At 63.4% G+C, this 57,671-nt stretch carries 50 protein-coding genes (1 of these 50 running past the window's edge); 22 read left to right on the top strand and 28 right to left on the bottom strand.

Translation table 11 applies throughout. The annotated features are described in order from the left end of the window. The 3 genes in view from AAGA68_06970 to AAGA68_06960 are tightly spaced (at most 16 nt apart) and all read left to right on the top strand, a layout consistent with a single transcriptional unit that may run on beyond the window. Positions 1–387: the 3' portion of an FCD domain-containing protein gene (locus tag AAGA68_06970; protein ID MEM9384785.1), read on the top strand. 378 nt of this gene lie to the left of the window's left edge; 387 of the gene's 765 nt are visible here — the last part of the coding sequence; the start codon falls outside the window, past its left edge; it ends in the stop codon at positions 385–387. 16 nt (positions 388–403) lie between these two features. After that, complete coding sequence (locus AAGA68_06965; GenBank protein MEM9384784.1) at positions 404–1,978, top strand: AMP-binding protein; 1,575 nt, start codon at positions 404–406, stop codon at positions 1,976–1,978. Positions 1,979–1,992: 14 nt separating this feature from the next. Further along, the gene (locus AAGA68_06960) at positions 1,993–3,435 is read left to right on the top strand and encodes a coniferyl aldehyde dehydrogenase (protein MEM9384783.1); all 1,443 of its coding nucleotides are present in this window, start codon (positions 1,993–1,995) and stop codon (positions 3,433–3,435) included. A 514-nt stretch (positions 3,436–3,949) separates the two neighbouring features. Here AAGA68_06960 and AAGA68_06955 read toward each other — a convergent pair. Further along, positions 3,950–4,759: a hypothetical protein gene (locus tag AAGA68_06955; GenBank protein MEM9384782.1), complete on the bottom strand. Its 810-nt coding sequence runs from the start codon at positions 4,757–4,759 to the stop codon at positions 3,950–3,952. Positions 4,760–5,286: 527 nt separating this feature from the next. Here AAGA68_06955 and AAGA68_06950 point away from each other — a divergent pair. Both AAGA68_06950 and AAGA68_06945 read left to right on the top strand, forming a co-directional pair. Continuing rightward, a complete protein-coding gene (locus AAGA68_06950) occupies positions 5,287–5,955 on the top strand; it encodes a 2-hydroxychromene-2-carboxylate isomerase (GenBank protein MEM9384781.1) in 669 nt (222 codons plus the stop codon). A 379-nt stretch (positions 5,956–6,334) separates the two neighbouring features. Further along, positions 6,335–7,885 (top strand): hypothetical protein, encoded by a 1,551-nt coding sequence (locus AAGA68_06945; protein ID MEM9384780.1) that lies wholly within the window; start codon positions 6,335–6,337, stop codon positions 7,883–7,885. 243 nt (positions 7,886–8,128) lie between these two features. Here the strand turns inward: AAGA68_06945 and AAGA68_06940 are convergent, their stop codons facing one another. After that, a complete protein-coding gene (locus AAGA68_06940) occupies positions 8,129–9,076 on the bottom strand; it encodes a hypothetical protein (protein ID MEM9384779.1) in 948 nt (315 codons plus the stop codon). A gap of 124 nt (positions 9,077–9,200) precedes the next feature. On the opposite strand from AAGA68_06940, the gene AAGA68_06935 reads away from it, so the two are divergent. Together AAGA68_06935 and AAGA68_06930 are read left to right on the top strand one after the other, a co-directional pair. Then, positions 9,201–11,504 (top strand): winged helix-turn-helix domain-containing protein, encoded by a 2,304-nt coding sequence (locus AAGA68_06935; GenBank protein MEM9384778.1) that lies wholly within the window; start codon positions 9,201–9,203, stop codon positions 11,502–11,504. Between the two features lie 642 nt (positions 11,505–12,146). Continuing rightward, on the top strand, positions 12,147–13,178 hold the full coding sequence (locus AAGA68_06930; protein MEM9384777.1) for a choice-of-anchor Q domain-containing protein: 1,032 nt from the start codon (positions 12,147–12,149) through the stop codon (positions 13,176–13,178). Between the two features lie 293 nt (positions 13,179–13,471). On the opposite strand, the gene groL is transcribed toward AAGA68_06930, so the two are convergent. From groL to AAGA68_06915, 3 genes are all read right to left on the bottom strand, one after another. Continuing rightward, positions 13,472–15,106 carry a chaperonin GroEL gene (gene groL / locus AAGA68_06925; GenBank protein MEM9384776.1) on the bottom strand — a complete coding sequence of 545 codons (1,635 nt, stop codon included), beginning with the start codon at positions 15,104–15,106 and terminating at the stop codon, positions 13,472–13,474. 56 nt (positions 15,107–15,162) lie between these two features. Next, positions 15,163–15,450 carry a co-chaperone GroES gene (groES, locus tag AAGA68_06920; protein MEM9384775.1) on the bottom strand — a complete coding sequence of 96 codons (288 nt, stop codon included), beginning with the start codon at positions 15,448–15,450 and terminating at the stop codon, positions 15,163–15,165. 281 nt (positions 15,451–15,731) lie between these two features. Beyond that, entirely contained in the window at positions 15,732–16,802 is a 1,071-nt protein-coding gene (locus tag AAGA68_06915) for a cobalamin-dependent protein (GenBank protein ID MEM9384774.1), read from the bottom strand. A 166-nt stretch (positions 16,803–16,968) separates the two neighbouring features. Here AAGA68_06915 and AAGA68_06910 point away from each other — a divergent pair, with 166 nt between their 5' ends. The 6 genes from AAGA68_06910 (at position 16,969) to AAGA68_06885 (ending at position 23,292) form a co-directional block, all read left to right on the top strand. Further along, the gene (locus AAGA68_06910; protein MEM9384773.1) at positions 16,969–18,219 is read left to right on the top strand and encodes a DUF819 family protein; all 1,251 of its coding nucleotides are present in this window, start codon (positions 16,969–16,971) and stop codon (positions 18,217–18,219) included. After that, entirely contained in the window at positions 18,216–18,890 is a 675-nt protein-coding gene (gene nfi, locus AAGA68_06905) for a deoxyribonuclease V (GenBank protein ID MEM9384772.1), read from the top strand. The genes AAGA68_06910 and nfi overlap by 4 nt, the downstream gene beginning before the upstream one ends. A gap of 209 nt (positions 18,891–19,099) precedes the next feature. Further along, on the top strand, positions 19,100–20,863 hold the full coding sequence (locus tag AAGA68_06900; protein MEM9384771.1) for a 5'-nucleotidase C-terminal domain-containing protein: 1,764 nt from the start codon (positions 19,100–19,102) through the stop codon (positions 20,861–20,863). A gap of 158 nt (positions 20,864–21,021) precedes the next feature. After that, positions 21,022–22,077: a DUF2914 domain-containing protein gene (locus AAGA68_06895; GenBank protein ID MEM9384770.1), complete on the top strand. Its 1,056-nt coding sequence runs from the start codon at positions 21,022–21,024 to the stop codon at positions 22,075–22,077. Next, the gene (locus AAGA68_06890; protein MEM9384769.1) at positions 22,074–22,613 is read left to right on the top strand and encodes an NUDIX hydrolase; all 540 of its coding nucleotides are present in this window, start codon (positions 22,074–22,076) and stop codon (positions 22,611–22,613) included. Before AAGA68_06895 ends, AAGA68_06890 begins: the two co-directional genes overlap by 4 nt. Before the next feature lie 79 nt (positions 22,614–22,692). After that, on the top strand, positions 22,693–23,292 hold the full coding sequence (locus AAGA68_06885) for a carboxymuconolactone decarboxylase family protein (protein ID MEM9384768.1): 600 nt from the start codon (positions 22,693–22,695) through the stop codon (positions 23,290–23,292). A gap of 13 nt (positions 23,293–23,305) precedes the next feature. On the opposite strand, the gene AAGA68_06880 is transcribed toward AAGA68_06885, so the two are convergent. The 8 genes from AAGA68_06880 to pspA form a co-directional block, all read right to left on the bottom strand. Next, entirely contained in the window at positions 23,306–25,291 is a 1,986-nt protein-coding gene (locus tag AAGA68_06880) for a prolyl oligopeptidase family serine peptidase (GenBank protein MEM9384767.1), read from the bottom strand. Positions 25,292–25,915: 624 nt separating this feature from the next. Continuing rightward, entirely contained in the window at positions 25,916–27,511 is a 1,596-nt protein-coding gene (gene gshA / locus AAGA68_06875) for a glutamate--cysteine ligase (protein ID MEM9384766.1), read from the bottom strand. Between the two features lie 200 nt (positions 27,512–27,711). Continuing rightward, positions 27,712–28,557 carry a hypothetical protein gene (locus tag AAGA68_06870; protein ID MEM9384765.1) on the bottom strand — a complete coding sequence of 282 codons (846 nt, stop codon included), beginning with the start codon at positions 28,555–28,557 and terminating at the stop codon, positions 27,712–27,714. 181 nt (positions 28,558–28,738) lie between these two features. Further along, on the bottom strand, positions 28,739–28,978 hold the full coding sequence (locus tag AAGA68_06865; GenBank protein MEM9384764.1) for a hypothetical protein: 240 nt from the start codon (positions 28,976–28,978) through the stop codon (positions 28,739–28,741). 159 nt (positions 28,979–29,137) lie between these two features. After that, positions 29,138–29,641, bottom strand: a complete 504-nt coding sequence (pspC, locus tag AAGA68_06860) for an envelope stress response membrane protein PspC (protein MEM9384763.1) — start codon at positions 29,639–29,641, stop codon at positions 29,138–29,140. 4 nt (positions 29,642–29,645) lie between these two features. Beyond that, a complete protein-coding gene (locus AAGA68_06855; protein MEM9384762.1) occupies positions 29,646–29,918 on the bottom strand; it encodes a PspC domain-containing protein in 273 nt (90 codons plus the stop codon). Continuing rightward, complete coding sequence (pspB, locus tag AAGA68_06850; GenBank protein ID MEM9384761.1) at positions 29,915–30,130, bottom strand: envelope stress response membrane protein PspB; 216 nt, start codon at positions 30,128–30,130, stop codon at positions 29,915–29,917. Before pspB ends, AAGA68_06855 begins: the two co-directional genes overlap by 4 nt. A 13-nt stretch (positions 30,131–30,143) precedes the next feature. Beyond that, entirely contained in the window at positions 30,144–30,824 is a 681-nt protein-coding gene (gene pspA / locus AAGA68_06845; GenBank protein ID MEM9384760.1) for a phage shock protein PspA, read from the bottom strand. Between the two features lie 192 nt (positions 30,825–31,016). Between pspA and pspF the strand changes: the two genes are divergently transcribed. Continuing rightward, entirely contained in the window at positions 31,017–32,036 is a 1,020-nt protein-coding gene (pspF, locus tag AAGA68_06840) for a phage shock protein operon transcriptional activator (protein ID MEM9384759.1), read from the top strand. Between the two features lie 117 nt (positions 32,037–32,153). Here pspF and AAGA68_06835 read toward each other — a convergent pair whose 3' ends face one another. The 3 genes from AAGA68_06835 to AAGA68_06825 all read right to left on the bottom strand — a co-directional run bounded on the left by AAGA68_06835 (position 32,154) and on the right by AAGA68_06825 (position 35,422). After that, positions 32,154–33,590, bottom strand: coding sequence for an NAD-dependent succinate-semialdehyde dehydrogenase (locus AAGA68_06835; protein ID MEM9384758.1), 1,437 nt, complete (start codon positions 33,588–33,590; stop codon positions 32,154–32,156). 84 nt (positions 33,591–33,674) lie between these two features. Further along, entirely contained in the window at positions 33,675–34,622 is a 948-nt protein-coding gene (locus tag AAGA68_06830) for a LysR substrate-binding domain-containing protein (protein MEM9384757.1), read from the bottom strand. 8 nt (positions 34,623–34,630) lie between these two features. Continuing rightward, complete coding sequence (locus tag AAGA68_06825) at positions 34,631–35,422, bottom strand: aspartate dehydrogenase (GenBank protein MEM9384756.1); 792 nt, start codon at positions 35,420–35,422, stop codon at positions 34,631–34,633. 113 nt (positions 35,423–35,535) lie between these two features. Here AAGA68_06825 and AAGA68_06820 point away from each other — a divergent pair, with 113 nt between their 5' ends. Further along, positions 35,536–36,495 (top strand): dihydrodipicolinate synthase family protein, encoded by a 960-nt coding sequence (locus tag AAGA68_06820; GenBank protein ID MEM9384755.1) that lies wholly within the window; start codon positions 35,536–35,538, stop codon positions 36,493–36,495. A gap of 93 nt (positions 36,496–36,588) precedes the next feature. On the opposite strand, the gene AAGA68_06815 is transcribed toward AAGA68_06820, so the two are convergent. Genes AAGA68_06815 through AAGA68_06800 form a run of 4 tightly spaced genes read right to left on the bottom strand, consistent with a single transcriptional unit; the run spans position 36,589 to position 40,617 of the window. After that, positions 36,589–37,434 carry a tryptophan 2,3-dioxygenase family protein gene (locus tag AAGA68_06815; protein ID MEM9384754.1) on the bottom strand — a complete coding sequence of 282 codons (846 nt, stop codon included), beginning with the start codon at positions 37,432–37,434 and terminating at the stop codon, positions 36,589–36,591. After that, a complete protein-coding gene (locus AAGA68_06810; protein ID MEM9384753.1) occupies positions 37,431–38,795 on the bottom strand; it encodes an NAD(P)/FAD-dependent oxidoreductase in 1,365 nt (454 codons plus the stop codon). Before AAGA68_06810 ends, AAGA68_06815 begins: the two co-directional genes overlap by 4 nt. Next, entirely contained in the window at positions 38,792–40,090 is a 1,299-nt protein-coding gene (gene kynU, locus AAGA68_06805; GenBank protein ID MEM9384752.1) for a kynureninase, read from the bottom strand. Before kynU ends, AAGA68_06810 begins: the two co-directional genes overlap by 4 nt. After that, positions 40,075–40,617, bottom strand: a complete 543-nt coding sequence (locus AAGA68_06800; GenBank protein MEM9384751.1) for a 3-hydroxyanthranilate 3,4-dioxygenase — start codon at positions 40,615–40,617, stop codon at positions 40,075–40,077. The genes kynU and AAGA68_06800 overlap by 16 nt, the downstream gene beginning before the upstream one ends. Before the next feature lie 95 nt (positions 40,618–40,712). On the opposite strand from AAGA68_06800, the gene AAGA68_06795 reads away from it, so the two are divergent. Further along, positions 40,713–41,630, top strand: a complete 918-nt coding sequence (locus tag AAGA68_06795; GenBank protein MEM9384750.1) for a LysR family transcriptional regulator — start codon at positions 40,713–40,715, stop codon at positions 41,628–41,630. A gap of 328 nt (positions 41,631–41,958) precedes the next feature. Next, entirely contained in the window at positions 41,959–43,119 is a 1,161-nt protein-coding gene (locus AAGA68_06790) for an iron-containing alcohol dehydrogenase (GenBank protein ID MEM9384749.1), read from the top strand. 21 nt (positions 43,120–43,140) lie between these two features. Here the strand turns inward: AAGA68_06790 and AAGA68_06785 are convergent, their stop codons facing one another. The 3 genes from AAGA68_06785 to AAGA68_06775 are packed head-to-tail and all read right to left on the bottom strand — an operon-like array spanning position 43,141 to position 45,872. Further along, positions 43,141–43,344 carry a DUF2783 domain-containing protein gene (locus AAGA68_06785; GenBank protein ID MEM9384748.1) on the bottom strand — a complete coding sequence of 68 codons (204 nt, stop codon included), beginning with the start codon at positions 43,342–43,344 and terminating at the stop codon, positions 43,141–43,143. Next, positions 43,326–44,873 (bottom strand): FAD-dependent monooxygenase, encoded by a 1,548-nt coding sequence (locus AAGA68_06780; protein MEM9384747.1) that lies wholly within the window; start codon positions 44,871–44,873, stop codon positions 43,326–43,328. Before AAGA68_06780 ends, AAGA68_06785 begins: the two co-directional genes overlap by 19 nt. A gap of 36 nt (positions 44,874–44,909) precedes the next feature. Then, a complete protein-coding gene (locus AAGA68_06775; protein MEM9384746.1) occupies positions 44,910–45,872 on the bottom strand; it encodes an MBL fold metallo-hydrolase in 963 nt (320 codons plus the stop codon). A gap of 138 nt (positions 45,873–46,010) precedes the next feature. Here AAGA68_06775 and AAGA68_06770 point away from each other — a divergent pair, with 138 nt between their 5' ends. The 5 genes from AAGA68_06770 to AAGA68_06750 all read left to right on the top strand — a co-directional run bounded on the left by AAGA68_06770 (position 46,011) and on the right by AAGA68_06750 (position 51,221). After that, positions 46,011–46,499, top strand: coding sequence for a helix-turn-helix domain-containing protein (locus AAGA68_06770; GenBank protein MEM9384745.1), 489 nt, complete (start codon positions 46,011–46,013; stop codon positions 46,497–46,499). Further along, positions 46,496–47,083, top strand: a complete 588-nt coding sequence (locus AAGA68_06765; GenBank protein ID MEM9384744.1) for a VOC family protein — start codon at positions 46,496–46,498, stop codon at positions 47,081–47,083. Before AAGA68_06770 ends, AAGA68_06765 begins: the two co-directional genes overlap by 4 nt. Then, on the top strand, positions 47,080–47,280 hold the full coding sequence (locus tag AAGA68_06760; GenBank protein MEM9384743.1) for a hypothetical protein: 201 nt from the start codon (positions 47,080–47,082) through the stop codon (positions 47,278–47,280). The genes AAGA68_06765 and AAGA68_06760 overlap by 4 nt, the downstream gene beginning before the upstream one ends. Then, positions 47,277–48,776, top strand: coding sequence for a cation acetate symporter (gene actP, locus AAGA68_06755; protein ID MEM9384742.1), 1,500 nt, complete (start codon positions 47,277–47,279; stop codon positions 48,774–48,776). Before AAGA68_06760 ends, actP begins: the two co-directional genes overlap by 4 nt. 393 nt (positions 48,777–49,169) lie before the next feature. Next, a complete protein-coding gene (locus tag AAGA68_06750; GenBank protein MEM9384741.1) occupies positions 49,170–51,221 on the top strand; it encodes a winged helix-turn-helix domain-containing protein in 2,052 nt (683 codons plus the stop codon). Between the two features lie 7 nt (positions 51,222–51,228). Here the strand turns inward: AAGA68_06750 and AAGA68_06745 are convergent, their stop codons facing one another. The 5 genes from AAGA68_06745 to AAGA68_06725 all read right to left on the bottom strand — a co-directional run bounded on the left by AAGA68_06745 (position 51,229) and on the right by AAGA68_06725 (position 57,323). Then, a complete protein-coding gene (locus AAGA68_06745) occupies positions 51,229–51,546 on the bottom strand; it encodes a hypothetical protein (protein MEM9384740.1) in 318 nt (105 codons plus the stop codon). A 248-nt stretch (positions 51,547–51,794) separates the two neighbouring features. Next, a complete protein-coding gene (locus AAGA68_06740) occupies positions 51,795–53,381 on the bottom strand; it encodes a von Willebrand factor type A domain-containing protein (GenBank protein ID MEM9384739.1) in 1,587 nt (528 codons plus the stop codon). Positions 53,382–53,572: 191 nt separating this feature from the next. Next, positions 53,573–54,148 carry an RNA polymerase sigma factor gene (locus AAGA68_06735; protein MEM9384738.1) on the bottom strand — a complete coding sequence of 192 codons (576 nt, stop codon included), beginning with the start codon at positions 54,146–54,148 and terminating at the stop codon, positions 53,573–53,575. A gap of 112 nt (positions 54,149–54,260) precedes the next feature. Then, positions 54,261–54,872, bottom strand: a complete 612-nt coding sequence (locus AAGA68_06730; protein ID MEM9384737.1) for an energy transducer TonB — start codon at positions 54,870–54,872, stop codon at positions 54,261–54,263. A gap of 288 nt (positions 54,873–55,160) precedes the next feature. Further along, positions 55,161–57,323 carry a hypothetical protein gene (locus AAGA68_06725; protein ID MEM9384736.1) on the bottom strand — a complete coding sequence of 721 codons (2,163 nt, stop codon included), beginning with the start codon at positions 57,321–57,323 and terminating at the stop codon, positions 55,161–55,163. Positions 57,324–57,671 lie beyond the last annotated feature (348 nt).

Below are 57,671 nucleotides of genomic sequence, written 5' to 3'. Positions count from 1 at the left end.
GCCCAGCTCGCCGAGATCACCGAGGCGCTGCAAGGGGCCGAGCGGGCGGCGGACGTGGTCGCCCTGGGAGTCGACTATCAGTTCGCGATCGGTCGCGCCGCACGCAACAGCGTCATCAACGTGATGCTGAGATCTCTTAGCCTGCTCGCCAATCCCACGATGATCCGCGTCATCGAACGCCTGCCGGATGCGCAGGGGCACATCGTGAAGGCCCAGGAGCACATCACCGCTGCCATCTGCGCGCGCGACGGCGATCTCGCCGCCACCTGGATGGCGCGACACATCGCCAACCTGCGCGCCGGCTTCGAACGGGCGGGCATCGACATCACCGGCACGGCCGGCTCCCTCGAAGATCGCCAACGCCCATCAGGGCAAACTTCGGGATGATGAAGGAGGCTAGGCTGTGGCTAAGGTGACACCAGCAACGACCGGCTATGTCTACACCGACAACCTCTGCGCACCGTTCTTCAACAACGCGGAGCAGGATCCAGAGCAGGTTGCCGTGGTATTCCAAGGCACCTCATACCGCAACGCTGACATCGTCGCCAAGGTAGACGCGGCGATCGACCTGCTGCTCAACCTCGGGATCGGGCGAGGAGATCGGGTGGCGTTCCTCGGTGAAAACCAACCGGGCATGTTGGTGCTGCTGTACGCCCTGTCCCGTCTCGGCGCGGTCTACCTCCCCCTGAATCCGCGCAGCGCCGGCGAGGAAGTGCTGTTCATCGCCGAAGATGCGGACATCAAGGCGATCGTCGTTGGGTCAGCGTTCCAGGATCAGGTGGAGGCCGTTCGCCCGCAACTCGCCGGCAGAACGCTGATCGGCATCGATTCGGCGCCAGCGCACTGGACCACCTTATCGCTCCATAAAGTGGTAGGCACTGACGGCCGGTCCCGGCATGGCATCGTATCGACGCACGCTGGTGACACGGCCTTCATGCTGTACACCTCGGGCACCACGGGTACGCCGAAGGGCGTGGTCTACACCCATGGCAACGTGTGGGCCACGGTATGCAACCTACTTCTAGCCAACCGGCCTAACGCCTCGTCAACCACCTTGGCCGTGGCGCCTATGTTCCACATCGCCTCTCTCGCGTACGCGCTGACCGACATCGCAGCTGGCGGCCGGGTGGTGATGCTACCGAGCTTCGATGTCGATGCGGTCTACCACAGCCTCGCCGAGTGGAAGGTGACGACGGTCTTTGCCGTGCCAACGATGTTGATCGCCCTCGAGCAACACCCTCTCTTTGCCACCCACGACTTCACGGGCCTCACGATCATCGCCGCTGGCGGCCCTGTGCCCGTGCCGATGCTGCGCAAGTGGCTCGGTCGTGGCGCGTTGGTTACGCAGGGCTACGGTATGACCGAAGGCAGTGGCACGGTGCTGCCGGCGAGCAAGGCGTTGGCCAAGGTGGGGTCCGCCGGGCGCGCACTGCCGCTGACGGAGGTGCAGATCCGCGATGTCGAGAGCAATGAGGTCATCTGCGACAGCGGCGTCAACGGACAGATCTTCATGCGCGGCCCCTCGATCAGCAAGGGGTACTGGCGCCGCCCGGAGGAGACGGCAAAGGTCTTCGCCGACGATGGCTGGCTGGCGACCGGCGACATCGGCCGTTGGGACGAAGACGGGTATATCTACATCGTAGATCGCCTAAAAGATATGATCGTTTCCGGCGGCATGAACGTCTATCCGGCCGAGATCGAGAAGGTGCTGTCTGGTCACGCGCAGGTTCGATCGGTCGCCGTCATCGGCCTGCCTGATTCGAAGTGGGGCGAGCGTGTGACCGCGATCGTGGTGCCACACGACCTTGAGCAGGCCGACCCCCAGGGGCTGGAGGCATTCAGCCGCGAGAAGATGTCGAACTACAAGATCCCCAAGCAGTTCGAGTTCGTCGAGGTGCTGCCCATTGGCCCCTCGGGCAAGGTGCTGAAGCGCGAACTGCGCAAGCGCTTCGCAAACACCGCCGAGGCGAGCTCATGAGCGAAGCGCGAGTCATGATCCCTCACGAGACGAGCGCCGATGCCATGTTGGCTGCGCTCGAGGCCCAGCGCGAAGACCACCTGGCGGTCGGACCTGCGAGCCTGGCGCTGCGACGAGATCGTCTGCAGCGCTGCATCGACTTGCTACGCACCCATGAGGACACGCTGGTCGACGCCATATGCCGCGACTTCGGCCACCGTAGCGAGGCCCAGAGCCGCTTCACCGACATCGCCGCGTCCATCACCGCCCTGGACCATGCCCAAAAGCACGTAGGACGCTGGATGCGTTCCCAAAGGCGTAAGGTAGGACCCTTCCCCCTCAACCTGCTGGGAGCCAAGGCGCGCATCGACTACCAGCCCCTCGGCGTGGTGGGCGTGATCAGTCCGTGGAACTTCCCCGTCAGCCTCACTTTCACTCCGCTAGCGGGCGTGTTGGCGGCCGGCAATCGCGCGCTGATAAAGCCTTCGGAGTACACGCCCGCCACGTCCGAAGCGCTGGCTAGCGCGGTGGCTCAGCACTTCGACCCCAAGGAACTACACGTAGTCACTGGCGGACCGCAGACGGGCGCAGACTTCTCGGCCCTGCCCTTCGATCACCTGATATTCACCGGCGCCACTTCCGTCGCTCGTCACGTGATGCGTGCGGCGGCTGAACACCTGGTGCCGGTGACGCTCGAGCTCGGCGGCAAGTCGCCCGTGATCGTCGGGCGTACGGCAGCGATGCAGGCGGCGGCCGAGCGCATCGTGCTGGGCAAGATGCTCAACGCCGGCCAGATCTGCCTAGCCCCGGACTACGCGCTCGTGCCGCGCCCGCGCATCGACGAGTTCATTGAGGCGATACGTGCCGCGGTCTGCGCCATGTACCCGACGCTGTTGGAGAACGATGATTACGCGAGCATGGTGAACAAACGGCACTTCGATCGCATCCGCGGCTACCTCGACGAGGCACGCGCCCAGGATGCTCAGGTGATCGAGCTCAATCCGGCGAGCGAAGACTTTTCAAAGCAACCGAACCACAAGCTGCCGCTGACCCTAATCGTAGATCCCGACGACAAGCTAGCGGCGATGCAAGATGAGATTTTCGGCCCCGTGCTGCCCGTGAAGCCCTACGAGTCGATCAAGGAGGCGATCGACTTCGTCAATGCTCGCCCCCGCCCACTCGGCCTGTACTACTTCGGCGACGACGACAAAGAGCGCTCGGCGGTGCTCGCGCAAACGATCTCTGGCGGTGTCACGATCAACGATGTAGTCATGCACGCGGCGCAGGAGGATCTCCCCTTCGGCGGGATAGGTCCCTCGGGCATGGGGTGTTACCACGGCATCGACGGGTTCCGCACGTTCTCCCACGCGAAATCCGTGTTCACCCAAAGCAAGGTCAACGTCGCCGATCTCGCTGGACTGCAGCCACCGTACGGCGAGAAGCTTCGGCGCACCGTCAGGCAGCAAATCGGCAAGTAGGCTGAGTCGCCGTAAGGTAGATTCGCGATTCTCCGCGCGGCCCTCTTGGAATCTGAAGGCGAGGTTGCTCGTCGGACCGCCGCATTCTCAGGCAAGGCATAGGGCCGCGGTCATTGCCCCAGCGCGAGCAGCGTGCCATCGCATCGGCGCGGGCAGTATCACGTTTCGTGCCGTGTTCGTGCGCCCTTCGACCGCGAACACCCGTTCTTCCATCGCGTCGACCACGGTGGTCTCGATCGCCTCGGCGGGTGCTAAGACTCCTGCGGGTCATGGGCCTGTGCGCAGGGGCAACGGCAACACCTCCCTCGCCTAAGGGATAGGACAGATTAACGCTTGCTTTAGGATGCGCTGCGCTCCCCGGCGGCCCGCTGCGGATTGCCGGTCCATCTGCTGCCACCGGTGCAACGCGTGACTCCCGAGTGGCTCGCCCGCCGCTTGAGGTGGTGGTCGGGTTCAGGGTAGGAGACTCCAGGGACTCGCCCGCCCACCATCGGGCGGGCGATCCCGTGATCGCTCAGGGCGCGTAGGTCGCCGACAGTTGCAAGCGGGCGTTTACATCCCCTGCGCCGTTATCGAACCACAGCACGATCAGGCGGCCATCGCCATGCGCGATCGGCGTCATGCGGTCGACGGTGAAACCGTTGTCGGTGACTGTGATCGCCGCCGGCAGCTTCTCGCCGCGCTCAGTTTGCAGCTCCACCATGAGCAGGGAGCGGTTGGCCCCCTCAGGAAAGCTCACCTGGCCCTCCAGGGCATTGATAGCTTCCTCACCGTCGTTGTTCTGGACGAAGGCCAGGCCGCCGCCGTGATCCATTGCGGTGATGCTGGTGCGCATGAGATCGAGGTTGGACGCGAAACCAAAGCGCGGGAAGGGATTCACTTCGATGACCACGCCGTCCACGGAGGATTCGATCGACGGGGTGGCCTTGATCTCCACATCCTTGCCCGAGTCGTCAGGTTGAATGTCGGTGATCTTGAGGTCAACGCACGCGTCGCTATCGACGTCGTTGTCGAACTTTACATGCCATCCGCCCGAGTCAGTTTCCGCGGCCGGTGTGCCGCCTACGTCTACGCCCCCAGCGGTAGCGTTGTCGATCGTGATCGTGACATCGTCCATACCCGCCCCATTTGGAAGGTCGTTGCACAGCTTGCCCGCGGCGTCTGGCCCCGATGTGGGTATCGCGGCAGGATCTAGCTTCGCCACGGAAGTGGTGCCTCCCGTGAGTTTCTTCGTAGGCAAGGGGATCGTAGCGGCAATTACCACCGTGGCCAGGGCTAGGGCGGAGGCGCATACGGAGGTGGACAGTAGTTGTTGCTTGTTCATGGGTAGATCCTTTGTTCGGTCGAGCGGCATCCAGGCCGCTTGGGTTGAGTTGGATAGAGGGCACCGGCGCGGTGATCTCGACTCAACACATGCGGAGTACCTGCGACGAAGGATTGCCCCCAAGCGGCCGGAATTGATCTTTTAGCTAAGTTATCTAATAACATTCGATTGAAGCTGTATCGCGAAATTAATTTCAAGTCATGGAAGTTCCCGTTGTGAGTCATGACTTTGGCTGCCGGGCTAAGGCGGACTGGCGCACCCGGCGTGGCACTCAAAAAAGGCGAGCGCGTGATGGCGATTGCCAGCTTGGCGATCGGACGCGCCAAGCCAACTCACGATTGCATCGCGCTTGCAGTGCGAACACATTCTCTCGCGGGACTTGCCGCAACAGGTGGCGCTCCCCCTACCCCGGTCACCGATCGCGGTTCGTCGTTGTGCTCGAGCAAGTCGCCACGCACGAGGACGAGTGCCGGCGGAAGGGCACGATGCTACGCTCGTGTGGTTGAGCCCACAGGAGCGCTGATGCGATGACTGCTCGCTTGCCGTTCATCTTCGACTTCATCTCGCCCTACGCATACCTCGGCTGGCACCGCGCCAAGCAGGAGCTCGCGCCGCTGGGCGTGACGCTTGAACCCCACCCAGTGCTGTTCGCCGCCATGCTCGATGCCAACGCCACCAACGGACCAGCCGAGATCCCCGCCAAGCGCATCTATACGTGGAAGCACGTGGTGCGCCTTGCCCACGAGCAGGAGCGGAAAATTCAACCACCGCCGGCCCACCCCTTTAATCCCTTGCTAGCGCTACGGATAGTCTCAGCTATCGATGATATCGATCAGCGCACCCGAGCCGTTGACGCGATCTTTGCTGCGGCGTGGGAGCGGGGTGACGCGATCACGGATGCCGCCTACGTAGGCGAGGTACTGAAGGCGGTGGGCCTCGACGGCGCCGGGCTGGTGCGCGCGACCGCCAACGAAGACACCAAGCAGCGCCTGAAGGACGCTACGGCCTGGGCGATCGGGCAAGGGGTGTTCGGTGTGCCGTCCTATTTGGTGGGTGATGAGGTTTTCTGGGGTCAGGACAGCGTACCGCACGTCGTTGCCCACCTGCGGGGTCAGGACCCAGCCGCGGGAGCGCTCGAACGGTGGCGGGACTTGCCAGTTGGCACAAGCAGGATAGGTAGCCGGGAGCGGCGCTAGGGTGCACTTGATGCCGCCAGCGCCAGCGCCAGCGCGACGGGCCTTGCGACTAGCTACCGAGGGTCTGCGCTGACTGCCACCAACTCAGGTGCGTCGCAGACACCAAACACCGACGCCCGCTTGAGTGCCTACTCGGATCCGTCGATCATCACCATGAGACAGTACGGAAGCGGCTGAAGCCAAGGACGGGGACCATCGAAGCGAAGCGGTTGCTTTGGCGCACCCGCGCTTAGAGGTGAAATCGAAGCGGCAACACCGTCAACTTCAGAGTGCACAGATCTACTAGCACAACCATGGCGAAGCCCTAAGGCTGGACATGAGATGACCTGACTGCTACCACTCATACCCTGTTTAGGTAGAGAACCAGGTCCCCTGAGGCATGCGCACGCTCCGGTTTTTCAGCACTTTTCTTGCTCTTTCGGTACTGCTAAGCACTGCCAGCGGCCCCGCGCTCGCCAAGCGCGCCACCTGGATAGAGGTCTCGAACGACAACTTCACCGTACGCAGCGACGCCGACTTCGACACCGTTCAAACGCTGATCCGGGATCTGGAACGCTTTCGCGTCGTCATGGCCTTCCTCGCCGGCGTAGAACTCCTTGAGGACCCCACACCACCCCTGCTTATCTACCTGTTCACCACGGTCTCCGAGTACCAAAAGGAGATGCAAGCAGGCGGCACGCTGGGTTTCTATCAAAATCCGCTGCTCGGTGCGCGCATGTTCCTTGCCGCCGAGGACATCTCCCGTCGCGGTGTCGATGCGCGCGCCGTCCTGTTCCACGAGTACACCCATCACCTGCTGCACCACTTCAGCAACTACCGCTACCCCGTGTGGTACGACGAGGGCTTCGCCGAGTACGTCTCCACGATCCAGTTCCGCGAGAAGGAAGGGCTCGTGTTGCTTGGGGATCTACCGACGCGAGCCGCCGTCGTGCAGGGCTACCCGTGGATTCCCTGCTCGGAGATCGTCAAGTCCAACGGGCAGTACTTGGCGGGCAGCCGTATGAGTATCTCAAACACGTCCATGCAGTACGCCCAGGGCTGGCTGATGTCGCACATGTTCAGCTCCAAGCCGGAGCTCGGCAGTAAGCTCAACGGATTCATCGCCGCCGTGAACAAACCCGGGGTGGATCCGATGGCAGCCTTCGAGGATGCCTTCGGCTGGTCGAGTATCGAGTGCAACGAGCAACTCAAGGAGTACTGGAACGGCGGTAGCCTCAAGTACGTGCAACTCACGATGCCCAAGGTGGAGGTCGAGCTGACCCGCCGCACCCTGGATCCGGCAGAAGGCGCCTTCCAGGCTCTCGAGGCTCGTTTCCTGGCGGGGCGCATGAAGGGCTCACAGCCGCGCTATGAAAAGGCCTTCAATAAGGCCTTGAAGGCGGGGATTCGCGAAGCGGACATGCATCGCTACCTCGCAGGCGTCGCCCTATCTCGTCGCAGCCCCGAGCGCGCGATGGAGTATGCCGAGGCACTGGTGCGCCTGGCGCCGCAGGCGGGCAGCAGCTACTACACACGCGCCTCGGTGCGCTTGGGTGGGCCGAACGGCAATGGCGGTGAAGGCATCGATGCGGCGCAGGGGCAGTTGGTGCTGAAGGACTACGAGAAGGCATTGGAGCTGGCGCCGGGCGATGCGGCGGCGCTTACCGGCTACGCCAATGCTCACCTGCTGCCTGGTGTGCAGGTGTCGGATAGAGCGCTGCTGGCGATCGATCAGGCGCGAGGGCTGAACGCGGATACTCAGCTTATCCCGCTCATCAAGGCGAAGCTATTGTCCAAGGCTGGGAGGGATACGGAGGCGCGAGTGATCCTGGAGGGGTTGCTCAACTGGGCTCGTAGCAAGGGGCAGCGGAAGTTCTTCAGCAAGGCGCTGGATGAGGTGGGTACGGTGGAGTGGGCGGAGCCTGTGGCTGGTGGCTTTGATTTTTGGTAGGTGTGCACGGCAGCTGCGTCGACCCCACATGGAACCGTTCAAGCGTCTGGGCAACCAGACTCTGACCGTTCCCTTGATGACATGGCGATTCGAAGTCTCTTGTAGCCTTCAGAGGTGAACCTACCCCTAACGTCGGTCTCTCGCCTCCCCTCTCAAGACCCCGGATACTGCGAAACACACCGGATAGCGCCAAGTCAACGCGGCGCCGTGGGAGACCCGCTCGCACGGATCTCCCGCCGAACACTAGCGCCCCCAGCGGACGGCACCAACAACCGCACACGCGGCGTTCTCGCTCCCGGTAAAGACGAAGGTGCTACCGAGTTCATTCACTCCATTACCGACAATGTCCGTCTCACCCCGCGTACGGCCACTGATCGCAATGGCCAGGCTGGCGCCCGTGCGTGAGGTGGCCTGGAAGGCACTCGGCGAGGTGTCGAGGCGGGTCTGGCGGTAGGTCAGGGTCTGGCCGAGGCCATCCACCGTCAGGTCGCCCTGGTCGCTAAAGCGCAGGCAGTCGGGGAACGTGGCGCCCGTGTTCGTGCGTACGTCGACCGCGAACACCCGCTCTCCCATTGTATCGACCACAGTGGTCTCGATCGGCTCGTTGCTGAAGTCGCTGTAGACCAGCTCGATGCCATCTGGGAAGTCGGGGTTCGGCACCAACCCCAGGACGCCCGCGCAGGCCTCGCCCACGCCGCACGGCGTGAGCATGACGTCACTCACGGGCACGGGGTTGGCGATGAAGTTGAAAAACTCCCCCATCCACCAGTTGGTGCTCGGCGCGAACACGGCGAAGGAGATGCCCTCGTCAGGCTCATCGCCGAGGGCGCCGCCGTCGATGTTGTAGGCGAAGCCCATGAAGGCGTTCTCGAAGGCCTCCATGTCGGCGACGGACTTGTCGTAGGTGAGGGTTAGTGGGGCATCCAGGTTGAAGCCCGTGAAGGTGATCTCGGCGTAGTCCACCTCGTTGCCGAAGGGCAGGCCGAAGACGTCGGCGATGAAGCGTGAGACTGCGTAGAGGCGACCGTCGCCGTCGAGGTCCGTGCCGCTGAGCACGCCCGTGATGGTGCCGCCGCTCGGGTAGCCGCCCTGGGCGTATTCGATGGTGACGGTCTCCTGGGCGAAGGCGCCTTGGGCGAGGAGCACGGTGGCCGCCGCGGCGGCGAGAGGTGGGTGGATGATGCGTGTCATGAGGGTCCCCCGTTCGGGTTGTTGTGAAAGACGGGGGCCATGCTTGCGCGGCGGGTCGCGGCAAGCATGAACGAACTCTGACAGAATGCTGTTTTTCCTGTCGACAGCCCTCGTTCCAAGTTAAATGACTGAAGAACAAGAAGTTCTCAGATCGGGCGCGATACGCCTGGACATCGCCTCGGCGCGCCTGGAACGCGACGGCGAGGCCGTGGAGCTGCGCCACAAGCACCTCCAGCTGCTGCATGCACTCATGCAACGCCCGGGTGAACTGGTGAGTAAGCGCGAGCTGATCGAGCTCGGCTGGGGCCATGCGCCCGTCACCGATGCTGTGCTGACCACGGCGATCAAGGAGATCCGCCGCGCCCTGGCCGACGACGCGCGCTCCCCGTGGGCCGTCGAGAACGTGCACGGTCGGGGCTACCGATTCCTGGCAGCCGTCAGTCGCGAGAGCGCGCCGCCGGCACCGCTGGCGTCCGGGGCGCCCATCGCGTCCGGCGCGCCATCGTGTGAGCCCTCGAAAGCGCCTACGCGGACCGGCTGGATCGCGGCCGCGGCCGTCGTCGGGCTGATCGCCTTAGGGCTCGCCCTAGTGCTGGCGCCGCGGCAACCGCCGACGTCGGACACTTCCCCCAGAGCCGTGGCCGAGGCGCCGCCGTCGATCGCCGTGCTGCCCCTCGACGACATGTCGCCGCAGAGCGATCAGGGCTGGTTCGCCGATGGCCTTGCCGAGGAGATCCTGAACGAGCTGGCCCGCTCGCCACGCCTGCGCGTCGCTTCGCGCACCTCCGCCTTCCGCTTCCGTGACGCCCGCGAGGATGTGCGCGACATCGCCGAGGCCCTGGACGTGGACTACGTGGTCGAGGGCTCTGTGCGCACCGCCGGCGAGCGCCTGCGCATCACCGTGCAGCTCATCCGCGCGTCCGACGGGCTGCACGTGCTCTCGGAGAGTTGGAACCGCCCCTTTGCGATGGATCAAGTGTTCGACGTGCAGCGCGAGATCTCCACGCAGATTCTCGACGTGCTCAGTCTCGCCATCGCCGGCGACACGCCCACCCGCCAGTACCTCGCACCCGGGGAGGTAGACCTTCAGGCCTACGAGCAATTCCTGCGCGGCCGTGAACTGGTGCGCTCGCGCACCCAGGAGGGCCTGGCAGAGGGCATGGCGCTGCTGGAGCAATCCCTCGCGACGTCCCCAGACTACGCCCCAAGTCACGCGACCCTGGCCATGGGCCAGCTCCTATCGGGGCAGTTCACCGGTGCGCCACAGACCGAGGGTCGTGCCCAGGCCGCCGCTCACATCCGTACCGCGATGGCCCTGGCACCGGAGTCCGCGGAGGTGCTCACCGCAGCCGCACTACTCGCGATGATCGATGGGGAGATCGAGCGATCGTTGTCGTTAGCCGATCAGGCCCTGGTGCGGGCACCGAGTACAGCCGAAGCGCAATTCCGCAAGGCGACCGCCCTGAACCTCCTCGGACAGGTACGGGAGTCCTACCTCGCCTTTCAGCGCGCGAGTCTGCTAGACCCGCTCAGCCCCACGATCACCGCCGCACTGGCGGCAGCCCACCTGCACAATCGCGAGGAGGCGCGGGCCCTCGAACTGACCGAGCACGTGTACCGTTGGCGACCGGATCATCCGATCGTCGCCTCGTCCCTCGCCATCGTGCTGATGGAAACCGGGCGGTACGTGCGCGCCTTCGAGCTGATCGACGCCGCCTGGCGTCAGGGCCCGGACGTGGCGCTTATCAACCTGCGTCGAAACGAACTTCTCTGGCGCCTGCACGCAGACAGCCGGTTGGAGCGCGAAGACTCTGCTCACCTCTGGAGCGTGGGGGCCGCCCTCGCCCTTGAGCGCGGTGACAAGGCCGAGGCGCTGGCTCTCGCCCGAGCCAACCTCCATCCCACGCATTTGGGCATCTCCGCGTTCGACATCGCCTACTGGGCGGGCGATCGACCGCTTGCTCGCTCGCTTGCGGAGCGAACCGTCGAGCAGCTTGGATTGACTGAAGCGCGGATGGCCGCTGGGTACGACACGTCGGTGCATCAGGCGGCCATCGTTCTGTCGCCCTCCGCAAAAGCTGAGGCTTTGCGCGCTCTGATGAACGCGCGCTACGTGGACTGGTCGCCGCCGGAGAATGGCCTCGTGCGCGATGAGGAGCTGGTGGGTGCGGCGGCTTGGCGGCTGCTGAATGATGATACGCCGGGAGCCATAGCATGGCTGGAGTACGCGGCGGATCATGGCCGCGTGCTGCGAGAGCTTCGCGTGGATCCTCTGTTCGCCTCGCTGCAGAGCGACGAGCGCTTCAAGGGCGTGGTGAAGCGAATGGAGTGGACGGCCACTAGACTCCGCGAACAGTTATCGGTTTTCCTCGCTGAGGTCACAGATCAAGACGAGACTCCTGAACCCATACTGCCCCGGCGCAAGTAGCCTCGACGGCTAGGAACCAGAAAGCAAAAACGTCCGAGGGACTTGCCTATGGCTCTGTTGACCATGGGGTGTGGCGCGGCCAATCCACGCCAAAGTAAAACAGTAGTCCGCTAAAGACCGTGCTACTTGCGTGAGGAAAATAGCCACATCAGAGGTCGCACGTGAGGCCTGCAAATTCGTTGTAAGCGGCGGATTAAGTGAAACGCAGACACAGGAGGCCAGCTAGCGCAAGCCGCAAGCACTCGGGATAGCACGGCCGCGGCGAAAGCATCAGCCCTGGACATCGAGCGTTCTGATTGCTACCACTTATACCTGCGATAGGCACAGGACCAGGTAGCTAAAGCATGCTACCTCCCGTACGATCACCGCAATCCTCGCTCACGTACTACTGAAGGTGACCGCGAGCAGTCCTGCGTTCGCAAAGCGCTCCACCTGGATAGACGTCTCTAAAGGCAACTTCACCTTGCACACGCTGATCCGCGACCTCGAGCGCTTTCGCGTCATTATGGCCTCCCTCGCCGGTGGCTGGAGGAATCTGGGAACGGGCGCCACCGTAGCCCCTGCGCCGGATGTGGTGGGCGATGGAACTGCGAGACGAAGGCTATGCGGTGCGCCTTCTCACGCTCCACTCACAGGTTGAATATGACCGAGAAGAAACCACTCGCCGCAGGGCTCTTTGCCACAGGTGTTCTTGCAGGCTCCGCAGCTGTCAGCGACGTGCTAGAGGTACCGGCAGACTTCGCCACCATCCAGGCTGCAATAGACGCGGCTGTGGACGGCGATAGCATTCTAGTCTCCGCCGGTACCTGGGCGGAGCGCATCGACTACCTTGGGAAGGACGTAAGCGTGCGCGCCGTTGACGGGCCTCGCGCAACGATCATCGATGGCTTCGGCGGCACCGTAGTACGCATAGGCCCCGGCGGCACGCTTGCAGGCTTTACGGTAACAAACGGTGCCGCAAGTTTTGGGGCTGGCACAGAGGTACGGGGCGCGGGCAGCCGGATCATCGGCAATGTCTACGATGGCAACAGGCAGAGCGCAGGTGGCTACGGGGCAGGCATCGGTGGCAATACCGCTTCACCGCTGATCGCGCGAAACGTGTTCGTACGCAATACATGTGACAGCCAGTTTCTTGCAGGTGTACTCGGGTTCATCAACTCATCCTCACCTACCATCATCAACAATCTCTTCATCAGCAACTCCTGCCGTGGCATCAATCTTGCTGTTCCAGAAGGACAGGTGCTGACCGTCTCCAACAACACCATGGCGTTCAATCGTGTGGGTATTCGCAGCGACCTTGGTTTTTTCGGAGGTGCGCAGCAGTTCCGCAATAACATACTGATGGGAAACCTGATCGGATTTGAGGCAGGGGTCAACCCCGACGAAGGCAATACACCACTGTGGGAGAACAACCTAGTTTTCGCCAATCAGCGAAACTACGCTGGCATTCCCGACCAAACCGGTATCAATGGCAACATCGCCACCAACCCACTCTTCGTCAACGCTGAACTGTTTGATTTTCGCCTCAGTGCGTCGTCACCAGCAATCGATGCAGGCGCGACAACACCAGCACCTGGTGCCGACTTCCTTGGTACACCTCGACCACTCGATGGCGACGGAGACGGTACGGCGCGAACTGACATAGGCGCCTACGAATTCGTGCCGAATCGATAGCGATCCCAACGGCGGTCAATGGGTGAAGTGAGCTGCAGATAAGGCGGATCTCCCCCCGCCCCCGAGGAGCTGGCCCACTCTAACGAGGCCGGCACCGTTACCTATCCAATGCGACCGCAGTTTGCGTTCCGTGTCTGCTAGGACCGGCAGCACGGATACCGGCCACCTCGCCGGCATACCAGAGCAAGCCTGGCGAGCTTCTTGGTCACAAAAAAAGCGGGGACCCCGAACCCGGAGCCCCCGCCTTAGCACTCAACCCCGCCACCTCTCAGCGACGGTAGGCCAAGCAATCCTTACATCATGCCGCCCATGTCAGGCATACCACCACCAGGCATAGCCGGCGCATCATCCTTAGGAATCTCCGCGATCATCGCCTCAGTGGTCAGCAGCAGACCGGAGACGGATGCAGCGTGCTGCAGAGCGGAGCGGGTCACCTTGGTCGGATCCAGGATGCCGAACTCGAGCATGTCACCAAACTCGTTGGTCGCAGCGTTCCAGCCGTTGTTGCCGGACGCCTCAACCACCTTGTTCAGCACGATCGAAGGCTCTTCACCCGCATTACGAGCGATCTGACGCAGCGGCTCCTCGATAGCACGGGCCAGGATACGAACACCCACGCCCTGGTCATCGTTAGCCACGCTCACGCCAGCAACCTGCTCACGAACACGCAGCAGCGCCACACCACCGCCAGGAACGATACCTTCCTCAACAGCAGCGCGCGTCGCGTGCAGAGCGTCCTCAACGCGAGCCTTCTTTTCCTTCATCTCGATCTCGGTGGCAGCGCCCACCTTGATCACGGCCACACCGCCGGCCAGCTTGGCCACGCGTTCCTGCAGCTTCTCGCGATCGTAGTCGGAGCTGGTCTCTTCGATCTGCTGGCGGATCTGGGTCACGCGAGCTTCGATGTCAGCGTGGGCGCCGGCACCGTCGATCACCGTGGTGTTCTCCTTGGTGATCTGGATCTTCTTGGCAGAGCCGAGATCGTCCAGGGTGACCTTCTCCAGGCTCAGGCCGACCTCTTCGGAGATCACCTGGCCGCCGGTCAGCACGGCGATGTCCTGCAGCATGGCCTTACGACGGTCGCCGAAGCCCGGTGCCTTCACGGCAGCGACCTTCACGATGCCGCGCATGGTGTTCACCACCAGCGTGGCCAGGGCTTCGCCCTCGACGTCTTCGGCGATGATCAGCAGGCTGCGGCCGCTCTTAGCCACACCCTCCAGCGTCGGCAGGAGATCACGCACGTTGGAGATCTTCTTGTCGTACACGAGGATGAACGGGTTCTCCAGTTCAACGCTCATGTTCTGCTGGTTGTTGATGAAGTAGGGGCTCAGGTAGCCGCGATCGAACTCCATACCTTCGACGACGTCCAGCTCGTTCTCGAGACCGGAGCCTTCCTCGACGGTGATCACGCCTTCCTTACCGACCTTCTCCATGGCGTCGGCGATGATGTTGCCGATGTCAGCGTCGGAGTTGGCGGAGATGGTGCCGACCTGGGCGATGGCCTTGCGGTCGCTGCAGGGCACGGACAGGTCAGCGAGCGCGCTGGTCGCAGCGACGACGCCGGCGTCGATGCCGCGCTTGATGTCCATGGGGTTGATGCCGGCGGTGACGGACTTCAGGCCTTCGCGCAGGATGGCCTGGGCCAGAACCGTCGCGGTGGTGGTGCCGTCACCGGCGATGTCAGAAGTCTTGGAAGCGACTTCCTTCACCATCTGGGCGCCCATGTTCTGGAACTTGTCCTCGAGCTCGATCTCCTTGGCCACGGACACGCCATCCTTGGTCACGGTGGGAGCGCCGAAGCTCTTGTCGAGGATCACGTTGCGACCCTTGGGGCCGAGCGTCTCACGCACGGCGTTGGCGAGAATGTTCACGCCCTTGAGGATCTCCTGACGAGCTTCCTCAGAGAAGATGATCTGCTTAGCAGCCATTACTGCATTCCTCCGAAATAACTAACTGATCTAAAAAGCGTTTTACGGCGCAGTGATCAGCTGAAAACAGCCATGATGTCGTCTTCGCGCATAACGAGGTAATCCTCGCCATCCACCTTGACCTCGGTGCCGGAGTACTTGCCGAATAGCACCGTGTCGCCGACCTTCACGTCGATCGCGCGGACGTCGCCGCTGTCGAGCTGCTTGCCGTTACCGACCGCGATCACCTCGCCCTTGATGGGCTTTTCGGCGGCGGAGTCGGGGATCACGATGCCGCCCGCAGAGGTGGTTTCCTCGGGCTGCCGCTTCACGATGACGCGATCGTGCAGGGGACGAAGGTTCATGGTGAACGTCTCCTTCAATCTGGGAATTTAGGGCTGGCGGTGGCGACTGCTCGCGCCAGCTGTTAGCACTCTGCCTGAGTGAGTGCCAGCGATAATAGGCCGCCCTTTTTCACTGTCAACCCCTTGAAACCGAGGCGGGGTGCCCCAGCGCCGGCTAGGAAGGGGCAACAGGCCCCAATAACGGGAGGGCGATCACGCTCGCACTGCGGCCGAACCGTCCCCGGGCGCGCAGCCGTCGCTCGGCCCGAAGGACGTTTAGGCGGGTCAAGGGGGCCTCGCGGCTAGCGCATATCCACCAGTTTCGACGCGGCGCCCACGGCCTCCAGCGCGGACCCCGCGAAGCCGTCAGCACCGCAGGTCTTCCAGGCCTCGGGCGCTGCCAAGAAAGCGTGGCCGCCCACGAGCACCTTGGCGCGCACGCCGCCGTGCTGCTTGAGGGCGCTCACGGCCTCGCGCAGGTTGCGCAACTGGATGCTCATCGATGCGGCGAGCATTACCAAGTCCACGGAGAAGTAGCTGGCCGCGGAGACCAGATCGTCCACGGGCACGTCCTTGCCTAGGAAGTAGACGCGCCAGCCGTCTAGTTCCAACAGGTGAGCGATGGCACGCAGGCCAAGGTCGTGGTGGTCCTCTGGGATAGTCGCGGCGAGCACGGACCGCTCCTTCGGGACGACTTCGGGCGTGGCGTGGTCTGCGACCACGCTCATGGCACGCTGCGTAGTGCTCGTGATCAAGTGCTCTTCGGCCACGGTGAGCTGGTTGAGGTGCCATAAGCGCCCGGCCTCCACCTGGGCGGCCATCAGCACCTCACCGATGATCACGCGCGGATCCACGCCGTCGGCGACGGCCTTGGTGAGCACGGCGATGGCGTCGCGGATGTCGCCCTCCAGTGCTCGCTGCAGGTATTCGATGGCTAGTGCGCCCAGGGGCGAATGCAGGTCGACGTGACTCTCGGGCTGCTCGGGGCCGGTGCCCTCCATCAGCACGGTAGCCTGGTTGAGGAGTGCGACGGGTTCCTCGCGCGCGTTATCAGGCAGCCGCTTCTCCAGCACATGCTTGAGCGCCACCAAGCTGGCGCGCACGGCCTTGGCGTTTACTCCGCGCACATCGAAGGACTGCCAGGACCAAACGACGCGGCTCAGGAAAAGATCCGCCTGGCCCGTGGCCACGGCGGCGGCGAGTTCCCGTACGCGCAGCTGCAGATTGTCGCGCCAGCGCAGCTCAGCCCGTGGTGCGAAGGTCGCCTTCACGTCGGGATGGGCCTCGAGGAGTTCCTCGGCGGCCTGGGCCGCGTAGCCTTGTGCCCCGACCTCCAGCAGCTCACCGGCGAAGGGGTTGGCAGATATGGCCATGCGATCATCGTCCTGATCAAAGCAACATGCCCCGGCGCCGCGGGCACCGAGCACTCCCCATAGTATGCGTCGCGCCAGCACCGTGCACTTCGACCGCCGTAGCGCGAGACGGCGGCCCTGCTACCATCCGGGGCCTCACTTCGCGCAAGGCAGAGCCACGGGCACCATGGAAGCAGCACCTCTGATCACCGACGACGCCGTCACCCTTGGCCTTCTGAGCCTCATCCTCGGCGGCATCTTCTACACGGCCGCGAGCGAGAACCCGCGCTGGCAGCGCTTCTATCGCTACGTGCCGGTCATTCTCCTGTGCTACTTCATCCCCTCGCTCCTGAACACCTTCAACGTGGTGGACCCGGAGGCGTCTCGCCTCTACTACGTGGCCTCACGCTACCTGCTGCCCGCGTGCCTGGTGCTGATGACCTTGAGTGTCGACTTCCAAGGCATCATGCGCTTGGGCTACCGAGCGATCGTCATGTTCTTCACCGGCACCGTGGGCGTGGTGATTGGCGGCCCAATCGCGCTGCTCATCGTGGGCACTGTGAGCCCGGAAACCGTGGGCGGCGAAGGGCCGGACGCGGTGTGGCGCGGCATGTCCACCCTCGCGGGCAGCTGGATCGGTGGCGGCGCCAACCAGGCGGCGATGAAGGAAGTGTTCGACGCGGGCAACGAGGTGTTTGCCACCATGGTGGCCGTCGACGTGCTGTGCGCGAACCTGTGGCTGGCGCTGCTGCTGTTCACGGCCACCCGCGCCAAGGCCATCGATGCGCGCACCGGCGCAGACACCACCGCCATCGAAGATCTCAAAGAGCGCGTCACCGCCTTCGAGAAGAAGCACGCACGTCACACCACATTCCACGACCTGATCTTCATGCTGGCCCTCGGCTTCGGCATGACGGGGCTGGGTCATTTCCTGGCGGGCGTGATCGTGCCCACGCTGGAGCAGCACGCGCCCTGGACGGCGCGCCTCAGCCTCACCAGCACCTTTTTCTGGATCGTCGTCGTCGCCACCACCGGTGGCCTAGTGCTTTCGTTCACCAAGGCGCGGCAGCTGGAGGGAGCGGGTGCGTCGCGAGCAGGGTCGCTCTTGCTCTACGTGCTGATCGCGACGATCGGCCTGCAGATGGACGTGCGCTCGGTCGTGACCAACCCGGGCTTGTTTGTGGTGGGACTGATCTGGATCGCGATCCACGGCGGGCTGCTGCTCCTGGTGGCGCGCCTGATTCGTGCGCCGGTGTTCTTCGCGGCGGTCGGCAGCCAGGCCAATGTGGGTGGTGCGGCGTCGGCGCCGATCATCGCCGCGGCCTTCCATCCGTCCTTGGCGCCGGTAGGCGTGTTGCTGGCCGTGCTCGGCTATGCGCTTGGCACCTACGCGGCGTGGATCTGCGGACTGATGCTGCGGGCGGTGGCCGGCGGGTGAGCGAGGCGCCTCGCAGCGTCAGCCATCGCTGGGACCTGACGCCGCGCGAAGCGATTGCCCTCCAAGGCGAGCTACGCGAACGGTTAGTACTGAGCGCCTCGCGCAAGACGCCGCGCTTCGTAGCGGGGACGGACGTCGGCTTCCCGGACAAGGGGCGTGTCACGCGCGGCGCGCTCGTGGTGCTGAGCTTCCCCAACCTCGAACTCGTGGACGAGGCGGTCGTGGAGATCCCCACCCGCTTCCCTTACGTGCCAGGCCTGCTCTCCTTTCGCGAAGCGCCCGTCCTGCTGGCCGCCGTCGGCGCCCTGCGCACCACCCCGGACGTGCTCCTGTGCGACGGCCAGGGCCTCGCCCACCCGCGCCGCTTTGGCCTTGCCTGCCACCTCGGCTTGCTCACGGGCATCCCCTCGATCGGCGTGGCGAAGTCGCGCTTGGTGGGCGAGCACGACGAGCCGGGACCGAGCCGCGGCGAGCACACGCCCCTGCGCTATCAAGGCGAACGAATCGGTTCGGTGCTGCGGACGCGCGACGGCGTAACCCCCCTTTACGTGTCGCCGGGGCATCTCATGAGCCACGCGCGGGCGAACGCTCTCACGCTCGCCTGCTGCACCCGCTACCGCCTCCCTGAGACCACCCGTCTGGCTGACAAGCTGGCGTCGCGCGGGCGCTAGGCGTCAACACAGCTAATCGCGCGAGGGCCGGTCCCGACGCGTCTGACGCGTTCGGCCGCGTTCACAGCCTAGTAACACTCCCGTCACGGCCACGTCATGGCGCTGCCTTAGGCTCGCGTCGCCTCTGGCAGGCGTCTGCCTGTAGAGCATCCCGGGGAACCCTCGGACGGGTTCCCTCCCCGACCCAACGGAAAAAGAGAATCAACTCAATGCATGCATACAAGCACATGCTCGGTGCGACCAGCTTGCTCGTCGCCGGCGCCCTGGTCAGCGCAAGCGCCCAGGCCGACTTGCGCCTCACGATCCTGCACAACAACGACGGTGAGTCGCAGCTGATCAACGCCGGCAGCGGCGAGCTGGAAGACTTCGGCGGCATCGCCCGCTTCGCCCGCGTGGTCCGCGACCTGCGCACCGAAGGTGACGCGGAAGGCGCCACGGTGGTGCTGGGCTCCGGCGATCAGTTCCTCGCCGGCCCTGAGTTCAACGTCAGCCTAGAGCGCGGCGTGCCCTTCTACGACGCCTTGGGGCTCGACCTGATCGGCTACGACGCCCTAGCCCTCGGCAATCATGAGTTCGACTTCAACCCGGACGTGCTGTGCCAGTTCATCGACGGCTTCGCCGCCTTCCCGACCACCACCAAGTTCGTCTCAGCCAACCTCGACTTCACCAATGAGCCCTGCTTGGCTGCTCGCGAGTCCGCTAACGTGCTCGGTGACTTCCGGGTGGTCGAGAAGAACGGCGAGCTAATCGGCATTGTCGGCGCCACCACCGCGGACCTCGACACCATTTCGAGCCCCCGCGACGTCATCATCAACGACGTGCTACCGGCCGTACAGCGCGCGGTGAACGCCCTGCGCCTGGCCGGCATCAATAAGATCATCCTGATCTCCCACCTGCAGTCGATCACCGAAGAGCAGGAGCTCGCCACCCAGCTGCGCGGCGTGGACGTGATCATCGGCGGCGGCGGCGATGAGCTGCTCGGCGATGAGGACACCCTGATCGTGCCGGGCGATGATGAAGACGGCTTCTTCGGCCCCTACCCCCTGACCGAGACCGACGCCCTCGGCCGTGAGGTGCCTATCGTGGTCACGCCCGGCTCCTACAAGTACGTCGGCCGCCTCGTCGTCGACTTTGATGACGACGGCATCGTCACCAACATCGATTCCAAGTCTGGCCTTGTGCGCGTGGCCGGTGGCGATAACGCGGACGCCGTCGACGGGCTGCCCTTCGTGCAAGCGCTAGTGGTCGATCCTGTCATCGCGGGCGTGGAGGAGCTGGCCGAGACCGTCATCGCCACCACGGAAGTGGGCCTCGACGGCATCCGCAGCAACATCCGCACGGAAGAGACCAACCTCGGCAACCTGATCGCCGACGCCTTCCTAAGCCAAGCCACCGAGCTTGCCCTCGAGTTCGGCGCGCCCGCCCCGGACGTAGCCCTCGCCAACGGCGGCGGCATCCGCAACGATGACATCCGCGGCCCCGGCGACATCACGGCCCTCGACACCTTCGACATCCTGCCCTTCTCCAACCTGCTGACGATCGTGCCCAATGTCTCGCGCGAGAGCTTCAAGGAGATCCTGGAAAACGCTGTCTCCGCCGTGGAATTTACCAGCGGCCGCTTCGCCCAGATCGGTGGCTTCACCATGACCTACGATCCCGCGGCCCAGGCCCAGGACATCGAGGACGGCGTGATCGTGGTCACTGGCGAGCGCGTGATCGACGCAGTCCTCGCTGACGGCACGGTGCTCGTAGAGAACGGTGCAGTGCAGGCCGGTGATGCGCTCAACATTGCCATCGTCGATTTCCTCGCCCGCGGAGGCGACGAGTATCCCTTCGGCGATGCCGAGTTCACCATCCTGGGCGTGTCCTACCAGCAGGCCCTGCGCAACTTCATCGAGGGCGACCTCGCTGGCGTGGTGACCGCGGCTGACTACCCCGAAGGCGGCGAAGGCCGCATCGTGGCGCTCGATTAGTATCGGCGCGCTTCGCGCTGGCCGATCGCGCCGCCGCCCTGGGCGACGGCCGATCGGCCGCGTGCTCCCCTGAGCACACGGTGAAAACCGATAACCGGTAGGTGCCGTCTTCGCCTCCGCTGCTCCATAATCGGGCGTTCAACGCGGAGCGAGGCCACGTGAGTAGCGCGTCCCAAGAAGAAGAACAGCATTCCGTACAGGAATTCGCCGAGCAGTACGTAGAGTCCCTGGTGCCCCGGGAAGATCGCTACGACACGCGCCTCGGCGATGATTTCTACGTGTGCACCTTCCCCAACGGCCTGAAGACCTGGCTCTTCGTTTACGAAGTCGAGGGCTACCGGCGCCGTCGCACGCTCGGCACCTACCCGGAGATGAGCCTCACGGACGCCCGCGAAGCCCTATTCTCCGCACGAAAGCTGCAGCAGGCGGAGGACGACCTCATCGCCCGCGGCCTCACGGAAGCCGTTCTGCGTGGCGGCGGGTCCGAGGATGGGGAACGTCGTGATCGGGTGGTGGTAACGCCGAGCGCCCCGTCGCAGCAACCGTCCCTCGCGGTACGGGCCGCGCGCACGCTCGGCACCGGAGCAGCCGGCGCCGCCCTCGCTATCGGCGGCATGTTCGCCTACGCCACGCTCACCACGCAACACGCTCCGCCACCGCCCGTGGTCAGCCGCCCCGCCGCCGTGGGGAATGCGGCCACCAACCCGGTGGCAAATGCGCAAACGTCGGCGCCGCCCACCGAGACATCCACGCCCAGCGCGTCGGACACAGAAAATTCTGCCGCCCTGGAAACGCCCCCAGCCGCCGCCGCACCACCATCGGCTGAGCAGCTCGCGCTCGAAGCTGCGCTTATGGCCGTTTCGCGCGAGATGCTGGCAAGCAACGTCATCGACGGCGAGCCCCAGGCCGAGCTTCCCGATACGATCGAGCTGCTCGCCAACGAGACGCGCCAGATCTACTACTTCACCGAAGTGCGCAACATGGTCGGCCGCCGCCTCACTCACCGCTGGCGCCACGAGCGCCGCGAAGTAGCTTCCTTCGCCCTCGCCGAGCCAAACGAGTACGAGTGCCCCCTGCACTCGAGCATGCTGCTGAACACGGCGAGCGCTGGCGACTGGCGCATAGAGCTGCTCGATGACGCCGGCAACGTGCTCGATTTCCACCTCTTCGAGGTGGTCGTTGCCGACGGCGCTGGCGGCAGCAGCGGGCAGTGAGCGAACCGCCGCGTCGCGGCCCGCACACCGCCTTCGAGGGCGCGATCGTCAAGGTGGTCCTCGAAGACGCGCAGATGCCGGACGGGCAAGTGATCCCCTTCGAGGTCGTTCACCACCCGGGCGGCGCCGGCGTGGTAGCCCTCGATGATCAGGAGCGCGTCTGCCTCGTCCGCCAGTACCGCCCCGTGGCGGACGCCTGGCTGTGGGAAGTGCCGGCCGGCAAGCTGGAGCACGGCGATCCCGATCGCACGGCACGCCTGGAACTCGCCGAAGAGACTGGCCTGCGCGCGCGCCACTGGCAGTCCTTGGGCGCTGTGCACAGCTCGCCGGGCATCTTCACGGAGGTGATTCACCTCTATCTCGCGCGCGATCTCGAGCAGGGCGAACGCCACCCCGAACCCGGCGAGGTGATGGAAGTGCATTGGCTAGCGCTCGAGGACGCCGTGGAGCGTGCCCTGCACGGCGAGATCAGCGACGCCAAAACCGTCATCGCTCTGCTGCGCGCCCACGCCTGGCGCCAGACCGAAGACATCTAGAGGGCGCCTAGGGAGGGAACGCCCCGACTGCTACACTCCCGGCCCCCGCAACCGCAGCCAACGCAGGAGCCGCACGACGATGGCACACATGAAGCCCCTCCCCGCCGACACCACCCCGGAGCTGGCCGACGAGTTCGACCACTTCGTGACCATCCTCGGCTTCGTCCCGAACAGCCTCCTGACCATGCAGCGCCGCCCCGCCATCGTAAAGGGGTTTGGCGACCTCACTCGCGCCGTGATGGATCCTTCGGGAACGGTCGATCCAGGCTTCAAACGCCTCCTCGCACACATGGCCTCTCACGCAGCCGGCTGCCAATACTGTGAGGCGCACTCGCTGATTGCCGCGGGCCTGAAGGGCATCTCGGAGGAAAAGGTGGCGGCCGTGTGGGAGTACCGCACGAGCCCGCTCTACTCCCAGGCCGAACGCGCCGCTCTCGACTACGCGATGGCCGCGGGCGCCGTGCCCAACGGCGTGGACGAGTCGGTGATGGAGCCCCTACGCGAGCACTGGGATGACGATCAGATCGTCGAGATGCTCGCCGCCATCTGTCTTTACGGTTTTCTTAATCGCTGGAACGACAGCATGGCAACGGACCTCGAAGACGGCCCCAAATCCCTCGGCGATCGCCTACTCAAGGGCAAGACGACCTGGACCGGCGGCAAGCACATCGCGGACTAAACCCGCCCCGCGGTCAGCGCGCTGCTTGCGCCGAGCTGGCAGAGCCGAGCAGGCAGCGCTCCAGGAAGTACGCCTGCGAGGCTAGGTAGAAGTCGCGGTTGCGCTTCTTCTTAAAGCCATGGCCTTCGTCCTTGGCCAGGAAGTACCAGACCTCCTGGCCGTTTGAGCGGATGCGCTCTAGCATCTGCTCCGACTCACTGGCGGGCACCCGCGGGTCGTTGAGGCCCTGGGCAATGTACATGGGCCGGGTGATCTCCTGCGCCCGCGCTGTCGGCGAGATGCGTTCTAGGAATGCCCGCATCTTGGGGTCACGCTCGTCACCGTACTCGGGGCGGCGTAGATCTTGGCGGTAGGGTTTGGTGTTTTCGAGGAAGGTCACGAAGTTGCTGATGCCCACTACGTCGACGCCGCAGGCCAGGCGATCATTGTAGTGGATCATCGAAGCGAGGCTCATGTAGCCCCCGTAGGAGCCCCCGCGAACGGCCACGCGTGCACTGTCGAGCTCGGGCTGAGCAGCCACCCAGTCTAGCAATGCACCAATGTCCTTCACGGAGTCTTCACGCAGGTAGCCGTTGTCGAGCTTTACGTAGGTCTTGCCGTAGCCCGAGGAGCCGCGCACGTTGGGCGCTACTACAGCCATTCCTAACTCATTCACAAAGTATTGGAAGGTCGATGAGAAGCGCGGCCGATACTGCCCTTCGGGGCCACCGTGAATGGAGATGAGCACGGGAAACGGGCCGTCGCCGGGCGGACGGTAGTAAAAGGCGGGAATCGTCCGCGGCGAATCGCCCACCTTGTCGAAGGTGGGGAAGCGCACGAGCCTCGGCGCCACGAAACCCTCCGGATCGAGGCCACCCACTTCGCTGAACGTCCACTGGGTCACCTGCCCGGAAGCCAGCGCGAGCACGTAGACATCGCTCGGCGACTTCGCCGTGTTGATTTGCAAGGCCAGCCGCTGACCTGTCGGGTCGAACACCATGTTGTCCACGGTGCCTGTGGGCAGCTGGGTGATGGCCTGTCGCGTCAGGGTGGCGAGGTCGAGCAGGTAAAGGCGGTCGATGCCGTCCTCGTTGACCACGAAGGCCAAGCGCTCCCGCTTGGGGTCGAGGGCCATGCCAGTGACGTCCCAGGCGATGTCGTCGCTCAGGGTACGCTCGCCACCAGTGACTGGATCGTACAGGCGCAGGCGGCGTACCTCGCTGTCCGCGTCCGAGGTGAGGAGTACGCGTCCGTTCGCCGTCCACATGGCTTGGCCGATGGAGGTGGCCTCCTCACTTGGGGCGATCGGGGTGCTGAGGCCTGTGGCGAGGTCGATCGCCAGGGCGCGAGACTCGGTGATGGAGACGTACTGACCGACCAGGAGCTTCTCGTCTGTGGGATCGAAGTCGTAGGGAAACCAGGTGCCCTCGCGCTCCAGGATGGCTCGGTCCTCGCCTGTGGCGAGGTCCGCGAGGTGGATATCCCAATCGCGTCCGTTGCGGGCCGTCGTATAGTAAGCGTAGCGTGCCCCGTCGTTGGTGAACTGGACGGCACCGTGGCGCGACTCGCCGTCGGTCAGCAATGCGCTGCGCCCGGTGCTCGGGTCTAGCGAGTACACCTGATAAAACTCATTGCCGCCGATATCTTTTGTCAGCAAGACCGAGCGGCCGTTCGGCGAGAGGCTAGCACCCGCGACGGGCTCGTCGAAAAAGGTGATCTGGCGACGCGTGCCGCCCGGGTGGTCCACCACGTGCAGCTGACCCGTCTCGCCGAAACGGGTGCTGATCATCAGGCCGTAGCCGTCCTCGCCAAGTGCCACCCAACCGACCAGACCCGCGGACCGAGTGTTTTGGTATTGGCGCAAGCGCTCGCCCACTTCGGCCGGTATCGGCGGAATGGACTCGGTCACGCGATTGCCCTCTTCCAGGCGCTCGACAGCGAAGGTCGCCTCGACCGTGAGGATCGACAGCAGAAAGAGCACTGAGGCCCAGGGAGAAATGGTCTTGGTGGGAGGTGTCATCAGCTAGCTCACCGGATGGACGGAGGCCCTCATGCTACGAACGCCGCGCAGAGGCAGCAATCCGCTAGCCGACCGCTCGGCAAGGTCGCACTTAACGTCGGGATTATTTACGCCAACGATGACGCACGATGGCTGCACCACGGCGGAGCAGGCCCTTGCAGTCGGTTGTGAATGCCCGATCAGGCAAGCGCGTCATCCTCATACCTTCCCCTCAACTCGCTGAATTTTTGGGAAATATTTACCTTAAATAGCGCCCGCTCATCGCGCCCCAATCAGTCGTCGGCATTCTTTACAAGCACTCCAAAGGGATGCAGATAGGGCGGCACTATCACCCGGTAAAGCGATCTATATCAGTCAGATACAATAAATGGCACCGCAGTTGCATCGTCTGGCGCGACTCGGTCGGACAGCAGGAGGCTGAAGGGACCGGGTTGGCTGCTACCGCCACGGAAGAATGGGTGAGACAGTCAGCGGATCGACGAAGACCAACAAGAAGATAGTCGCGCCGCTCGCAATAACAAGAAGAGTTTCAAGAACAAAAAGAAAGACAATAAGAAGAATGACTGGACCCCGCCTCGGCGGGGTTTTTCTTTTTCCGCGCCTCGAAAGGCGCCCCCGCCCAGATCAGCGGCGACGCGTCTGGCGGTAGTAGTTGTGCAGGTACTGCTCGAAGGACAGCTGGTCGGTCGCCTCAATCTCCCGCTGGCGCTTGTGCGAGCGTCGCACCTCGTGCTCGAGCACAGCCAACATCGCCGGCGTCAGCGCGCCGCGCCCGCGCAGGGCCTCGCGATGCCACGCGGACAGCCGTAGTGCCGACTCAATGAGGCTCTCTTGGCGCGTGCCCATCTCCTCCAGCAGCCGCGCCGACGGCGTAAGCGAGGGCTCGATCACGGCGCAGCGCTGACGGCTGAGGGCCTGGCGCACATCGGCGCCCGCCCCGGCGAAGACCTCATCGCAAAGCGACAGCATGCCGTCCACCAGGCGCAGGGCCTCATCCCGTAGCAAGACCTCGCCGCCATCCGCCTGGTGCAGTTTCAGCTCCGGCTCGCGCCCGCGCCTCGCCACGAGACGCGTGTTGCTACCGATGCCCTTCGCTTCCTGTTCACTGATCGGCGGGCTATCGACGGTGAGACAGAACAGCATGAACGCCTCGAGCACGAGCAGCTGTTCTTCGCTCACGCCTGCCGGCGCAAAGGGGTCCACATCCAGGGCGCGCAGTTCGACGTACTCGACGCCTCCGCGGCGCAAGGCCTGCATGGGGGACTCCCCGGACTGCGCCACCCGCTTCGGCCGCACCAGGCTGTAGTACTCGTTTTCGATCTGCAGCAGGTTGGCATTGAGCTGGCGATACTCGCCGTCGACGCGAACACCTATCTCCTCGTAGGCCGGCCACGGCGTGGTGATCGCGTGGGTCAGCCCCTCGATGTACTCATCGAGGGAGTTCGCCGACACCTGCACGCTCGCCTGCGCCTTGTTGCTGTAGCCGAGGTCGCTCATGCGTAAAGACGTGGCGTAGGGCAAGAACGCGGTGTACTCGTCCATGCGCTCGAGCCCGAGGCGCGTAAGGCCGTCCGCGCGCGCGCCGAAAAACGTGCGACACACGGCGGGCGATGCGCCGTAGAGGTAGAGCATCAGCCAGCCGTAGCGACGCAGGTTGCGCACCATGCCGAGCAAGGACGCGGAGATCTGTCGCTGTCGCTCGCTGAGATTGTCGTCGCCGAACCACGCGCTCCACACCGCCGGCGGCGGGGAGTAATTGAAGTGCACGCCGGCGATGGCCTGCATGGTGCGGCCGTAGCGATAACCGAGGCCCACGCGATAGATACGCTTCATCATGCCCACGTTGGAGGTGCCGTAGTGAGCGATTGGCACGTCCTCATCGCCGTTCAGCACGCAAGGCATGCTGCTCGACCAAAGCGCTTCACCCTCCTCAAGGTGCGAATCCACGAACTGGTGGATGTCGGTCAAGAACTCAAAGGTGGGGCCAGCACCACGGCAGGGTGGCGTGATCAGCTCAAGCAGGGCTTCGGAGTAATCGGTGGTGACGAAGGGGTTGGTGAGCGCGGCTCCCAAGGCCTGCGGGTGCGGCGACTTGGCGATGCATCCTTGCGGGTCCACCCGCAGGCACTCGCGCTCGACGCCCATCGTCGGGGTGCGCAGGGCGCTATCGCCGGCGCGCGACCGCAAACGGTCGAGGCGATCCTGATAGTCGAGTTGCAAGGGCGTTCTCGGGCGCAAGGCCGCGTCAGTGCGGGTCAGTCGCGCAATATCGCGTATGCCCTGGCAGGGCGCAAGGTCGGGCCGGCAAGGCGCCCGATCCTGCGCAAGGCAAACGAGAAGGGCCGCCCGCGGCAGTGTCCACGGACGGCCCCAGCCATTGCTTCGAAGACCTCCGAACCGCACGTGATAGGGAGGCTCACCTAGCGCCACCAGCGACTGCGCTGATGGTCGTAGCGACGGCTCGGCGGGTAGGGCGCGAAGCCGCCGGGCGCGGTGTCGTAGCGACGGTCCCACAGCCGGTTGCGATCGCTATCCCCGTAGCGGGCGCAGCGCATGATGCCCATCTCGCAGAGGGTCTCGCGCCACTCGTAGCGCACGAGCATCACCGAGGACGGCGAGCGCTGCGCGTCGAAGGCCACCTGGCGTGACGGTGAGTAACGCTCATCGCCAAAGCCCGTGCCAGCCTTACCCTGCGGCTGCGCGTTTTGCTTGCCGGCGCCCGGCGCACGCTTGCTGTCCGCGTAGTAATCGGGATCGCGATAACGGGGCGCAGCATCGCGGTAAACGGCGGCGCTGATCAGGCCCATGGCCGAGTAGTCCTCGAAAGCCGCTGCATAAGAGTGCTGCTCACGAGTGAAGTAGAACTCGTTCACTCGATTGCGGCCTGTACGCCAGCCCTCGTAGACCGCGCTCTGGTAGGGCTCCAGCACGTACATGGCCTCAGACCGCGACAGGTTAGAGCGCTTGGCGCTGATGATGTTACGCCCGTCCACGGCGAGCACCACGCCCACGCGGCGACCGGTGCGGTTGCGTACTCGCAGCGCGTAGGGCTCACCGGGTTTGGCTTCCAACCAAGCGCGCAGAGCACCGTCGCCACGGCGGCTAGTGCTAGCGTAGCGAGGCTCCTCCGCGTGGTAGAGCGTATGGACGTAGCCCTCGGGGCTGATCACGTCGATGTCGACGTCGCCGCTGAAGGCCGCCGCCTCGAGGGCGGGGATAGAAGCGGCCAGCCAGGCGGCTACCGCAGTACCTAGGAAGCGTTTCACTGTGCTCTCCCGCTGGTCGAATCAATCGAAACTCGGGAGCCAGTGTGGCAAGGGGTGGCTTAATCGAAGCTGAACTGCCTTGTCGACCCGGGATTGGGTCTTGGCCACCCCGGCGCGCGGCTAGGCCTCTAGGGAAGGCCCGCCGCGGCGATCGGGGGGATCTTGGTATCGCAGGGGGGAACTAGCTCACGCGGTCGAGATCGTCGATCTCCCGGCGCAGGTCATAACGCTTATCGGTCACGATGGTCTCTAGCACGCGCACGCGTTCTTCGAGCTTCTCCAGGCGATCGAGCTTCTCCATGAGGTCTCGATCTTCCATGTCGCGCCCGCCGCGCATCTGCTTGGTCTTGAAATACTCGGTGACCATGCCGGTGATGCAGCCAATCGCCACCACCCAGACCACCATGGTAAATACGCTCATCTATCCGTTTCCTCCCCTGATCGTCTCAACTGTCACGCCAGTAACGGTACTTCATCGCATTGTAGAGCGCGGCACACCCACACAATACGGCCATAACGGCGATCATCTTGTCTCCTCGGGGTTTCCCCCTTGTTGTTAACGCCCCCTGTGGGCGTTTTGCTAACGTTCTAGTTCTCTGAACTCGCGATCCACACCGTAGCGTGAGGACGTCACGTAGCGCTCCAGGCGCTGGGTGCGCGCTTCCATCTCGCGGAACTTGTGCCGTACCTGCGACAGGGTCGCGATCGGCGACTTGCGTACGGAGTGCCAAAAGGCCTCCTCATCTTCATCGCGGTACAAGGGCTCCTCCGGTGTGGTCGGCAGCATGATCGACATGGCGATGTAGGCCAGGACCACCCAGGGCATCAGCACGAAGGCCGCGATCACCGTGACGATACGCGTGCCCGTCAGGGAGAACCCAAAGTGATCGGCAATGCCGGCGCACACGCCAGCCAACACGCCACGACGACGGTTTCGGTACAGGCGGCGCGGATCCGGCTCGTCGCCGTAAGCCCGACGCTCGTCTCGCCCCGGGCCGCCGCCACCCTGGCGGGAGCGCTCTTCGCGCGCCGCCCGGAAACGTGACCGCTCGTGGTGATGACGATGTCTTCGGCTCCAACCCATTTCCTTACCTCCAGCTCTCTTCTTCCGAGTCGCGCCAGAACTCACGCTCTGAGCGACGCCCCGTGTACTCCAACGGCCTGTCCGGCAACAGTATCCCTGCGGTGAGGTATACCAGCGCCAGCGGCCAGAAAGGCGCGATCACTACCGCCAGCACCGCCAGGATGCGGATGGCGAGGGGGCGCACAGCAAAGTGGTTAGCCACGCCGGCGCACACTCCGAACAGGACGCCGTTCTCACGATCCCTATAGATCCGCCCAGACCCGCGTCCGTACCTCACGCCCTCTTCCTCCAGTCCGGCACTTCATCGTCGAGGATCGCTTCCAGCGTGTTGATGCGACTTTCCATACGCTGGGCGTCCTGCCACAGATCCTCGAGCATGCGCTCATCTTCCTTCGACAGCCCCTTCAGCTCACGCCAGCGCGTGGTGTAGTGCAGGAACAGAAAGATCGGCAGCACGACCACGCATAGCAGTATTCCGATCACTTCCATCTCACTTCCTCACTTAAGAATGCGACTGACTGGACTTGCTCGCCATGTCCCGCTTCAGGTCGTTGAGCTGCTCATCGATCTTCGTGTCGTCCTCGAGCTGGGTGAATTCCCGGCGCAAGTCCTTACCACGGCCCATGTCGTAGGCCTCGACGCGTCCTTCCATGCTCTCCATGCGGCGTTCGAACTGCTCGAAGCGCACCAGGGCGTCGTCGATCTTGTTGTCGTGGATTTGCTTGCGCACCTCCAGACGGTTGGTCGCCGTCTTGTGGCGAACGATCAGCGCCTTCTGCCGCGCCTTGGCGTCGGCCAGCTTGTCTTCCAGGCGACCGATGTCGTCGTTCAGCTGCTCCAGGCCCTCGGTGACCGAGTCGAACTGGTTCTGCAGACCGTCGCGCATCTCGGTGACGCGGGCCTTCTCCGCCAGGGCGGCCTTGGCCAGGTCGTCGCGACCCTTGGACACGGCGAGCTCCGCCTTGCGGTGCCACTCGTCCACATCTTTGGAGATGGCTTCCAGCTTGCGGGTGAGCTCCTTCTTGTCGGCGATGGCGCGAGCTGCGGCGGAACGCACTTCCACCAGCGTGTCTTCCATCTCCTGAATCATCAGGCGAACCAGCTTTTCCGGATCCTCGGCCTTCTCCAATAGGGAGTTGAGGTTCGAGTTCACGATGTCACTGAAGCGCGAGAAAATACCCATCGAACTTCCTCCAGGTGAGTGTGTTTCTCTCGGGAGATGTATAGCGAGTTCCGTGCCAACCTTGATCTCGATAAGTTTATTTATATAAAACAAATAGATATGGCGATCTTAGGGAGCGCGCTTATTCGACCCCTGTGGTTAAATTACCCAACCTTTGGTAATTTCTACTAATACTTTCGTCAATTTCGCCAAATGAGTTCTTCTGCGCCGAACATCCTGGGCGAGTCGCCCTCCTTCCTCTCGATGCTGGAGCACGTTTCGCACGCGGCACCACTCGATAAGCCATTGTTAATTATCGGAGAACGGGGTACGGGCAAGGAGCTGGTGTCGCAGCGACTGCACTTTCTGTCTAAGCGCTGGGACGAACCCCTGGTGAAGCTCAACTGCGCCGCGCTCACCGAAAGCCTCCTCGAGTCGGAGCTGTTCGGGCACGAGGCTGGGGCGTTCACCGGGGCTGTCGGGCGGCACGTCGGCCGCTTTGAGCGGGCGGAAGGGGGAACACTACTACTCGATGAGCTCGGCACCATTCCTTTGCGGATGCAGGAGAAGATCCTGCGTGTCATTGAGTACGGCGAATTTGAGCGAGTGGGGGGAAGCGACACGCTGTCGGTGGACGTGCGTGTGGTCGGCTCTACGAACGAGGACCTTCCCCGCCTGGCGCGTAGGGGGGGCTTTCGCCACGACCTGCTGGATCGGCTCGCCTTTGATGTGATCACCGTGCCGCCCCTGCGCGCGCGGCCCGAGGACATTCTGATGCTGGGTGAGCACTTTGGCGTACGGGCGGCGCAGGAGTTAGGGCGGCCGTTGTTCCCAGGCTTTTCGGAAGGGGCGCGGGAGATCCTATTGACACACCCGTGGCCGGGTAACGTGCGTGAGCTGAAGAACGTGGTGGAGCGGTCGCTCTACCGCTGGCCGTCGCTGGAGGATCCGGTCGACGAGATCTCACTCGATCCCTTTGCGTCGCCCTTTCGCCTACGTGGTCCAGCCGTGCCGGACACGACGGCGGACTCCGGAGAAGGTGCAAGCGCGCCGAGCGCCGATCACACCCCGGCGCTGCCCGTCGACCTGCCCGAGGCTGTCGGGAACTTCGAGGTGCGCTACATCCGCGCCGCCATGGATGCGATGAATCACAACCAACGGGCCGCCGCGGAGCTGCTGGGTCTGACGTACCATCAACTTCGCGGTAGGCTGCGAAAGTACGATCTGAGCTGAGTCACTTCCCCAATCGCGGAGCGCGCCCCTAGCGCCCCCGTACCGAGCAAATCTATTAGGATCGAAAACTGGCTACAGGCGTCAGTCGCTGGCTGACCGAGAACTCGATGAGACGAATCAGACGATCCCAATACTGTGCGATACGTTCTTTACCACCATGTAATTGTGCAGCCCCTCGGTACCACCCTCGCGCCCAAACCCGCTGTGCTTGACGCCCCCAAACGGAGTCTCCGGTAGCGACGCCTCGAGCGTATTGATGGAGACGGTGCCCGCTTCCAGCTCATCGATCAGTCGGTCCGCATAGTCAGCACGGTTGGTGAAACCGTAAGCTGCAAGACCAAAGGGCACACCGTTAGCCTGCTCGATGGCGTCATCGAGTGAAGACACGGAATTGACCACGGCGAGCGGGCCGAAGGGCTCCTCCTGCATCACGCGCGCCTCTTTGGGCACGTTCGCGAGCACCGTGGGCTCGAAGAAGTAGCCCGTATCGCCCAGGCGCTTGCCGCCGGTCATAAGATCAGCGCCCTTTGCTACCGCGTCGTCGACCAGCGCCGTCAGCGCGGGAAGCCTGCGTTCGTTCGCGAGGGGGCCCATCTCAACGGCGCTGTCGACGCCGTTGCCGACGATGGTCTCGGCGGCCCGGCGCACGAAGGCATCGAGGTAGCGATCGAAGATGCTCTCGTGAACGAAGAAGCGCGTTGGTGAGGTGCACACCTGCCCGGCGTTGCGCATCTTCCTAACGGCACCACTGATCGCGGCGGACTCGACATCGGTGTCTTCGCACACGATCACCGGGGCGTGCCCGCCGAGCTCCATGAGCACCGGGGTCATGTTCTGCGAGGCCAGCGTCGTGAGATGCCGTCCAACGGCGGTAGAGCCGGTGAACGCGACCAGGCGCACCTGGTCCTGGCGGATCAGGTAATCGGAGATCTCGGCTGGCGTGCCGAAGACGAGGTTCAATACGCCCGGCGGTAGTCCGGCGTCGTGGAGCGCTTTGGCGATGTGCAGGGCGCCGGCGGGGGTCTCTTCAGCTGCCTTGAGGATGATGGAGCAACCGGCGGCGATCGCCCCGGCGATCTTGCGGCACGGCTGGCTCATGGGGAAATTCCAGGGCGACAGCCCCAGCACCGTTCCCACGGGCTGGTGATGCACGGCGTAACGCACGCCGGGCGCACTGGGAATGACGCGTCCGTAGGTGCGCGTCGCCTCCCCCGCATCCCACTCGAAGAACTCGCAGCCGCGAGTGACCTCCAGGCGCGCTTGGGCCAGGGGCTTGCCGTGCTCAGCGGTGATGGCCGCGGCGATCTCATCCTGGCGCTCGCGCATGATCGCCGCTGCCTTAAACAGAACGTTGGCGCGTTCGGCCGGCGCGGTCTTGCTCCACACCTTAAAGCCTCGCGCTGCGGCCTCGAGTGCGTCGTCCAGTTCGCGCTGACCGGCGCGTGGAAGACGACCGATTTCCTGCTCGGTCGCCGGATTCAAGACCGGCATGTCGCTCGCAGCCTTTCGCCACTCGCCACCGATGTAGAGTTGCAGCTCTGGATAGGCACTCATCGCATCGTCTCGCATGGGAAGTGGCCTACGAGACTCACACGCGCTTGCCAAGCGAGCAACGACGTTCAGCGAATCTGGCTATCCCTAAAAACGATAGCTAGCTTTGCGAAGCGCTTCCAGAAACTCGGCCCCTGCCGGTGACAGACTGTCGGGTCCTCTGTAGGAGATACCGACCGGGCCGTTACCGAAGGGTACGGTCCAATTAAGTTCAACCAACACGCCGCTTTCGATGTCGTGCGCCACCACGTGCTCCGGCATCAACCCGACGAGATCGAACTGCTGAAACAGCGCGCGGTTCGCAAGGTAAGAGACGGACTCGAGAACGGTGGGCGGCATATATTGCCCCTGGCCGACGAAGTACTGCTCGACCTCGCGGCGCAAGGTGGTCTCCAAGGGCGGCAGTATCCAACCGAAGGGTTTAATCTGCTCGAAGGTGACCGACGGCGCTTTGGCCAACGGGTGCTGCTTGCCCACGACCGTCAGCACCTTTTCATCGAACAGCTCCTCCTGCACCAGCTCGGCCCTGGACCGGTAGGCGGGCAGACGCCCGACGATCATGTCGATCTCGCCCGCGTACAGCGCCGGCATCAGCGCATCGTTGGTTCCTTCGACCACCTTGATCGCCACTCTGGGTCGCTCGGCCATCAGGATGCCTATCGCGGCCGGTAACAGCAGCGGCGCGGCGGCGAGCAGCGCACCGACCACCACCCGCCCGCTACTGCCCTCACTGATATCGTCGAGCTCCTGGGCAGCGTTGGAGATCTGCGCCAAGATCAGCTTGCCGTGACGAATCAGCGCATCCCCATAGGACGTGGGCACGACTCCCCGGTTCGTGCGTCGGAACAAGGACACCTCGAAGTCTAGCTCCAGGTCCTGAATAAGCTTGGTGGCCGCTGGTTGGGAGACCTGCAGCTCGCGCGCCGCATGCTGAATGCTACCGAACTCCCCCACCGCGACCAGCAAGCGCAGCTGCTTTAACTTCAGGCGCGTTACCGCGCGGTCCACAATCCGGGCGTGGCGAGCAACCATCATTGGCTCCTTTAAAACCGGATTCGCCGCGAGTCCTGCTGCAGTTTACTAACGACACTCATCGCTGTGAGGGCAGAGCTCTTCGGGTTGGTGGGTAGCGCGTTGCCGCGGATTTCGAAGGAGAAGCTTCCGAACTCGCCCGACGCAACAACTTCGTGGATGTTCTGCTCGACGTTCGGATCAGCGATGAGTTTGACCTGCGTCTGATCGAAGCCGACACCGGCGAGGGCAACCGCCGCTGCGACGTTCGCGTTCTTCGGGTACTGGATGGCCGCGTCGCGTGCCGTGCCCTCGAAATGGACGACCGCGTCGCCCCAGAGGTTGTCCAGGTCATGGTGCGCGTCAGCGGGAGAGCCCTTCCAGCTCTTCGGCGGCTTGCGCCCCACGTACGTGACGCACTGAAGATCGCCCACCGCTGCCGCCCGCAGACAGTCGAGTGCGCCGATGGCGCCGGCGACCAGATGCAACCTGGCGCTGCCCTCGGTGGCCGCCTGATCGAGGGCATGGTAGAGCTCGGCGCTGGCTAGGCCGCCGATCGAAACAGTCGTCAGGTCGATACCGCGGCGCAGTATGTGAGGGCCGTAGGCGGCTAAGGCATGGTGGCCTGCGCAGTCGATCATGTGGTCGATGTGGCCCGGCAGGTCACTCACCGCCGAGACGCACGCGACGGCGGGAAACGTGCGGGCGATTGTCGCGAGGCGTTCTGGGCGCACGAGCAGGGCATCCACCGAGAATCCACGACGCTTCAGTTCGTCGTGTACGAAGCTGCCGATCGCGCCGAGTCCGATGATGCCAACGTGCATGACGCCTCCCCCTCAGCACCCTTTGTATCGCAGTATCAGGAGGGCGCGCTATTGTAATTTTGAATAGCCAGTTTCGATTTATCCCACGGTCTCTGGCGTATGTTCGAACGCCTATGGCCAGCAAATATACAAAGCACGACGCCAAGGACTACGCCCGCCAGCACATGCGCGGGGTTTGGGCTGCCGCGCTCAATCCGTTCCGCCACGACCTTTCCCTGGACGAGGCGGGGCTGCGCGCGAACATCCGTCACTGGATAGACGAACTGGACATCAAGGGTCTGTTCATCGCGGGCAAACAGGGCGAGTTTTTCTCCATGAGTCTCGAGGAGCGAAAGCGCAACTTCGAGATCGCCGTGGAGGAATGCGACGGCGCGGCTGGCGTGATCGTCTCCGTGTCGGATCAGAACTTCGACACGGTGAAGGAGCTGGCCCATCACGCTGAGCACTGTGGCGCTGACTACATCGTCGTGCACGCGCCGGTGCTGAGCTTTGTGCACAATCGCGCAGAGGTGCTCTACCAGTACTACAAGGCGCTGTGCGACGAGCTCGATATCGGCATCGCGATGTGGAGCCATCCGGACTCTGGCTACCTGATGCAGCCTGGGGAATGTGCACGTATCGCGCAGCTACCCAACATCGTCGCGATCAAGTACTCCGTGCCCCGCGAGATGTACGTAAAGCTAAGCCATATGGTCGGTAACAAGATCCAGGTGTCCACGTCGGCAGAGCCGGAGTGGCTCGACAACATCGAAGAGCTCGGCTGGCGGCTGTACCTTTGCTCATCGCCGCCCTACCACCTGCAGACGGCCAACGACAAGCGTATGGACGAGTACACTCGTCTCGCCTTCGAGGGGAAGTTCGAGCAGGCGCGTCGCGTTCGCGACAGCCTGAACCCCGTGCGCGAAGCGATGGCCAACGCCAAACCCGCAGACAAGCCCCAGGCATTCGGCAAGTACTGGCAGGAACTGTTAGGCCAGGTAGGCGGGCGCGTGCGGCCGCCGATGCTGGAGCTGACGGACCGCGAAAGGGCTGTCATCGACGAGGCGTTTGAGTCCTGCGGCCTGCAGCGGTAGCTCACCTACGGTTCGGGCTGGGGTTACTCATTTCAGCGCCGAGGTCGTTTCATTGCACCAACGGTCCAGCCCCAAGGACCGTCAATCCCACGCCTAAAGTTCAGTCCTAACCGCCAGGAGCTCGGGGAAAAAGCTCATATCGAGCGCTTTCCTCAGGAATGGCACCCCCGAAGAGCCGCCCGTGCCGTGGCGACTGCCGATGATCCGCTGCACCGTGTACATGTGCTTGAAGCGCCAGTTCTGAAAGGCGTCCTCTATGTCGACGAGCTTCTCTGCCAGCTCGTAAAGCTCGAAATACTCCTCCGCCTCGCGGTACACCCTCAGCCAGGCCGCGCGAACGGAGTCGTTGGGCTGATAGGGCTGGCTCCAGTCCCGATTGAGCACCGAACCATCCATTTCAAACCCGACCTCACTCAACTTGCGCAGCACCACATCGTAGAGGCTGGGCTCGTTCAGGACTCGCGTGAGCTCTTCGTGTATCGCCGCATCGTGCTTATGCACCTTCACTAGGCTATTGTTCTTGTTGCCCAATAAGAATTCTAGCTTTCGGTAGCTGTAAGACTGAAAACCAGACGCGGGACCGAGCGCGTCACGGAACTTCAGGTAATCGACCGGCGTCATGGTGGAGAGGATCTGCCATGACTGCGTGATCTGCGTGAGAATCAGCTTGACGCGTGCAACCACCTTAAAGGCGTGACGGAAGTTGTCTCCCTCAATGTTCTTGATCGCCTCTGCCAACTCGTTGCCGGCAAGTTTCATCCACAGCTCGCTCGCCTGGTGGATGACGATGAACAACATCTCGTCGTGCTCTCCGGAGAGCGGATGCTGGGCGCTCAGCACCTGTGGCAAATGCAGGTAGCGGCCGTAGCTCATACGGTCCTTGAGATCCGTATGGATGCTGTGCTCCAGCTCCCGGTAGTTCTTTGGGACGATGTTCATTGCTCGTCTCCAAATACCTCGGATGCCCAGCGAAAGAGTCGGTCCATAACGTACGGCTCATCCCAGTCATCGTGGATGTTCGGTAATGCCATTACCCTGTCCATCACCTCCTTTTGCTCATCACCCACGCGCAAGGCCCGCGAGTAAGGCACGTCCGGGCGGAAGGTGACCATCGAGTAGAGGGGCGTCCAGAGGTCCGGGTAGAGGTCGCTGAACTTCGCCTCGATCTTCTTGCGCAGCTGGAAGTCTGGATCGCCGGAGAGGTCACTCATCTCGGCGAAGTTGCGCACGGCAAGCTCCGCGATGGCATCGGCGTTCGGTTTGCGCGCTTGCTCGTAGGCCGCGAGAATCTCGGGCCAATCATGACCGTGGGCCGTGATAAGTGCGTCCAGCTCCGCGCAGTCTTCGAAGCCGCAGTTCATTCCTTGGCCGTAGAAGGGCACGATCGCGTGGGCGGCATCGCCAATGAGGCCGATCCTGCGGTTGAAGGACCAGGGGTACACCTGCACCAGGTACAGCGGCGCGGGATCACGGCTCATGAAGGTCTCCACTGGAGCTTCAAGGTAGTCCATCGCATCGGCGAAGTTGGAGGAGAAGAAGCGCTCGACGTCCTCGCGCTCCCGGAGCGACTCGAAGGACGGGTCGCCCGAGTGGTTGAGGAACAGGGTGCAGGTGAACGTACCATCCGGATTCGGCAGGGCGATCAGCATGAAGTCCTTGCGCGGCCAGATGTGCAGGGCGTTCCTATCGAGCTTGTGCGAGCCGTCCACGTTGGCCGATATGTTCAGCTCGATGTAGTCCTGAGGCATATAGGTTTGGCTGTAACTGAAGCGCGGGAAGCTGTGCGCCAGGCGCCTGACCTTGGAGTTCGCGCCGTCCGCGCCGAAGGCGATGTCGGCCTCGACCACCACCTCATCGCCAGCAGTGGTGGTGAAGGTAGTGGTCGCCGTCTCGAAGTCGATGTCGAGGAGTCGATGTTCGAAGTAGCTGGTGATGTTGGGCTCGCCCTCGGCGATGCTAAGCAGCTGATGGTTGATCCCGCTGCGCGATACGGACCAGATGGCATCATCGCCCTTGCCGTAGGGAATGCGGCTGATATCGCCGTCCACCCCATGGATTCTGCGATCGTACATGGGGATCGCGTCGTGCTTGGCTTCCTGGCTCACGCCTATCTTCTCCAGCGAAGTCCAGCCTCGATCGGAGAGGGCGATGTTGATAGAGCGGCCTTGGTAGATGCTGGTACGGCGAGAGTCTGGCCGCCCCTCGTACAGGCCCACCTTGTACCCATGGCGTGCCAGAGAGATGGCCAACAGGCTACCCACCGGGCCGCCGCCAACCACCGTGATGTTCTTCTGTGTCACTGATTGCTCTCCTTTAGGAGCCTGCGCATCACGCTGCCAAAGGTGAAAACGTCTTCGAACGAGTTGTAGAGCGGTACCGGCGCCATGCGGATGATGCATGGCTCGCGGAAGTCGGCAATCACGCCCGCGGCGATCATGCGATCGAACAGCGCCCGTTCATAGCGAGCGATGTTGACCGATAGCTGACTGCCTCGCTGATTCGGATCTCGCGGCGTAATCACGCTGATGCCCGCGTCGGGAAACTCCTGCGCAAGCCGGTCGATCGTGTACTCGAGATAGCCCGTGAGCTTCTCGCTCTTCGCGCGCAAGGCCCCCATGCCCACGTGCGCGAAGATCTCCAAAGCGGGCTTCATGGCCGACATCCCGAGCACAGGGGCATTGCTGAGCTGCCAACCTTCCGCCCCCGGCATGGGCTGAAATCCCGGCTTCATCTGGAACCGCGTGTCCTTGTCATGGCCCCACCAGCCGCCGAATCGCGGCAGGTCGCCACGCCTGCCGTGGCGCTCGTGCACGAAGATCCCGCCCACGTTACCCGGGCTGGAGTTCAGGTACTTGTAGGAGCACCACGCCGCGAAATCGACATCCCAGTCATGCAAGGACAGGGGCACGTTGCCGGCGGCATGGGCGAGATCGAAGCCGGCGATCGCATCGACCGCGTGGGCCGCCGCGGTGAGGCGAGCCATATCGAACAGCTGGCCGGTGAAGTAGTTCACGCCACCGAAGAAGACGAGGGCTAGCTGGTCGGCGTTCTCCTCGATCGCCGCGAGGATGTCCTCTTCGCGAATCAACCACTCGCCCTTGCGAGGGCCGACCTCGATGATGGCCTCGTCAGGATCGAAGCCATGGAACTGCGCCTGCGTCTCGAGCAGGTAGCGGTCCGAAGGGAACAGCCGCGCTTCGCAGATGATCTTGTAGCGCGTTTTGGTCGGTCGGTAGAAGGAGACGAAAAGCAGATGGATGTTCGTCGTCAGCGAGTTCATGCAGACGACTTCGCTCTCCACGGCGCCCACGAGCTTTGCCATCGGCGGCGTTAGCAGCTCGTGGTAGCTATACCAGGGGTTGATGGAATGGAAATGCCCTTCGACGCCGTAGCGTGCCCATTGGTCCAGCTCCAGCTCGACGGAGGAGCGCACGGTCTTGGGCTGCAGCCCCAGGGAGTGACCCGTGAAGTAGACCAGCTCGTCCGTGCCTAGGGTCGGGAAGTGAAACTGCCCTCGGTAAGCCCGGAGGGGATCCCGCGCATCCGCTTGCCGCGCGTAGTCGAGAGAGGGTTGGTAGTTCAAAGCGTCACCCACCCTTCCGGTACGTCCTTACCCGGGTGCATCGCTTCACAGTGCGGGCAGGTGCGCGCTTCGCTGTCCGCGTAGAAGGACTGGTAGAGGGGCGGCAGGTCGTGGGCGATCGATTTCAGCTCCAGCTCGGCTCGGTGCACCAGGCCGCCACACTCAAAGCAGTACCACTCGAAGGCATCGCGTGCGCCTGGCGGTCGCTTGGGTTCGATGACCAGGCCCACGCTGCCTTCCATCGGCCGTTGCGGCGAGTGCCGCACATGCTTAGGCAGGAAGAAGACCTCACCTTCACGGATGGGCACGTCGTAGAACTCACCGCCATCGAAGACCTTGAGCACCATGTCACCCTCCAGCTGATAGAAGAACTCCTCCACGGGGTCGTCGTGGTAATCGGTGCGTTTGTTCGGCCCGCCGACCACGAACGCCATCATGTCCGTGTCTTCCCAGACCTGCTTATTGCCGACGGGCGGTTTTAGCAGGTGCCGGTGCTCGTCGATCCAAGCCTGAAAGTTGAACGCGGCGAGTCTGCTCATCGACGGTTTCCTAGCTCGCAAGGGGTGCAAGTTTATCGCCCGGAAATTTATCGATAAAATCGAGTTTTCAGAAGTTATTCAAAGATTTTTCTTATATGTTAGGGACTCGCCTGACCATTAAGCACCTGCAGATGATCCACGCGGTCGAGAGCGCCGGCACGCTGACGAAGGCAGCGGAGCTGTTGAACATCAGCCAGCCGGCCCTCAGTAGCCGCCTGCAGGACGCCGAGGAAGTCCTCAGCACACAACTGTTCCTACGCCGCGGCCGCCGTCTCACCTTGTCACCGGCCGGCACCCTGCTGCTCGCCTCCGCGCGCCGGATACTGACCGAACTGGTGCGCGTGGAGCGGGAGCTGATGAACCTCCCGAGCCGCGCAGGTCAGGTGCTTCGTATCGGTATGCCGCAATATGCCTCCTACTCCTGGCTGCCGGCCGCCGTGCGAGAGTTCGAGACGCTGTTCCCGACCGTAGAGCTTGAGGTCGTCTCGGAAGCAGCAGTGCATCCCAGGCACGCGCTGTCACGCGACGACGTCGACATCGCCTTGGTATCGAGCCCCACGCAGCGGATCCAGTTGGATGGCAGCCGCTACCGGTCGAAGCTGCTGATCCGCGATGAGTTCGTGGCCCTGCTGCCGGCGAATCACCCGAAGGCCGACAAGCCCTATCTGGTAGCGGACGACTTCATCGATGAAACGTACATTACCAACAGCGCCGTGCCCGAGCGTAACCGTGAGTACGAGCTGTTCTTTCAGCCTGAATCAGTCGTGCCTGAGCGAGTGGTGCAAATGGGATTCACGGGGCCGATCCTCGAACTCGTGGCCGCCGGCATCGGCACTACCATCATCACCAAGTGGATCCTCGAGTCCAATGATCGCTTCGACGGCGTCGTGAGCAGACCGCTCACGAAGTCCGGGCTGTTCGTCAATTGGTTCGCGCTCTATTCGCGCCAACCTGAACTCGGCCCGCAGGCGGAGGCCCTGTGTCGCGTCATTGCCAACAGTGGTGCCGCCTAGTGGGCCGCTTGGTAAATAAGGTGACGCTCAGCGAGTAGACGGGCGCCAGGGCAAGGCGGTCAAATGCAGCCAATGGCGATGCCATTGGCTGCGCGACGCGCCTTGCTGACGCTGCCCCTCCGCAGACTGAGCGTTACCTCATTTACCAAGCGGCCCACTAGCCTGGGACCTTCGACGCGCCCACATCCACGGACATGCAAGCCCAAGCGATAACGGGGTCGCGCAGCCCAATCCGTACTTTCATCGATACAAGCGAAGACAATCGGCACCTATATCTACCTTTAGAAACTCCTCGGTACTGCCAGGGAGCACACGTAAGGAGGAATCGATGGCGTACTATTACTTCATGCCCGTGGTAAACATCATGGGTGCCGGCGGCCTCGCCGATGCCGGCCGGGAGATCCGAGGGCTGGGCTTCAAGAAGGCCCTCATCGTGACCGACGCTCCCCTGCACCGTGAGCTGAAAGCCACCAAGGTGCTGACCGAACTGCTGAAGGACATCGGCGTCGACTACGCGGTCTACGACGGCGTCGAACCCAACCCGACCACCGCCCAAGTGGACGAAGGGACTGCGCTTCTGAAGGAGGAAGGGTGCGACTTCATCATCTCCTTCGGCGGTGGCTCCCCCCACGATGCCGCCAAGGCGATCGGCATCCTTGCCACTCACGGCGGCGACATCCGCGACTTCGAGGGCCTCAACAAGATGACCCAGCCTATGCTGCCGCTGGTGGCCATCAACACGACGTCGGGCACGGCCAGCGAGATGACCCGCTTCGCCATCATCACGGATGAAGCCCGCCACGTGAAGATGGCCATCGTCGACTGGCGCACGACGCCAACGCTGTCCGTTGACGATCCAGACTTGATGGAAGCAATGCCCCCCGATCTCACTGCTGCCACGGGGATGGATGCCCTAACGCACGCGATCGAGGCCTATGTCTCCACTGCGGCGACCCCAGTCACGGACTCCGCCGCGCTGCACGCTATCAAGCTAGTGGGCGGCTTTCTACCACGTGCCGTGAAGGACGGCCACGACCGTGAGGCTCGCGAGATGATGACCTACGCCGAGTTCCTCGCTGGAATGGCCTTCAACAGCGCGAGCCTAGGCTACGTTCACGCCATGGCCCACCAGCTCGGCGGCTTCTACGACCTACCCCACGGCGTGTGCAACGCAATCCTTCTGCCCCACGTGCAGGCCTACAATGCGAAGGCCGTACCCGCACGCTTCGTCGAGATCGCCCAGGCCCTCGGCATCGATGTACGTAAGATGACTGCGGAAGAGGCCGCCGAGGAGGCGCTGGCGGCGATAGGTGAGCTATCTGCTACGGTAGGAATTCCGCCGAATCTGGCTGCCTTTGACGTGGTGAAGCCGGCGGACTTCCCTACCCTCGCAGGCAACGCCATGAAGGATGCCTGCGGCGTAACCAACCCCAAGCAGCCTAGCAAAGAGGAAGTCATCGCCCTTTACCAGGCCGCCTACGCGGGCTAGACCGATCGCGCAACGTGCACTCTAGCTCGCGGGATCCGCCTGCTTTGCGATGCTCACCGCCTCGCAGATCACCTCTGGGTCGGCGATGTGATTTACCAACAGCAGGATCAGCTTGGCGTTGCGGCGCATGGACTCGTCGGTATTGCAGCCCTCGTGCATGGCTAGCAGCTGCTGGTAGAGCTCGTCGGCCTGCGCGGGGGCCATCGTCAAGCGAAGCGTGCCCAAGGTGAGTCCTCCAGGTGGCCCGCCACGAACTGCTTCCATCTCGCCGCTACGTATTGATCGGGGCGCAGCAGATACGCCGCGCCGTCCGTGAGATCGTAGCGCGCTCGGGCTGCTTCGTCCTCGACCACGACTTCGGGCAAGCGAGAACCCTCCGTCGACCCTGCCGTCAGCAGCTTCCACTGACCACCTAGACGGTTCAGCAACCAGCCGTCGCCGAGCCGAGCGTCGACGGCCGGAGACCCGGGGGCAATGCCGCCTGCCCACGCATCGCGGTCGGGTGCGACAAGGGCTCCCTGCGGGTAGTGCACGGGCGTGGAGAGTCGTCCGGAGTTGACGAAGGGGCGGGCGAAGGGATGGTCCGCTGCCAGCGCCAACACCGCATCGCGCAGGGCGAGGCTGGCGGCAGACTTTGGCGTCATGAAGTCAGTCGAGCGCGTGGAGTTCAGGATGTTCTCATCGGCGGTGATCACCGCCTCCTCGTTGTAGGTATCGATAAGCTGCGGCGAGGCACCGCCGAGCACGGCGCTCAGCTTCCAGGCCAAGTTGTCGGCGTCGGCGACACCGCCGTTGCAGCCCCGTGCACCGAAGGGTGACACTAGGTGTGCCGCATCGCCAGCGAAGATCACGCGGTCGTGGACGAAGCGGTTCATGCGCCGACACTGGAAGGTGTAGACAGAGTACCAGACCGGCTCGAACGCGATCTCCTCTCCCAACATGCCGCGCACCAGCGGCTCCACGTTTTCGGGCCGCTTGGCCGCCTCGCGGTCGATATCCCAACCGAGCTGGAAGTCGAGGCGCCACACGTCGTCTGGCTGCTTGTGCAGCAGGGCAGAGCTGCCGCCCCAAGGCGGGTCGAACCAAAACCAGCGCTCCGCGGGGTGGGTGGTGCGCAAGCGCACGTCGGCGATGAGGAAATTGTCCTCGAAGACACGCCCATCGAAGCGCAACCCCAGCATGTGCCGCAGCGGTGAGCGCGCACCGTCGCACGCCACGATCCAATCGGCACTAAGGGCGTAGTCGCCCTGCGCCGTCGACACCGTGAGCAGGCGTTGCTGCGCATCGAGCGCCGTGACCTGATGTCCCCAGCGAAGATCGACGTTCTCGAGCTCCGCCAAAGCGTCGACCAGGAATTGCTCCACCCAGTATTGCTGCAGGTTGATGAACCCGGGCATCTCCTGGCCCTTCTCCGGCCGCAGATCGAACTGATAGACGGGCGTGCGACGATGGCCGTGAAACACCTTGCCTACGTTCCAAACCACACCTTTCTCAACCATGCGCTGGGCCACGCCCAAGCGGTTCCAGACCTCGAGGGTGCGCTTGGAGAAGCAGATCGCCTTGGACCCGTCCGCAATAAAGTCGAGCTGGTTGAGCACCACCACCTCGTGCCCCCGGTGGCCGAGATCCAGCGCGAGCGTGAGGCCCACGGGACCCCCTCCCACGATCACGACCGGGTGGTGTCGTTCACTTGACGGCGGCGGGGACGCCCCAATGAACTTGTGCTGCGGAATGCTAGTGAAATCGCTAACCATTGCTATGTGACTCGGCGGCTGTGCCAGCAGCGATGCTCAGTCGCCCTGCAGCGCGGCCCATACCTCGCGGTCCCGCGCCATGGTCCAGATGCGCGGCCAGTCGATCCCATCGAGTTCATCCCACAGGCGTTGCACGTTGAAGGGCAGGCAGTGCTCGAAGATAGGCCAGGCGCCGAACTTGGGCGCCAAGGCCGTGTGGGTGAGCTCGAAGGCTTCCTGAAGGGTGCCCTCAGCGGCATGCACCTGACCGACGTTGTCGATCATGCCGCGAAGGAACTCGCGGGTCTGGTCGATCGCGGCGTCCACCGCGTGGCGACCGCGCGCCACGGCCCCGCGCCCGCCCACGAGATTGACCGCCTCGTAGGCCGCCACGCGGTCCAAGGTGCCTGCCACCCAATCCATGTGGAAGGCGTCGCCTGTGTACAGCGCTGCCTGCGCCTCGACGAGATCGCCGGCGAATAGAGTCTTCGATTGAGGGTGCCACACGGCGATGTCGCCAGCGGTGTGGCCGCGCCCGCAGAAGTCGAGCTCCAGGTGGCCGCGCTCGCCGCCAAGCTCGATGCGCAGGTGATTCGCGAAGGTCAGCGTCGGCCAGGTCAACCCCGGAATGCCTTCCGGCTCTCGGAACAGGCGCGGCATGCGGCCGAACTCACTATCCCAGTCCTCACGGCCGCGCTCCTCGATCAGCTTGCGCGTGACGTCAGAGGCGATGATCGCCTGCGCCGCGTAGGCGCTGGCGCCGAGCACTCTGACCGCGTGGTAGTGCGTGAGCAGCAGGTACTTGATCGGCTTGTCCGTGTGTTCACGCAGCATGGTGAGCCACTCGCGAGCCGCGGCTGGCGTGGCGCGGGCCTCGATGCAGACCACGAAGTCCTCGCCTTCGATGGCACCCACGTTGGGGTCGCCCTCGGCGGTCAGCGCGTACACGCCATCCGCCAACACCTCTAAGGTCTCCTGCTTGTCCTGTAAGTCTGCCGAGGACGCGAATGGCTTGCTCATATCGCCTTGCCTTTTTTCATCTTGCTCGCGCGGGCCCACCTTCGCACCCGAGATCGGGCACGGGGTACCGCTTTCCAAAGCTACTGCGAATCGGTAACATCTACAACCGTTTCATATGAGATTATTTTCGGAGCCTGCGTGTTCAATCTCGAGATGTTCATCCCTTATCGCCTGTACCAGGCCACGGAAAACGCTTCGCAGGCCTTTCGAGCGGTGTACGCAGAGCTCTATGGGCTTTCCCGTGCCGAGTGGCGAGTACTCTTTAACGTGGCGCAGTACGGCCCCATGAGTGCTCAGGAGATCGTGCAGCGGACCTATCTAGATAAGACCCGTATCTCGCGTGCGGTGCAGAAACTCATCGAGTGCAAGTGGCTCAAGCGCAAGAGCGACCCGGCGGACCGTAGGCGCCAGACCCTGGAGCTAGCAGCGCGCGGGCGCACGGTGGTAGATGAACTCTCGATGCTGGCGGAGCGGCACAACGAGAAGATCATAGAGATCGTCGGGGCGGAGAAAGCACAGGAGCTGTTGGCGGTACTCGAGCAGATCGAAGCGGCCGCCTTCGAATTCGACGCGGACGACGCTCGCCGTCAGCGCCGCGAAATCCAGCGATCGAGGCGAGCGTCATGAACCCAAAGACTGACCAGACGGCCACTCAGAACACCGATCTCGCCCCGCCGCCGTCCCTACACGGCTTCCACCACGTCGCCTACCGCTGCCGAAGCGCCAGGGAGACGGTCGAGTTCTACGAGCGCGCGCTCGGGGCGATCTTCGAGCTGGCTATCGCCGAGGACAAGGTGCCATCCACCGGCGAGGCGAACCCCTATATGCACATCTTCCTCAACATCGGTGGTAACAACGTGCTGGCGTTCTTCGAACTGCCACAGTCGCCCACGATGGGCAGGGACGAGAACACGCCAGCGTGGGTGCAGCACATCGCCCTGCGCTTGGCCGATGTGCAGGCCCTGGTTACAGCGAAGGCTCGCCTCGAGTCCCTCGAGATCGAGGTCCTCGGCCCAGTGGATCACGGCATCTTCCAGTCGATCTACTTTCTCGATCCGAATGGGCACAGGCTAGAGCTTGCCGCCGATACGGGTAGCGCTAACCAGCGCCAACAGCTGCGCGCCGTGGCGCGGCCCATGCTCAAGGAATGGGACAAGACCGGCCGTGCACCGAAGCACGCCGCGTGGCTACACGAGGGGACCGCGCGGTGAGCGGCGCCCTGGGCGCTATCGCAACACTTGCCTTCGCCGCGACACTGGTGGCCTTTGCCGCCGCACCCGACTGGTTCGCTAATGCCCTCACGCCGCCGCTCTGGTCCGTCGCTAGCGTGGTAGCGGGCGTGCTGATCGTGGCGCCCGTAGGCTTGGCCTGGTGGTTGGTACTGCGCTCTGGGGGCGGCAAGCGGTGAACATCGGTGCCGTTGGCATCGGCATGTTCGCAGCCATCACGGCACTCACGCTGGTCATCACCTACCTAGCCGGTCGACGGCTGCAGTCGGCGGATGCGTTTTATCGTGCGGGCGGTGGCTTGCCCGGCGTGCTAAACGGTGTTGCGATCAGCGGCGATTTCCTCTCGGCCACAACACTGCTCGGCATCACCGGCCTGTACTTCATCAGCGGCTTCGATGCGGCGATCTACCTCATCTCACCCTTGATCGGACTGCTGCTGATGCTCGGACTGTTGGCCGGGCCTATCCGTGAGCTCGGTCGCTACACGCTGGCAGACATCCTGGCGCAGCGCTTCGACGAGCGTCCGATGCGCATCCTCTCGGCGATCAACACGCTGACCATCTCCCTGTTCTATCTGATCGTACAGATGGTGGGCGCTGGGGCGCTGATCGAGACCATCTTCCATATCCCCTACCATCTCGCCGTCACCATCGTCGGCGCTCTGATGACCCTCTACGTAGCCGTGGGCGGGATGGTGGCGACCACTTGGGTGCAGATCAGTAAGGCCTGCCTGCTGGTGCTGGGCGTCGGGCTGCTCAGCGGCGCAGGACTGCTCGCCGTGGGCTTCGATTTGACGACCGTCGCCGCCGAAATCTCCGCCCACCGCCCGTCCGCGTTCCTGGGGCCTGGCACAGTCACCAAAGATGCTTTCGCCTCTCTCTCCCTAGCCGCAGCGCTGTTGCTGGGTATGTGCGGGCTACCGCATGTATTGATTAGGCTTCTGACGGTGAAGGACGCACACGAGTCGCGCGTATCCGTGGCCGTGACCATGTCGGTGATCGCCTTCGTGTTCCTCGCCATCCTGTTCCTAATCGGCCCGCTTTGCGTTGGTCTGCTACAAGGGCGTGACGGCGTGTTCGTGGACGGCCAGATCGTGGGCGGCAGCAATATGACCGTTCTCCATCTTTCGAATGCAATCGGTGGATCAGTGCTTGCCGGCTTCATCGCCGCGGTCGTCTTCGCCACGATCCTGGCCGTCGTGGCGGGCCTCACTATGGCCTGCGTAGGCACTTTGGCACATGATCTTTACGCCCGTGTGCTGCGCGCCGATCGGCCGCCCGACGAGCAGGAACTCCTACGCGCCTCGCGGGCCAGTACGCTGCTCATCGGCCTGGCCGCCATCGTGCTCGGCCTAGGCTTCGAAGGGCAGAACCTGGCGTACCTCGTAGGCCTGGTCTTCAGCGTCTCGGCAAGCGCGAATTTCCCCATTCTCCTCATCGCTTTGTACACACCGCATGCCCGCACGCGCACGCCGCTTGCCGTCGGCGCGACAGGTCTCATCGCCAGCCTATCCTTGGTGATCGCCGGGCCAGCCGTATGGGTGGACGTGCTTGGCAACGAACGGCCACTGGTGGCGCTGCGCTACCCGGCGCTGCCCGCCCTCGTGGTGACGGGCGTAGTGGCAGCGGTCCTCCTGGGGTTGGACCGGCGCGCTCGACGCAGCGGTGACGGATAAGGATCGACTAACTCAAACGCTGGCGCCCGAGCTGCCGAACGCTTAGCCTCGAGACGCGCGTACCTCGTCTACGGTTCCACTCACTCGCGGCCTCCCGTGTTCCCGTTACCGTCGCCTCTCGAGGGTCCGCGGCGGCGACGGCAGCGATGACTTTGCCGTCTCGACCCTGATCGTGATGCGGACCCTGCAGGCCGCAATGATGCCGGTGAAGATGATGTGCTGCTGGTCGCCAAAGCCCCTGAAGAGCATAAGAGCGGGCATGAGTGTGTGTCAGGCTCGCGGTGGTCTTGTATCATGCCCGACTGAGATCGTTTGAGGCGCGAAGTACCCGGCTCATCGCCTGCTGGGAGCATGCGGGTCGAGAAGAGACCTCGTCAACGGATGCCGACCTACGTGACACGCGATAACGCTCAACGAAGTCCCTTCATACTCGGCGCGATTCGCGTCGAGCCCACGCTCAACTCGCTGTTCCGTGGTGATACCAGGTTCCCCCTCGAGCCGCGCATCGTCGACGTCCTTTGCCTGCTGGCTGAGCACGCGGGCGAGGTGGTCGGGCGCGACACCATAATCGATACGATCTGGGGCCTAGAGCATAGCGGCGATGAGAGCCTAACGAGGGCGATTTCGCTCATTCGCAAAACCATTCGGGACGCCGGTGAGGCCGAGGAGTACGTCGAGACGATCCCCAAGCGCGGCTACCGTATCGTGCAGCCTGTAGCGCTTATCACGCCTGAACCACCTGCCACCGCACCCGATACGACATCACCCGCGCCGGCGCCTCAGGCAGCGGCCCCCGCGAAGTCTGGCCTGCGGCTCCTACCGCGGATCGCGGTATTGGTCGGCGCGGTTGCTATCGTGGCCATCAGACTCGTTATCCCGGACCTGTTTTCGGGCAACACGACCACGGATGCCAGCGGCTCGGTCATCACCGCGGACGCGTCAGCGCCGCACACCCCCTCGATCGCCATCTTGCCCTTTACTTCCCTCTCACTGGCCGACGAGGACCGCCTGTTCGCCGATGGCGTTGCAGTCAGCCTACTCACTCGGCTCGGGCGCATCACAGATCTCGAGGTGGCAGGACAGCGCTCATCGTTCGCTTACCGTGACCGCAACCTCGACCTGCGTACGATTGGCGATGAGCTCGGCGTGGATCATGTGCTGGATGGCACGGTCCTTCGCAGCGGCGATGAGATTCGAGCCACGATCCAACTCGTTCGAACCACCGACGGCGTACAGATTTGGAACAAGGCCTACAATGCGCTGCTAAACGATGTCTTTGCGATCCAAGACGACATCGTTCGGCAAGTTGGTCGACAGCTAGAGATTGAGTTAGGTGTCGGGCGGTACCGAGGACGCACCAGCGGCGAGGGCATCGAACCGGAAGCCGTCGAGCAATACTACTTAGGCCTTGGGCATTTCGGCGAGCGTATGCGCAACAACGAGGCGCGCCTGCAGGCTTACGACGCTTTTCAAAACGCCGTGCTGATCGATCCCCAATTCGGAGAAGCGTGGGCAGGCATCGCATTCGTGGGCTCCACCAGTGTTGGCAGCCCGCTGTCGCGGAACTTCGACAAGTTTCGCCGGGATGTCTCGCATGCCTTCGAGCGCGCGTTCGCACTCAATGCGAATGACGCCTCCATCCACGCTGCCATGGTCTTTTGGAGCCTGGGGCCTGCGTTCGATATGCAAGCTGCGCGAATGCACGCGGAAACGGCTTTGGCCCTAGCACCGGCTCAGTTTGACGTCCTCTATGCGAATGCCGGACTCAAGATGTACAGCGGCGATGTCGAAGGCGGTATCGACCTGTACGACCGACTGATGGCGCTACAGCCGGAGAGTCTGTCGGGGGCACAAGTACGTGCCCGATGGCTGGCGACGGCGGGGCGAACCGAGGATGCCTTTGCATTTTTCAACGCCTGCCAGGCCGAGCGATGCCTAGGGGAAGGCTTCGTGGCGTTCGCGTCCACCTTTGCCGTGTTGTCTGGTGACCCAGAACTCGCAGCCCAATGGCGCCCGCACTACGAGGAGTTCGAAGCGTTTCTGGCGAGTCTCCCGCCTCAGGCAAAGCCAAACGTCACGCGTATCTTGCCCGCCTTCTTCTCGATCATGTTCGATCGGCCGGACAAGCAGGAGCAGGTAGAAGCATTGATCGAACTCTATGGAACGGCCCCCGTGACCGAACAGGTAGGCATGTGGGCGCCGGTGTTTAGCGGCCTTCTTCCGGAAGAGGCTTTCTTCGCGGCCCTAGAACTCGCTGCCGACCAGGGAAAGTTCCTGAGCACAGGCCATGCGCTCATGCCCTATTACGGCACCAACCCGTACCCCGAGTGGGTGCTGAAACACCCGCGTTACCGCGCGTTGTTCCAGCGCCCCGAACTCGCGGAGTTTGCCCGTGTTCGTCAGGCGCACGGGTGGACCGACGGCTTGCCGCTATCCACCGAATAGCGAGCGCCTACTGCGAGCTGACCAACACTTGAGATAGCCAGGCGAGCTGAGCGCTCATCCGACCGAAAGAGCAGGTCATCAGCGCGCCGAGGATGCGCTCGATCTCCTCGTCCTCCTGCTTGGCCTGGGCAAGCGCTTGGTCCATCGCGTGCTCGAGAGCTTGCATCTCAGCTCGGCGCTCTTCATTGCGCCTGCGATCTGCCTCCACGGCGTTTCGAAGGATCTCGTCGAGCAGTTGGCCAATTTCTTCTTGTGAGTTGCTTCGTGCATCTAGGGCGTCGTCCAGAGCTCGCGTTACCTCGCGAGCGCTGTTGAGCACGTTCATCGCTTCCTCCAAGAGGTAAGATCTTCCCGTCCATCAGACCCGTGCCGATGGGAGTTACCGTTAGTTGAGGAAGGCAACTTTGCCGAAGATCACGCGGTCGACCAAGGTGCCGCCGCTAGGCGACGCCTACCCCTGGCTACAGACCACGAAAGGACCCCGCCGAGGCACTTGGCCCTGGACAGCCGCAGCGAGGCCTGCGCGAGTGTTACTCAGGCACAACAGGTGATCTTTGAGTCAGTACTGCTGAGCTACCGAGACAAGGCATCGGCAAGCCGTACTAGCCGCACGAATTCCCGACGATCGCCCTCGTCTCTGCCGCGATTGGGTTGCGCCAGCGCCATGACAGATCCGTAGTCATAGTCTTCCAACCGGGGATCGGCGCGCAGCTTCTGAGCAAAAGCGGCGACCGCTGCGGCGAAGGCCAACTCCCGCGATCGCTCGGTGTTTGGGGCCACTGAAGCCTCACGAGTGACCGGGAAATCGAGCCGACGTCCACTGCCCTCGCCGGGTGCCTCGTAGCGGATCTGCACAACCGCCAACTCATCGGTCGCGGCGTCCTGATCGGGAAGCGAGTCCAACCGCTCAGCATCACCGCCCGGTGCCACGATCTCGTACATGGCGGTGACTTGATGGCCGGCACCGACCTGGCTGTCGCCGTCCATACGCTGTTCACTCCGGTCCTCACCTTCCAGTGCGCGGGTTTCGTAGCCGAGCAGACGATAGGTCGCAACCTGAGCGGGATTAAACTCCACCTGGATCTTCACGTTCTCGGCGATGCTTATGAGCGTGCCATTGAGGTACTCAACGAGCACCCTGTGCGCATCGCGGGGCGAGTCGATGTAAGCCGCCTGGCCATCGCCATGCTGGACCAATGCCTGCATCAGCTCATCGTCGAGGTTGGCGTCACCAACACCGAGCACAGAGAGCGAAACACCTGACGCTCGCTGGCGCTCGATCAGCCTGCGCAGAGCTTGCGTGTTACTCGTGCCTATACTGAAATCGCCGTCCGTGGCCAGGATTACACGATTGAGCTTCTTATCGTTGTAGTGTGCCTCAGCTAACGCGTAGGCGTTCTCGATGTCAGCCAGGCCCACTCGGTCACCGTCCGCTTGCAGGCGCCTGAGAGCATCTTCGATGCGCGTGCTGTTGGATGCCGCAGTGGGCTCGAGCAGTACGCCAGCGGAGCCCCCATAGGCCACGATACCTACGGTGTCTTCGGGCCCTAAGCCCTGCATTAGCAGCCGCAGGAAAGAGCGCACGAGCGGCAGTCGATCGGGCGAAGCCATCGAGCCGGAAGCGTCCACGAGAAACACCAGATTGGCGGCCAACCGATCCTCTGCGGGCGGCTCGTAGCCCTGTATGCCGATACGCAGCAACTGCGCATCGTCGCGCCACGGTGCGGGCATTAGGGCAACGTCCGCCTTGAAGGGCCTGTCGAGCTGCCTTGGGGCGTCGTAGTCGTATGAGAAGTAGTTGAGCATCTCCTGCGTACGCACGGCCTCCGGCGGTGGGAGCACGCCCTCTTGGACCAGCCGTCGCACGGAGGCGTAGCTCGCCGTGTCTATATCCCACGAGAATGTGGAGATGGGCGACACGCGCGTGTCAGTGACGAGGTTGGCATCGGCCGCGGCATAGGGGATCGCGTCTGTGCCGGACCTGCCTAGCTCTCCCCCGTCGCCTCGCGCGGGCAGCGGCGCCACGCCCACCAAATCCAGGCGCTGGTCATTCACCGCCTCGGGCGTATTCGAGAGAATCAGCAGCGTGATGGCGGACACGACGGCAGCGAACGAAGCTGCTAGACCGTAGCGACCGATGTAGACCCAGCGATTCTGCACGGGCCGATTTGTCCACGGTCCGTGCGCTGGGCGCAGGCGTTGATCCGCGCGTGACATCTCAAGGGCATCAGCAGCGCATTGTTCGTCAAAGACGCCTAAGGCATGCTCGACGGCGCGTCCGCGTGCCCCCCGCGGCGATGGCGCGTCGCCTTGTCTCGCGGCTTGGGATCGAAGTTCGTCGAGGATGTCGGTCACGCGATCACCTCCCCGCCACTCGGCTTTGGTCGTATTTCGGTCGTGTTCAACTGTCTGCTTAGGGTCTTGCGCACCTCGGACAGGCGCCAGGAGATCGTGCCCTCCTTCACCTTGAGCACCTCGGCGGCCTCGCCGTGCGTAAGGCCGCCGTAGATCACCAAGATGGTGGTGTCCCGCAGGGGTGCGGGAAGCGCCTCCACGGCCTCGCGCAGCAATTGGCTGCGCTGGGCGTGGCGCTCATCGACATGCTGTAGGTCTTCGCGTTCCGCCAGGTACTCGGCGGTCCTCTCCCGCCGCAGCTTGTGCTTACGGCGGGCGTCGTGGGTGGCGTTCAGTATCACTCGGTAGGACCAGGTGCTGAATGTCGAGTCTCCACGGAACCCCTTGATCTTTCTCGCCATTGCGGCGCACACATCCTGCGCCAGATCAGCCGCTTCGTCAGGTTCTCGCAGGCACTGCAGGCACAGGCGGTAGATGCGCCCGTAATTGCGCTCCAGCAACGTGGCGAAGGCGGCGCGGTCACCCTGGGCAGCAGCGCCGGCCAGTCGATCGTCTGTGGTGGGATCGCTCATCGTGTCAGTTAGACGTGTGGCCGCTCGGAATCCTTGGGACCTGGGACCAGACTCGTTCATAGGACAGGATGCGCCGACGAGACGCGAGACGGCAACAACCCCGCGGTGCGCTTCAGTCCTCCAACCTAAAGGCGATCCGGTTCCTCACACCCGCCACCTCGATGGGCTGCCCGTTCACGACGCGCGGCTTGTACTTGAACCGCTCAGCCGCATCGATGGCCGCTTGGTTGAACACGGCGCGCGTAGAGTCGAGCACCAACACGTCTCGCACCGTGCCCTGGCGGGTCACGGTGAACTCGACGATCACCTCGCCCTCCCATCCGCGCTCCAGGGCTCGTCGGGGATAGATCGGCGCCACCTTGATGATAGGTAAGTACTCCCCATCCGCGGCGGCGAGACCGAGAGAGCCAACCACACCGAGCCCGGCACCGCCCGCGACGGGTGCGCTATGGGTGAGGGCGATGGCGGCATTCGTGGGATCGAGCTGCATTCGGGGCACTTCCGGCGGCGGGGTCTGCGGCTGCGGCGGCTTCTCTGGTTTCCTCCGCTGTGTCTGCACGATCTCCTCCTCAGGCTCGCGCACGAAGATCAGGATCTCCCCTGGTACGTCCATGACGATGGCTGTCTCACCCGTCGAGATCAGGTATTGCATAACGAAGACGAGAACGAAGGTCACCGCAACCGCCAGGCCGGCGGACGGGATCAGTCTGAATGCTTGCACCATGGCTTGCCTCCAAGGGGTTCGCAACGTAGGGAGCTTAGCCAGCGACCATAGAGACGAACCCGGCCACTCCCTCACATGAGCGAATACCTTATCGACCTGATCGCTGGCCGCCCATATAGACGCACGAGGTCGACGATTACTTGGAAACGGCGCATCGACAGAGCACTTGCAAGACGGCGCGTACTCGCCATGGTGCTCCAACACCACGGACTGAGTTCACCCCCAGAGAGCGAGGCGCTCGTTCGGTGGCACCTAGTGGGATTTTCGATAGACTGGCGTGTCTGGCGCCTAATCGCTGACCCAGTTCGCCTCTGGCGAGTTCAACTGCGCATGAATGGCGCTGCGGTGCTGTGCGGCGATCTCATCGTTCCGTCGCTGGATCTCGATGAACTGGGCTGTCTTTCTTATGGGATCGAACACAGGGTCCAGTGCCAGCTCCCAGCGCGTGTAACCCAGTTCAACGAAGCGACTCAGCCACGGGTAGGCGCGGCGAGCGTCGCCGCGAAGCATCATCCAGACCGCACCGTTGTAGAGATCGTCGGGCAACGTGCTGTCCTGCGCCTGTGCACCCTCGAAGTAGGCGTCGAGCTTTGCCATCAGTGCCTTCGCTTGCGGCAGGGACAAGGCCTGCGCTGCGGCCGCTACCAGCTGCGCTGGCGATACCTGCGCCTTACTGAGTGGCGCATCTTGTTCCAACACGGCCGAGCGAAATCCCTGCACGATATCTGTCTCATTAAGTTCCTCGAAGTCGCGCAGATAAAACAGCACGTTCACATGGATGCCAGTCTCGGGGGGTGTTAAAAAGGTCCGCGCCTCCTGCGCTCGGCCCTGCGCCACGGCCACCAGAGCACGATCCTCATCGCCAGGAGCGATTCGACGCGCGAGGTCGTACATACCCGTCTGCAGGTAGATATCGAACAAGCGGTAAGGCGGCGCTGCGGGGTTGAGGGCCTGTACCTGCTTCGCATAGAAGTGCGCGGAGGCGAAGTCATCCGACTCGTACTGCACGCTGGTCATGCCATCCAACGCCAGGAAACTGTCAGGATTCCAGCGCAGGTTGTACCTAGCGCTCTCCAGGGCGCCGGCGAAATCGCCAAGCTTGGTCTTGGAGTAACTGATGGCGCTCAGCACTACGGCCGAGAGCGGATCGAGCAGAGCCGCGCTTTCGTAAGCTGAGAGCGCTTCCTGCGTCTTCCCAATGAACTCGTAAGCACTGCCGAGTCGCAGGTAGGCAGACCCGTAGTTTGGATTGATGGCGATAGCCTGGCGTGCGTAAGCCAACGCCTGCTCGGCGTCGGAGCTCTCCACCGCAAGGAACGCTGCCGATGTGAGCGCCTCCGCCGACTCCGGCGCCAGGTCCAACGCGCGCTCCACCAGCGGTGCCGCACGCGCCAAGGCATCCGCACGAGTCATCCCACCGTAGGCTCGCATAAACAAGAAAGTGTCGGCGAGGCCCGAGTATGCGGGCGCGAAGTTAGGGTCGATTCGCACTACTTCGCCGTATAGCCTTGCAGCACCGTCGAGCGACTCCGGCGAGCGCTCGTTCATCGCTTCACGAGCCCGCAGGTACACCTGGTAGGCCTCGACAGAGTCAGTGCGGGATGTCGCCTTCTGCGCAAGCACGAACCGCAGGCGATCACTCAGAGCCTCGACCACCTTGGCCGCAATCTCGTCTTGCACGGAGAACAAGTTCCGCGCCGTGAGGGGACGATCGTAGGTTTGCGACCACAGGTGACGATCGGTGCTGGCCTCGATGAGCTGAGCGGTGATCCGCAGCGTGGCACCCGACTTGCGTATTGAGCCCTCGAGCACGTGCGCGACACTGAGCGCCTGACCGATTTCAGATACCGACAGGTTGCTGCCCTGGAACGCGAAGGAAGAGGTGCGGGACGGCACTCGCAAGCCATCGATTCGCGCAAGCACGTTCAGCAGTTCCTCGGAGATACCCTTGGCGAAGAAGCCCTGATCGGCGTCGGGCGAGAAGTCCTCGAAGGGCATCACGGCGATCGACAGCCCGGCAGAATCGCTCGGCCGCGATGGGGCGTCCGCCGACGCACTGGGCGCCCCTTGCGTGGCAAAGAAATTGTAGCGAAGCAGCTGCCAGGCGATGATCAAAGCGACCAGGGCGCACAGACCGATGACGAGCGCATCGAGCTGCCGCGCCTTGACGGGCGTAAGTCCTGCCACATCCACTGTGCGCACGAGGCTGATGCCGCTACCCGTTCGCTCGAATAGCCAGGTCATCAACAGCGCAACGGGGAACCCAACCAACAAGGCAGTCACGACCACCGTGTCGAAGAGCTCGGGAAGGTTGAGAGAGTCCTCGAGGGTGGTGGCGATCTGGGCGAGGAGCCAACCGCCCACCGCGTAGACTCCCGCGGCGCGAAAAACTCTCCGCCGTTGTAGCTCCGAGAAGAGATAGTCCATGGCAGTCGCGCGCCCGATCTTCACCCCTCCACTCACGGTGGCGGATGTCCCTGTAGCCCCAGCGCCGACGATACCTTGAATCGCTCTGCAGGACACCCGCTTCGCAGCAGCTCACGCCACCCTAACGGGCAAGACTGCCGATCACTACTGCCCCTCACCAACCAGCACGGCACGCTTGGCACAGACGCCGAACAGGGGCTGTTATGACAACTCTCTTGGCGACCGAAGATTCTGTTCAGACACTGACGCACCTCGCGAGCTTCAGGTCTTCACACCATCGACGAACGCGGGCTACGGCCGGTGACGCCACGAGGGCGTAAGCACTCAGGTTACTGTCCACCAATCGCTTGGCTTAGCTCGCCTGCCTCGAGG

The sequence above is a fragment of the Pseudomonadota bacterium genome (genome assembly GCA_039193195.1).
GTDB lineage: Bacteria > Pseudomonadota > Gammaproteobacteria > Steroidobacterales > JBCBZW01 > JBCBZW01.
Note: the sequence above shows the minus strand (reverse complement) of the source record. Positions and strands in the feature narration are given on the sequence as shown.

Excerpts from the sequence above, each read along its gene's own strand:
- AAGA68_06960 (MEM9384783.1), top strand. The coding sequence starts at position 1,993 with ATGATCCCTCACGAGACGAGCGCCGATGCCATGTTGGCTGCGCTCGAG.
- AAGA68_06955 (MEM9384782.1), bottom strand. The coding sequence starts at position 4,759 with ATGAACAAGCAACAACTACTGTCCACCTCCGTATGCGCCTCCGCCCTA.
- AAGA68_06950 (MEM9384781.1), top strand. The coding sequence starts at position 5,287 with ATGACTGCTCGCTTGCCGTTCATCTTCGACTTCATCTCGCCCTACGCA.
- AAGA68_06945 (MEM9384780.1), top strand. The coding sequence starts at position 6,335 with ATGCGCACGCTCCGGTTTTTCAGCACTTTTCTTGCTCTTTCGGTACTG.
- AAGA68_06940 (MEM9384779.1), bottom strand. The coding sequence starts at position 9,076 with ATGACACGCATCATCCACCCACCTCTCGCCGCCGCGGCGGCCACCGTG.
- AAGA68_06935 (MEM9384778.1), top strand. The coding sequence starts at position 9,201 with ATGACTGAAGAACAAGAAGTTCTCAGATCGGGCGCGATACGCCTGGAC.
- AAGA68_06930 (MEM9384777.1), top strand. The coding sequence starts at position 12,147 with ATGACCGAGAAGAAACCACTCGCCGCAGGGCTCTTTGCCACAGGTGTT.
- groL (MEM9384776.1), bottom strand. The coding sequence starts at position 15,106 with ATGGCTGCTAAGCAGATCATCTTCTCTGAGGAAGCTCGTCAGGAGATC.
- groES (MEM9384775.1), bottom strand. The coding sequence starts at position 15,450 with ATGAACCTTCGTCCCCTGCACGATCGCGTCATCGTGAAGCGGCAGCCC.
- AAGA68_06915 (MEM9384774.1), bottom strand. The coding sequence starts at position 16,802 with ATGGCCATATCTGCCAACCCCTTCGCCGGTGAGCTGCTGGAGGTCGGG.
- AAGA68_06910 (MEM9384773.1), top strand. The coding sequence starts at position 16,969 with ATGGAAGCAGCACCTCTGATCACCGACGACGCCGTCACCCTTGGCCTT.
- AAGA68_06900 (MEM9384771.1), top strand. The coding sequence starts at position 19,100 with ATGCATGCATACAAGCACATGCTCGGTGCGACCAGCTTGCTCGTCGCC.
- AAGA68_06885 (MEM9384768.1), top strand. The coding sequence starts at position 22,693 with ATGGCACACATGAAGCCCCTCCCCGCCGACACCACCCCGGAGCTGGCC.
- AAGA68_06880 (MEM9384767.1), bottom strand. The coding sequence starts at position 25,291 with ATGACACCTCCCACCAAGACCATTTCTCCCTGGGCCTCAGTGCTCTTT.
- AAGA68_06865 (MEM9384764.1), bottom strand. The coding sequence starts at position 28,978 with ATGAGCGTATTTACCATGGTGGTCTGGGTGGTGGCGATTGGCTGCATC.
- pspC (MEM9384763.1), bottom strand. The coding sequence starts at position 29,641 with ATGGGTTGGAGCCGAAGACATCGTCATCACCACGAGCGGTCACGTTTC.
- pspB (MEM9384761.1), bottom strand. The coding sequence starts at position 30,130 with ATGGAAGTGATCGGAATACTGCTATGCGTGGTCGTGCTGCCGATCTTT.
- pspA (MEM9384760.1), bottom strand. The coding sequence starts at position 30,824 with ATGGGTATTTTCTCGCGCTTCAGTGACATCGTGAACTCGAACCTCAAC.
- pspF (MEM9384759.1), top strand. The coding sequence starts at position 31,017 with ATGAGTTCTTCTGCGCCGAACATCCTGGGCGAGTCGCCCTCCTTCCTC.
- AAGA68_06835 (MEM9384758.1), bottom strand. The coding sequence starts at position 33,590 with ATGAGTGCCTATCCAGAGCTGCAACTCTACATCGGTGGCGAGTGGCGA.
- AAGA68_06830 (MEM9384757.1), bottom strand. The coding sequence starts at position 34,622 with ATGATGGTTGCTCGCCACGCCCGGATTGTGGACCGCGCGGTAACGCGC.
- AAGA68_06825 (MEM9384756.1), bottom strand. The coding sequence starts at position 35,422 with ATGCACGTTGGCATCATCGGACTCGGCGCGATCGGCAGCTTCGTACAC.
- AAGA68_06820 (MEM9384755.1), top strand. The coding sequence starts at position 35,536 with ATGGCCAGCAAATATACAAAGCACGACGCCAAGGACTACGCCCGCCAG.
- AAGA68_06815 (MEM9384754.1), bottom strand. The coding sequence starts at position 37,434 with ATGAACATCGTCCCAAAGAACTACCGGGAGCTGGAGCACAGCATCCAT.
- AAGA68_06800 (MEM9384751.1), bottom strand. The coding sequence starts at position 40,617 with ATGAGCAGACTCGCCGCGTTCAACTTTCAGGCTTGGATCGACGAGCAC.
- AAGA68_06795 (MEM9384750.1), top strand. The coding sequence starts at position 40,713 with ATGTTAGGGACTCGCCTGACCATTAAGCACCTGCAGATGATCCACGCG.
- AAGA68_06790 (MEM9384749.1), top strand. The coding sequence starts at position 41,959 with ATGGCGTACTATTACTTCATGCCCGTGGTAAACATCATGGGTGCCGGC.
- AAGA68_06780 (MEM9384747.1), bottom strand. The coding sequence starts at position 44,873 with ATGGTTAGCGATTTCACTAGCATTCCGCAGCACAAGTTCATTGGGGCG.
- AAGA68_06775 (MEM9384746.1), bottom strand. The coding sequence starts at position 45,872 with ATGAGCAAGCCATTCGCGTCCTCGGCAGACTTACAGGACAAGCAGGAG.
- AAGA68_06765 (MEM9384744.1), top strand. The coding sequence starts at position 46,496 with ATGAACCCAAAGACTGACCAGACGGCCACTCAGAACACCGATCTCGCC.
- AAGA68_06745 (MEM9384740.1), bottom strand. The coding sequence starts at position 51,546 with ATGAACGTGCTCAACAGCGCTCGCGAGGTAACGCGAGCTCTGGACGAC.
- AAGA68_06735 (MEM9384738.1), bottom strand. The coding sequence starts at position 54,148 with ATGAGCGATCCCACCACAGACGATCGACTGGCCGGCGCTGCTGCCCAG.
- AAGA68_06730 (MEM9384737.1), bottom strand. The coding sequence starts at position 54,872 with ATGGTGCAAGCATTCAGACTGATCCCGTCCGCCGGCCTGGCGGTTGCG.